The following is a 56,479-nucleotide window of genomic DNA, read 5'->3' on the forward strand; positions in this document are numbered from 1 at the left end:
GCGGTCTGGGCATGCGCGATGTCGCCGCGGGCCAGCACGGTGACGATGCCGACGACGGCGGAGGCCACGGCGCCGACCACGGCGCGCACCGGCTTGGTCCAGTGCGGCTGCTGGATGAGGGCGGTGACCCAGGGGGTGATGGCGCCGAGCAGCAGGCCCCACGCCTCGGTGTCGTTGAGGAGGTCGTTCACTGTTGTCTCTCCCGGTGCTGGTGGTGTGCGGGTCGGATTTGGCGGTCATAGAGGCCAGGTGGCGACCAGGGCGAGGGCTGCGCCGGCCAGGTAGCGGCTGGTGAACCGGTAGCGGGCCAGGATGCTGGCCGGTGTGACTACTCCCGGGGTGGCCGTTCGTCTCTTGACAGCGCGGCGGGCAGGCCGGCCAGGGTCAGGCCGGTGACGATCACGCTGGGGTCCGCCGGAGGTGTCCACACCTCCCGGACGATCACGGCCATGCCGAGGACGAACAGGACCAGGTCCCGTATCGTCCTCAGCCCGGTGATCTCGCGCCATCTGGTCCTCCGTCGGGGTCGTCGGCCAGCCGGTTCCTGCTGGCCGTCCGGGGGCCGTTCCACAGCGGGGGACGGTAGGACGGGGAGGCCGTTAGGGTCGCGTCGAGGCGGCCTGGAGCTCGGCGATGGTGGCCTCGAGTTCGGCGATTCGCTGCGCCTGCTCGCTCTCGCGGAGGGCCCGCGCGGCGTTCTCCTCCCGGGCGAGCGCAAGTTCCGCCTGCGTCTGGCCCCAGGCCTCGGCCATCTGAGCGCCAAGGCGGGAGATGTACTTGTCCGCTTCGACAGCGACGGGCGGGGTGGCGGGCTGCATGGTGTCTCCGATCATTGGGCCTGGCGGGGTGAGTCGGTGGCTTGGGGCTCTTGGGCGGGCCGGGCGCACTGCTCCCGCAGGTGCCGGACGCCGGCGCGTAGCAGGGCGGCCTCGGCTGGGGTGAGCCGGCGGCGGTCTGCTGTTCCGAGCAGGTGGTCGAGTTGGTCTGGAGTGGGCCGCTCGTTCATGCCGTGTCGTCTCCGCTGTCGCGCCGGTGGGCGTCATCGCGCCGGGGCACGGCAGAGTCCCACATCGGGGTGGTGAAGGTCGCCGGGAAGGTCGGAGGCGTGGAGGCCTCGGCCGGGACAGGGGCCTGGGTGGCGCCGAGCTGCTGGCGTGCCTGCTCGACGAGGGCAGTCTTGGCGGCGACGCCCGCGGTGGTGATGCCGTGGTTGGCCCGGATCAGGTCCAGCGGGTCCCGGGCCGGCGAGGACGCGGTGCGCTTGGTCGCAGTCGGGGTGGACGGAACAACGTGGATACGGGTCCGCTTGGTGTGAGCGATGCGCTCGAGGTGAGCGGCGCGGGCGGTTGCCCGGTCGGGGGCGTTGTGCAGGGTGATCGGCGCTTCCTCACCGACCTGCAGACCGTGCAGAGCCTGGGTGGAGGGGGCTGTGAAGCCCTTGGCGGCGGCAGGATCACGCTCGCGGTGCTCGATGGGGTCCGGGACGAATGGCTCGTGCAGAAGGATGTCGAGGATCTGGTTGATGCCGGCGGCGGTCGTGTGGTCGATGTCGTACTCGGCGGCCCGCCACTCCAGCGAGGAGGTCGGGAAAACGGTGACGTGGTGCCCACCATCGGGCCGCTGCTGGCGCACCTGCCAGCACTCGGTGGGCCCGACCCGGACGACGCTCGCGTCTACGACTCGGTACTGCTCGGGCATGTGGGTCACTTCCTGTCTCAGATGCGGAATGCCCAGAAGCCCACGCTTCCGTCTGGGCTGGTGGATTCGAGACCGACGGTGAAGCCGGTGCGAGAGGACGCGGTGACCTGCCACTTGCGGAGGGCCCGCGAGTCCCGGAAGGTCACGATCGGCACCATGTCCGAGTTCATGGTCGGACCGAAGCCGAGTGACACGGCGGCCCAGTTGTTCTGCTGCACGGTGCCAGTGAACAGCCCTCGATCGGGCTCGGCGTACCAGTAGTTCGGCCAGGTGCCCTTGTACTGGAGGGCGGCGTTGTCGAGCCAGATCTCGCTGCTGGAGCCGTCATCGTTGCGCCGGCCGAAGGTGGGCCCCCAGCTCTGGGCGGTGACGTAGCTGTGCACCTTGTCCTCCATGAGGTAGGTCAGCGCCGCCCCTTCGGTGGCGTTCATCCGCACTGCTCCGCCCCAGGGCATCTGGTTGTCCGTGCGGATGGTCTCCAGCGCGGAGACGTACTCGGTGAGGTAGAGGCGGTAGGCCGCTGTCTGCCCGTTGGCGGGGAAGGTGCCGGAGTTCAGGCCGATGTAGGCGGCTCCGTTGTTGCCGCCGATGGCGTTGATGAAGGCGTAGTTGCTGCCGTTGGTCGGAAAGAAGCGGATCTCCGGCAGGCCGCCGCCGGGGTTGATCTCGATCCGCTGGCCGGCGACGCCGCTCGACAGCCCGCCCACGATCTTCACAGAGCCGTTGGCCGCTGCGATCGCGACCGTCTGGACGCCGTCGGCGTTCCAGGCTCCGATGCCTCCGGAGTTCAGTTCCACCCTCGCGCCGCTCTCGGCCGTCTTGATGCGGGCGGAGACCGTGACGTCGGCCTTGAGCTGTCCGACCGTCAGCTTGCTGGCCGAGACGGTGCCGATGTTCGCGTCCTGGATCGTGGCGAGGGCGATCTTCGCGCCGACGATCGTGGCGTCGGCGATCTGCACGGCCCCGATGATGTTGGCCGGGAACTCCAGGGCCTCCAGCGCGAGCATGTCGATCTCGGTGACCGAGGCGGCGCCGCCGTCCACGTTGAGCAGCAGGTGGGGGCGGACGTACCGCACGTTGGGGTGGAGGCTGGCGGGCTTCTGCGGGTCGGGCTGGGTGGTCCAGAACGGTCCTGCAGCGGGGCCGTAGCCCTTGAGGAACCCGGTGAGCGTGACCCAGCCGCCTCCGGGCGCGAGGGCCGTGGCATTGGCGGCAACGGTGAACGGCAGGTCGACCGCATTGGTGCCGGCGGTGTTGATCCGGGTGAGGCCGTCGGCGGCGATCCCCGTGAGGCCGGCGGTGATCTTGCAGGCGGTGCCGGCGGTCTGCCGCACGCGCACGGACATGCGGTACAGGACTGCCGGGTCGAGGAGCAGGTTCTCGGACCACTCCAGGCGCAGCACCTTGGAGGCGACGAGGGCGCGGGCGCCGGTTGGGGCGTCCGGCCTGGCGGCAGTGCTCCACGTGGCGTCGGCGTCGCCGGAGGTCTTCACCCACCGCGGGTCGTCGGAGGCGAAACCGGTGAAGAAGGAGGTCTGGAGGCTGGCGCGCTCGACGTCCGCCCACTTGCCTGCGGTGAGGATCTTGTCGGCGAGGTCGGAGCCGATCACCATGTCCGGGATCGCGGAGACTTCGGCGGACGGGGCGGAGGCGTTGCCTGCCCTGTCTACGGCCCGGAACTTGAGGTAGTAGGTGGTGCCGTAGTTCAGGCCGGTGACTGGTGCGGCGGCCGCGCCGGTCAGCCGGTCGACCACGGTCGCGGCGGTGGGGGTGAAGCCGGCGGCGGTGGAGGCGTGGACCTCGAGGGCCGCGAAGTCGGCGGGCATCGTCTCGCCCTGGGCGCCGCGCCCGTCCCAGGTGGCGCGGATGCCGCCGATCAGCCGGGCGAGGACGGGCTTGGACGGGATGGGCGGCGGTGTGGTGTCGGTGGCGAGGATGAGCTCCTCGGACAGCTGCCAGCCGGAGGAGTTCCCGGAGGCGTCGACGGTGCGCACGCGGGCCTGGACACGCTGGCCGGCGGGCAGCTGGTCGTAGTGCGCGACGGTGCCGTTCACAGCCTGCTCGGGCGACCACTGCGGGGCCTGGCCGCCGATGGGCAGGCCGGGCAGCAGGTACGAGACGAAGTAGTTCCCGGCGTCGTCGTACACGGTGCCGTCGGCGTTGTCGGTGACCTTCGGCCAGGACACGGCCAGGGCCGCCTGCTGCTGGCCCTCGGAGTCCAGGTAGGCCCACGAGCCGACCAGCACCGCGGCCGGCGCCTTGGGCGCCACCGTGTCGTTGCGGTCGCCGAGCGGCGGCAGCGGGGTGCGGGAGGCGGAGGCGGCGCCGTTGGTGAGCGCGTCCAGGCGGCGCTGGATGCGGATGCGCTGCTCCACGAAGACGTCGTTCAGCTCGAGGGAGCTGGTCGGCTGGCCGCCCTCGTCGTAGGTGGTGGCGATGGTCCGCACCCGCAGGGGCTCCAGCGTGGCCGGGTCGGTGCGCCGCTGGTCGTAGCGGATGTAGTCGCCGGGCTGGTAGTCGATCCCTGGGCGGTGCTGGGTGGCGGCCGGGTCGAGTTCGATGGTGAAGCCCTCGGCGGCCGAGGTCATGCCGCCGAGGGTGACGCGGGCCAGCTCGGCGAGGGTGGCGGCGTCGGTGATGCCGCCGCGCCCGTCGAACGCCTCGCGGCGGCCGAAGCGGGCGGCGGCGGTGGCGTCGACGACCTCGGCCAGGGCGCCTCCGTCGCCGGCGGCCAGGAGGTGGGAGCGGACGGTGCGGCGGGAACGCTGCCGGGGGCCCTTGAGGACGTCCCGGCCTAGGTAGAGCACGATGGCGGGGTGGTCGGTGGCGCAGACGGTGTCGGGCACGTAGGCGCGCAGCCGGTAGCCCTCCATCCGGACGTCGGCCCAGCCGGCGCCGGTGATGGCCTGCACGGTCTTGAGCAGGTCGCCGCCGGCGTCGTACTGGGCTGTGTAGGTGGTGGGCCAGGGCCGCCCGGCGCTGTCGGTGGCGGAGGTGAAGTCCCAGGTGACCTCGGGGAGCGCTCCGCGGGCTTGGGCGCGCTGCAGCAGGGTGGCGAGGATCGCGCCGGGGCTGGCGTTGACGAACGGGAAGTGCGGGTCGAGGCCGATGACCGGCGCGCCAGGGGTGTGCCCGGCGGGGTAGATCAGGGCACGCTCCAGCAGGGCGAGGGATCCTCGGCAGCCGACCTGGACGGGCCGGGCCTCGCCGCCTCCGTCGGCCGGGTCGTCGCCGTCGTCCTCGAGGAGGTACCGCTCCGGCCGTTCGGTGCCGTCGATGACGAGCGCGATCCGCGGGTCGTCGCCGGCCAGCAACGCGGCGCTGGGGGCGTTGCGGGCGTAGGAGAAGGTGAGGGCGCCGGGCCCGTTGTGCTCGGACTGGACCTTCAGGTCGCTCGGGTAGGGCAGCAGCCCGAGCAGGGGCCCGCTCGGACTGTAGACGCGCAGGTGGATGGCCACGGTGGTTGCTCCGGTGTCAGGTCAGGTAGGCGCGGCGGCCGGTGACGGTCAGCTGGGTGCCGGCTCCCGGGTTCGTGCCGGTCAGGCGCACGCTCGGCGGCATGCCGGGACGTCCGGGGGCCAGGCGCAGGAATGCCGGTCCGGTGTTGGTCAGGCGCGCCGGGTCGGGGACGAGGCCGCCGGTGCCGGTCAGCTGCCAGGTGGCGGAGTCCACGGTGAGGGACTGGCCGGCGGCGATCTGCCCGGTGTAGGTGAACGAGTCGCCGTTGCGGCCGGGCCCGTCGCTGGTGTCGGTGACGGTGGGGGCGGTGATCGGACCGGTGATCCGGTAGGCGAGCTGCTCCATGGGCGCGGTGGCGTCCGTGAACGGATCAAGGTCGAGGTCTTGCGGCAGCGGGGAGCCGGGGGCGGTGGCCTCGAAGGCGATGTCGCCGGACTCCCAGTAGCCGGCGGGCACGTTGACCTCCACGCCGACCCGCATGCCGTTCTGGCCGAGCGAGGTCGGCGCGAGGGCGGACAGGACCTCGCCCTGGCAGCGGCGGAGCTGCCCGGCTGCGGTGTACCGCTCGAAGGTGAGCAGCCGGTGCGGCCGGGCGATGGCGCGCAACAGGTCCTCCCAGGCCTGTTCGACGGCCTGCCAGCCGCCCGCTCGCGGGGCCAGCCACAGGGCGAGGGTGAACTTGCCGGGGCCGTGGTGCTTGGGCCTCCACAACTCACCGATCCGGTTGGGCACGGCGGCGTTGGCGCCGACGACGGCCGGCGTCGTGTTCAGGCCGGACCGGTATTCCACGTCCCGTACGAGGCCGTCGGTGAGTTCGTAGCCGTCCACCAGCCAGCGTTCCCGGGCCATCAGGCGCTCTCCTTGTCGAACAGGCCGAAGCTCGCGAGGGCCCGCAGCCGGTTGTTGACGGTCTCGCCCGGGGTCTCCGGCAGCGGGTTGGTGATGTACTGCACGATCGCGCCGGGCGAGATGACGGTGCCGATGCGGTCGCCCTGACCGCCGTCGGCAAGCTGCCCGCGGGCGGCGTTGAGGGCGCCGACGGCCGAGGTGCCGCCGAGACCGCGTACGGTCTGCGGGGTGAGGACGCCTTCGCCGGGGCTGAGCCGGACCAGGGTGGAGTCCTGGCCGGGCGCGTACCCGGGGACGACGCCGCCGGTGGCGTAGCCACGGACGAAGGCCAGCACGCCGTCGACGGCGCGGTTGACCATGCCGCGCATCATGTCGCCCCAGGCGTTGTCGGGCATCCAGTTGAACCAGCTGCGCAGCGGGTTGAGGGCCTTGGCGAGGGCGCCGGAGGCCCAGCCGCGCAGCCGGTCCATCGCGCCGTCGACGAGGCCGCCGAGGAAGTAGCCCTGGACGGGCGCGCCGGCGTCGGCCAGGCGGCCGGCACGGGCGGCGTCGTTGAGCGCGGTGATGCCGCCTTCTCCACCGAGCTGCCGCACGGCCTGCGGGATCAGGACGCCCTCGCCCGGGCTGAGCATCGCGGGCACGGTGTCGCGGCCGGGCGCGTACCCGGGCACGACACCGCCTCGGGCGAACCCGACGGTGAAGCTGGGCAGCTTGCCCAGGCCGAAGGAGTCGGCGATCCAGTTCCACAGCCTGCGGATGCCGCCGTCGTAGACGGTGTTCACCCAGAAGCGGATCGGCGTGGCGAAGATCCCTGACAGGGTGGGCCAGATCCACTTCACGAAGCCGACCAGGCCGTCGATCGCGAAGCGGATTCCGTCGACCAGGCCGCCGATGGCGCCGTTGACGACGTTCCTGAACCACTCGGACTTCTGGTAGGCCGTCACGAATGCCAGCACCAGGGCGGCGACTGCGGCGACGATCAGCATCACGGGGTTCGCCGACAGGGCGAGCATCGCGACGCGGACGGCGCCGATCGCGTTGGAGACGGCCATGATCCCGCCGGCCACACCGGCCATCGTCAGCAGCGCGGACACGAACGGGCCCATGCCGGGGATCGACAGCAGCACCTGCACGGCGGAGGCGACGGCCTGGATGACGAACAGGAACCCGGACAGGGTGTTGCCCAGGCCGCCGAGCTCGGCGGCGATGTTCGCCACCGAGGTGATCAGGCTGAGCAGTTGGCCCCACAGCTGGCCGTTTCCGAGCGCCCCGGCCAGCGTTGTGACGGCGGGCAGGAACTCGGTGCGCAGCCGGGCGATCAGCGGGGCGAGTGCCGGGTTGTTCGTGAAGTTGAACCAGGCCACGGCGACGGCTGCGACCAGCCGCCCGATCTCCTGGACGACGGGGACGGTGTTGGCGAAGTACCCGGCCAGCTTGGCCTGTGTCTCGCCTTCGCCGGTCAGGGTGCGGAAGCTCGCGGCGGCGGTGGACAGGGAGTTCAGCAGGGTCTGCCCGGCCGGGGCGGCGGCCTGGCCGATGTTGAACACCCCGACGGCGATGTCCCGCAGGATGCCCCACAGCTGCGCGCCGGTGTCCCCGGCGCGTTGGAAGAACGCGCTCAGCTGCCCGCCGTCGCGGGCGGTCTGCACGAACGCGGCGGCGGTGGCCATGCCGCGCTCGGCGGCGCCGGCCAGCCGCTCCACCAGCGGCCCGGCGGCGACGGTGATGTTCCGCAGGACGTCGGCGGCGCTCAGGCCGGCGTTGGCCAGCATGCCGATGACCCGCGTGTTGGTGGCGGCCACCTGCGCGAGGTCCGCCCGCCAGGGGCCGGACGTGGCCAGCTCCGATGCCCGGATGGCGGCCTGGCCAAGGACCTGGCCGGTCTGGGAGATGGCGTTGTTGAAGATCGGCAGCAGCTGCAGGCCGCGGTCGATGGCCTGCTCCAGCGGCGGAAGCAGTGCCTCCTGCGCGGAGTCGCGAAGCCCGCTCAGGGCCGGCATCACGGTGCCTTGCAGGAACCGGGCGAAGCGCTGCCCGGCCGGGGAGAGCTTGTCGAGCGCGGCAGCGGCGGCGTTGGCCGCCGAGCTGTTGCCCGAAAGCGCCTGGGACTGGTCGCGCAGTGCCCGCGCCACGTCCCGCTGGGCGTCGGCGATCTGCTCGGCGGAACGTGTCTGCTGGCGCTGCGCCTCGCGGACCGTGCGGTCCAGCTCGGTGTGCGCGTCCTGCACCTCGCGGACAGCTTCGACCCGGGCGCGGGCTGCCTGCTGCTCGGCGTCCTGGACGCCCCGGACGGCGTCCTGCTCGGCTTCCTGAGCGCGGGTCAGCTGCTCCTTGGCCGAGGTGACCCGGTCGCTGCCCTCGACGCCTTCCTGGTTCGCCTTCTTGGCGTCCTCGGCGAGGCGCTGGTTGCGGGTACGGACGTCCTCGAGCTGGTTGACCGCCTCCTGGTAGGCGATCTGCGCTTCCCGCCGGTCCGTCTCCGACGCGAACGGCGAGGTGTCGACCTGGTTGAGGCGCGACCGTGCCTCTTCCAGGCCCAGGAGAGCCTTCTGCTCCTCCAGCGGCCCACGGGCAAGGTCGCGGTTCAAGTCCTCCAGGGAGCGCTGCGCTTCCCGCCGGGCGTCGTTGAGGGCTTCCTGCGCCCGAGTGGTCGCCTGCTGGGCGCGGGTGACGGTCAGCTCGGCCTGGGCCAGCTGCCGGTCCGCCGCTGCCACGGCCGCAGCCGCCTGCTCCTGGACATCGGCGAGCCGGCGCCGGGCCTGCGCGACCTGCTCGGCGCCGTTGACGGACTGCTCGTCTGCGTCCCGCTGCGCCGCTACGAGACGGCGCTGGGCATCCGCGACCCGGTCAGCGGCGGCCTGGCGGGCCTGAGCGGCAGCAGTCGCCGATCCGGCAGCCTGGGTATCGGCCTGGCCGAGGGCCTTCACGGCCGCGCCGATGCCGGAGAACGCGGCCAGCACGGTGCCGGCACCCTGCGCGGCGACGGTCATGGCACCGGGGAGTGCACCGAGGAGTCCGACCGCGGGGGCGGCTGCGGAGCCCATGGCGAACAGGCCGGCGGCAGCCTGGGTGAGGGCCTGTCCGAGCGCAAGGGCACCGGAGGCCATCGCGGGCAGGCGCGCCAGCCCGGCGACGGTGGAGCCCAGTCCCTCGGCCGCCGCAGCCAGACCGCCCCCAGCGGCCCCGGCGCCCCCGGAACTGGGGCTGTGAGGCACGTTGACGGGCCGCTCCGCCATCGTCCGCAACGCCGCCATGCGGGCGGACGCGGCCGCGGTGTCGACCTCGACCTTGACCTTGACGGACATGCCGGCGAGGGCGGCACGCACCTGGGACCGCAGGCTCGCCGCGTCCACGTCCACGCCGAGACGGACCCGCGTGGACGCTGCTTCGGCGACGGCCCGCACGCGCTCCTTAAGCCCGCCGTTGTCGAGGGCAGCGACGACCCGCAGGTACGCGACGCCGCGCGTCGCCTCCCGGATCTTCGCGTTCAGGCCGTCGGTGTCCAGGTCGACGCCGACCTGGACCCGGGCCTTGGCCGCCTGCGCGGCGGCCTGCACTCGCTGCCGCAGGCCGGTGGTGTCCGCGTCGACACGGACCCTGGCCTTGAGGTTGCGGGTCGCCGCATCAACACGGGCCCGCGCGTCCTGCGCGAACCCGGACAGGTCCGCGACGACCTGGACCCGAAGACGGCCCGAGTCGATCTCATCCGCCATTGCGGACCGCCTTCCTGGTAGTGCCGCGCAGAACGGCGACTGCGCGGGCCATCTCGCCCGCGCCCGCGTCGTGCATCTGGCCAGCCCGCAGATGGGCCGGGCGGGGAAGCTCGACCGGCTTCCGCAGGCGGCGCTCCGCCGCCAGCACCGAGATCAGCTCGACGGCCTGCGCGAGGAGTTCCTGCGTCAGGCCCCACCGGTCGGAGCCGACCTCGCCAGCGTCCCGGCGCAGCAGCGCCTCCGCCGGCAGTCCCCTTATCAGAGTCAGGAGGCGGCGGGTACCAAGGAATCCAGGGTCACCGGGCCGTCGCCAGACACCGCGGGCATCGAGGTGGTAGAAGCGCTGGAGGTCGGCTTCGAGGTCGTCCCAGCGTTCGAAGGCGTCTCGGACGGCCCGATGAGTTCCCCCAGGCCGGCACCCCCGCCCATGTACTTCGACCAGGCGTACCGCGCCAGTTCCACCACGTCGGAGTGGCTGGGCCGCTCGGCCATCAGCCGGCTGTAGCCGTCCGCCCCGAGCAGCCGGCGGCCCATCTCCCCGAACGCGGCGATCAGGTCGGACGGAAGGCTGGGCTCGGAGCCGAGCACGTCCACGATCAGGCCGGCGGCCTCGGCCTGCTGCTCCCCCTTGGACTGGGCGGCCTCCACGAGCTTGCGCAGCAGCAGCGGCAGGTAGGGGATGCCGACGAACGGCTGCCACACCTCCAGAGGGAGTTCGGCGGGCAGGACGGCCACCTCGGCGCCGCCGAAGATGACGGGCTCCTCCCCGACGGTGTACTCGGCCTGCGCGGCGCGCGCCTTGTCGGCGGCGGCGGCCAGGCGGCGCGCGCGGGCGGCGTCCAGATCGATCCCGGGCATCAACGGCTCCTCGGTCTGTCGGGCGGTGATCGCGGCAGACGCTAGGAGCGGCCCGGGGTTAGCGTCGCCCCGAGGGATCGCCGGGCACCGGCCGGAAGGAAGGCCGGTAGACGCGGCGGGAGGGGCCACGGCTGACCGTGGCTCCTCCCTGGTGGTGATCGGGCGGCTGAGGGTGGCTACGCGACCGTCAGGGCCGCGTACTCGGTGCGCAGCCACTCCAGCGCGGCCGCCAGCGCCTCGGAGTGCGTGGTGTACAGCCGCTCACGCCACTCGTCCCTCCCGGCCCACCCGTCGGTCTCCGAGTACCACCGCCAGCCTGGACCGCACGGCCCCCACTCGCACATGCACGACTCGGTGAAGAAGACTCTCACCCGCCGTCGGGCCCACGCCTGGATCCGTGCGCTGCCGGGAGGGATCGCCTCGACCCGGCCGCCCGGGCGCTGCTGGATGCCGTACCAGCCCGGCGCCAGCTGTACGAGCGTGCCGAACCGCGTGTGCTCGCCCTCCTCGTCCAGCCGGACGAACGTCCCTTCCGGGTATGGCAGTTCCACGGTTCCTCCCCTGAATGCGATGGTCCGGCCAGCCTCCGCGCCGCTGGTGGGCGATGGGCACAGCGAAGCCCCGGCCGAGGGGATGGCCGGGGCTTCGCGGAAGCGGTCGGGCCCTCCCCAGGGGGGTGAGGGACGGCCGGACCGACAGGACCCACAGTAGGTGGCTCAGCACGCCGTGGGCACAGCGGTAACTGGGCTACAGGACACGCAGATCAGGCGGCAGGAGCAAACCCGGGATCGTCGGTGAGGTCGTACCACGGGTCGCCCACCGCGCCACCGACGACCTTGAGCTCCAGCGGGAGCGTGGACTCGGCGTCGTTGGGGAACTTCTGGTTGACCGAGGCGACCTGCTCGCACAGGGGGATGATCCGCCGGTAGTGCTTGGAGCCGTCGATCAGCTCCACCACGGCCGCGAACTGGGTGCGGCCTCCGACGGCCGGCGGCGCGTACCGGTAGAACGTCTTGCCGTTCTGGGTCACGCTCGTGACCGCCCCGCCGCCGTACACAGCGGTGATGTTCGCGGCGTTCCACTCCTGAAGCTCGACCTTCACCGTGGCCGCGTCCTCGGTCTGAATGGTGCGCGCGGTGTACCGAAGCTGGTGGGACTTGATCTCCTCGAACTTCGGATCGGTGTTCCACTCCAGCGACCCAGGCTTGAACAGGCCCACGTCCTTCCATGCAGCCGGCAGGGCCACGATCGGATCGGCGGGCGCGGCCGTACCCGGCACCGCCAGGTACAGCCGCGCCATCTGGGCGACGAACATGCTCTCCGTAGGCACGGTCGATCTCTCCTTGGGGCGGACCGGTAGGACTGCGCGGACCGTAGGCCGCGCCCCGCCGTAGCGTCGCGCCGTCCCCGGCCGGGCCTCCGGCCGGCCATGGCGCCCCGCGCGCGTAGGGCTGTCGCAGAACTCGCGGAAATGCTGGCGGTCAGCCGGCGGCCGGGTGGGCGGTCAGCGCCACGACGCCGACGTACCGGCCCTGGCCTGTCGGTTCGGGCAGCCACCCCCCGGTCGACAGGGCCTGCACGAACGTGACCACGGGCTGCCCGGGGAGGGCAGGGCGCGCAGTCAGCTGGTGCAGGGCCTTCACCGCGGTCGTGAACGCCAGTCGCAGCGCAGGCCGGGCCGTCGAACGGTCCAGGTCCCCCAGAGCCTCGACCTGGAGGTTGAACGTACCGAGCCAGCGCCATCCCGGAGCGGAGCCGCCCGGGATCTGGGCGATGCGGATACGCGGGTAGGGCGGGGCGTTGCGCGCCCCGACCCTGCCTGCGCCGCCGAGCACGGCCGTCAGCTCATGATGGTTGGACAGCCAGTCCACCGCGAGCAGTTCAGCGTCGAGAGACGCGAGATCACGCACTCGCCTTGCCCTCGGCCTTGTCCGCCGGCGGCTTCGGCGCGAGTTGCTTGCGGGCCGGCTCCAGCGCGAGCGCCTTCGCCACAGCCTGCGGATCCGACGGATCGACGCCGGCCACGTACCCGGCGGAGACCAGCTGCCGGGCCTCGTCGCGCGACACGTCGATCTCGTCGCCCGGGGCCAGCTGCTCGCCTTCCCGGGTGAGGTGGTGGGCGAGGGCGATCCGGATCCGGTCGGTGTCAGCCATGACGGCTCCTTCGTACGGGGATGGGATGACCGGGCGAAGGAAACCAAGCCGGCGCGGCTACCGTCCCGCCGGGGCACGCAGAGCCGGGCCCTGTCCTCCCTCTGCGGCCTCAGCGGTGCCGGGCGGCGACCTGGGAGGCGGCGCCGCTCATGAAGTGCGTGCCCGCGCCGTCGGCGAACTCAGCCTCAGCAGCCCGCGGGTAGTCGCACGAGACGTCCGCTTCGGCGCGCAAGCCGAGAATGGCGGCCTTGCCGGCCGTGATGGTCGCCGCGACGGCTTCCGGGTCCTCGGTGACCGTGCACCGGCACCCTGCCGTCTCCTCAACCTGGCCGTTCGCGTCTCGGGGCCGGTCCAGCAACGCTTCGCCGACGTGGAACGGCACCGGGGCGGGCACCGTCTGGCCGTCGGCGGCCTGGTGGCTGGGCCGGGCTTGCCCGTCCTCGCGGGTGTGCCACGTCTTCGCGGCGGGAGCCAGACGCCGGGCCTCGGCCGCCACTTCCTCGGCCAGCCGTTCGACATGCCGGGCTGCCAGCGGCGCGAGGCGAGCTTCGATGTCCGGGGGCAGTTCCAGTCGCGCCATCAGGGGTGGCCCTCCGCTCGGGTGCCGCCCGCGGTCCATGGCCGGCCGGTGACGCGCACGTAGGTGAGTCCGGGATCGGCCGTGTTCCTCAGCTCGTCGGCGACCAAGACGGTCCACTCGGTCCCGGACGCGGGTTCCACCACCAGGTCGCCGACAAGCAGCGTGCCGACGCGCGGATCCAGGGCCAGGTGCCAGGTGCCGTCGGGCTGCGGCTGAGCGCGCCCGGGCCACGGCCCCCGCAGGTCGCCGAGGGGGCCAGCCATCTCGTCCCCGTAGGCGTCGAGCACCGGCAGGCCCCTGGTACGGGCACCGAGCTGCCGGTCAGCGAGGTGGACGGCCATCACATGCTCCGCGTGCGCGCGGTGCCAGGGACGGTGAGCCCGGGCGGGGTCGGCCGCACAGGGGCCTGGTAGACGCGGCGGCCGCGCAGCCGCCACCGGTCGGTGAGGGCAAGGTCCGGTGGCGTGAGGAGCATGGACGGCTCGGCGGTGGTGTCGTAGCTGACCGACTGGCCCTCGACGGACGCGGAGGAGACCCGACGCTGCCGGATCGGCGCATCGGCCAGGACCGGGTGGTGGCAGGCGGTGGCGCGCAGCCACAAGCGCAGCGGGGCCGTCTCGGGGTCGGATCGGGCGTCGATGCCAGCCACGTACTTGACGGTGTACGTGGGCACGCCGAACGGTCCGGACCGCGAGTCAGGGTCCGCCGTCGCGGAGAGCACGGTGACGACGGGGGTGTGGTGCAGAATCCAGCCCTCGGGGCCGGCTTGGACGCCGCTCTCGCTGTACTCGGCGGGGAGCAGCGGACGACCGAGGTGGGCCACGAGGGCGTCTTGCGCATCCTCGATGGCGGTCTCGAGCCGCTGTCGCACCTCAGCGGCAAGGGGGCTCTCATAGCCCAGGCGTCGAGCAACGTCCTCCGCCGTGACGATCAGTTCCACAGCACCCTCCTCCTCTTCCACCGGTTGGCGACATGGTGGAGACGGTAGGCAGCAGCAGAACTTGTGTCGTCTCGGAGCAGCGTTTCGAGTCGGCGAACGGGCAGCTTCGCGCGCTCCTGGAGGAGTAGACCAGCCCGAGTTCGCTCTCCCAGGATTCGGGGCCGTCCCAGGTGCGCGGTGACACATGGGTTCCCCCGGGGGAACCCAGCGGGCGGAAGCCGTGGCTTCCGCCGGGGAAACACAGTGGTTTCCGTGCGGGAACCCCTTCCTTCCTTTTCCTTCCTACGTACTTCCTTCCCCCCTACCCCCGCAGCTCGGCCGCAGGATAAGCCGCCGCGTCGTAGCAGAGCGACGGTGAACGGCGAGCGGGCCGTCAGGCGTTGAGGAGGTCTTCGGTGATCCGGTCCCAGGCTGGCCTGTCCTCGTCCAGGCGGCGCGCCACGGTCAGCAGCCGTCCGTCTAGGAAAGCATCCAGCCGGCCGGGGGTGGAGGCGGCCCGGCGCCGGGCGCGGTGATCAACTGGCAGCCCTTCGGCGAGGACGCCGACCAAGACCTCGTGGGTAGCGGGGCCGATGCGGTCGCCTTGGATCCACTGGCCCCTGACAGGGACCCCTGCGACGGTGCCCACCGTGGCAGGGCTGCGCTCGAACAGCCGGTTCATCGCCGAGTCCGCCCAGGCGTCGGCCAGCTCGACGGCCTCTTCGATCCGGATCGAGTCATCCTCTGAGGTCCCGAGAAGGCCGCCATGGACGTCCATCCCTTCGTCGCCGTCGGGCACGTGGAATGTGGCCGGGCGCTCCCGGGGGCGCGGCGCGGGCATGATCCAGGTCTCGCCGCCGCTCTCCGTCATCCAGCCCTTGACCATTCCATCAACCAGCGTGTCATCGTCGGGCAGGAACACGTCGACCACCACGCCGCCGGGCCCAATCCACACCCAGCTCATGAAGTAGGCGTGGTCACCTTGGTCTTTCGACCAGTTCGCGAGAGTCGCCATGCGGCTGCGCTGGTCGGCAGTGCTCGCTACCGGGAACGGCATCTTGGAGCTGCGGCTGCGCCCGCGCGCCTCCCCGGCCATTGGCCCGGCGGGCAGGTGGAACAGCAGGTCGGGGCGAGGCCCCGAGGTTCCGTAGAGGCCCTTGAGCTGCCTGGGGAGGATGTCGAAGCTGTTGAGAGTCCGCTTCCCGGGCTTCCACTCGAACAGGGCCTCGCTGACGGCCGACATGACTCCCAGGCCAGTGCACTCGCTGACGAAACTGCGGATGTGACGCGAGGACGCGATGAGCCTCGGGTAGTGCGCGGTGAGCGGCGTTCCGTCCATCGCCTCGGCGACGTAGCTGGTCAGCAATGCGATCTCGCCGTCCCGCACGCCCTGGTCGATGACCTTGCGCAGGTCGCACGCCAGGGCGTTGACGTTGACGAGCTGAGCGAGGGATACCGGCAGCACGCCCCGGCCGAGCTCTGCGGCTACGACCGTCACGGCCTTCCCGTCGGAACCGAACTGGGGCTTGGTCCGCCAGAGCCTGGCGCGCACGGAGTTCATGCCGGGAGAATACGGAGCCCCGCCGACACCTCGGCACACGGAGGAAGATCCGCCGTTTGCGAAAGATCTGGAGACACGCCGCCCACCTGCTTCGCTTCTTGATTTTCCACCTCAAATGAGGGAGAGTATCCGGAAGTTTCAGTGATCCGGAGGGGCGCGGCATGACTGTTGTGTGGACCGGGGACCGTGAAGTTGCAGAACGGCTGGGCAAGCTTGGGCTGACGATCGAGGAGATCCACGACGCCCTGCGCCGAGCGGAGGCCGAGCGGAACTTCTGCACCCTGCTGGACCCCGTCTCACTGCCAGGAAACATCTTCTGGGGTCGTACTGTGCGCTTCCTACGGGAAACGTACAAGGAAAAGGGCTGGTCAGTCCTGAGCCCCCGCAACGTGCCGCTACTCGTCGCCCCGTCCGAGGAGTTCGCGCTCACCGTCTCCAGTGGCAGCCGGGAGACTGGCATCGCCGGTTTGAAGCCCACCACCCGCTACTCCAAGGGTTCGGCTGTCATGGGCCGCGTCGAAACCAACCGTCAACTCCTCATCCCCGGTGTCGGCTTCGACGCCGAGGAGAGTGGCGACGGCATCCCAACCTGGTTCCTGCTGTACCAGCACGTCAACCTCGAAGGCCGCGTCCGTCTGCACGCCGAAGTGTCCCTCCCGGAGGGCACCGGCGAGCACGGCAAGATCAGCCTGTGGAACGAACGGATTATCCTGCCCTGGATCGACTTCGAGGGCTTCACGCCGTTCGAGGACGCGATCGACCCCAACAGCGGCATCGACATCCCGGTTGAACGACTCGGCTGACCCCAGCCCCCACCCACCACCCGAAATCCAGGCTCTCCCATGATCACCGCATCCCGGCTCGTCCTGGCGCGCAAGCGCCGGGGCCTGACCGTTACTCGTCTCTCCCAGCTCGCCGGGATCACCGCCCGGCGGCTGACCGACTACGAGAGCGGAAAGGCAAACCCAAGCCCGGCATCGCTGAACGCACTGGCCAAGGCCCTGGACTTCCCGGAATCGTTCTTCCGCGCCGACGAGGTCGCGGACCTGCCCGTGGCGGCCGTCAGCTTCCGCGCGCTCAGCAAGATGACCGCCTCCCAGCGGGACATCGCGCTGAGCAGCGGCCGCCTCGCCTGGAACCTCCAGAACTGGATCGGCGAAAGGTTCCGCCTGCCCGCCCCGGACCTGCCGTCCCTCACCTCGTTCAGCCGCTGCCGCCCCAACAGCGCCGCCGAGATCCCTCTGCCCGGTGAGGCCGGCACCGGCACCCCTCCCGCAGAGGAGGCCGCCAACCTGGTCCGAGCACGCTGGGGGCTCGGCCACGCACCCATCGGCAACATGCTGCACCTATGCGAGGCCCACGGCGCGCGCGTGTTCTCCCTCTCCCGGGACTGCACCGAGGTCGACGCGTTCTCCTTCTGGGATCGCGGCATGCCCTTCATGCTGCTGAACACCAGCAAGACCGCCGAGCGCAGCCGCTTCGACGCCGCCCACGAACTCGGCCACCTCGTCCTGCACGGCGAGGAACAGATCCCGCACGGCCCCGATGCCGAAGCCGAGGCGCACCGCTTCGCCGCCGCCCTGCTGATGCCCGCCTCCGATGTCCTCGCCCGAGCACCCAAGGGCCCCTCAACGGCTTGGATCCTCCAGGCCAAGCGGCACTGGAAGGTCGCCGCGATGGCCCTGGCCCACCGCCTCCACGAACTTGGCCTGTCCACCGACTGGCAGTACCGTACCCACTGCGTCGAGCTCGGCCGCCTCGGGTACCGCAAGGCCGAGCCCGGAGGCGTGCAGCGGGAAACCTCCCAGGTCCTCGCCAAGGTGTTCGGCGCGCTGCGCGCTGAGGGCGTGAGACTCCCCGACGTCGCCTGCGACCTGCACCTGCAGGTGAGCGACCTGAATGACCTAGTCTTCGGCCTCGTCGTCACGGCCCAGGACGGCGGGCGACAGACACCCACAACACCTGCCGCGCGGCCGCAACTGACCGTCGTTTAAGGATCGGAAAGCCTCCGATCGGAAGCCGTCGTATCTCAATGAGTTGTGTTCAACTTGAAGTTGCTGGTCGAGGCTCTGGCGTGGCCAGGATCGCGAAACCCCCCTGGTCGAGGGCGGGTGTCGGCGGTCTTGATCATTTGATGGGGCCTGCTCGGCGCCCGTGGTCACCGGCGCAGCCGGACGGGCGGGCCTCCTAATCAGGGCCCGCCCGTCCACACGACGCGCTACGCTCGCGCGCTGCTCGCGAAGTCTCCCGCTGCTGCACGGTTGAGAACCCCGGTGAGTGCCTGCCGCACCTTGGCCGATTCCGTGCCGACGTCCTGCCCAGCGTACGTGCCCCACAGCACCAGGAACCTAGCTAGCACCTCCCGAGCTACCCATACCGCGGTAAGCACAGATCCGGCGCCCGTCCCCCTGTTGCCGCCGTGCATCCACGGGCGGGTATGAGCACCGCCTGAGAGCGAGTTATACGGGTCAAACGCTCCAGCAGCCGGCCCGAGGAACTTCCGAGTGCCGGCCGCGACCCCGATGTCAGCCCGCGGCACGACCTGCCCGTCAAGCGCAACATTGATCGGCTTGCCCTGCCCGTTCCGCCGCCAGGTCACGCCAGCGTCGTCGAGCATGCGATGCAGGCTCGACTCTGTCGCCTGCGCGTCCGCGATCATGGTTGTGCTGTTGTGCGAGGTGGCGAGCTTACGTGCGCTGTCACAGTCGACAAGCCACATGCCCGCGATACGGGCAAGCCGTAGCGACACGTCGTCCGTGCGGTCCGCGAGGTGGCCGAACAGCCCGCCGGCCTCCAGGGCGGCGCGTACGGGGGTGAGGTGCGAGAGCACCGGCAGAGGCTCGCGTGTCAGGTCGGCCGCAAACGCATACAGGTGATCAACTGCGCTCGCCGCAGCAAGCTCGGCAGCATCGACGGCAAGCTCATGAAGGCACAGCCGTCCCCGCTTGATCTTGGATCGGTTGTTCGCCGACGCCTTGATAGCCAGCCGATCGGCGTCGAGCCCAGCCCCAGCGAGACCACGCGCGAGGACTGGGCCGACGTGACCGAGGCAAATCCGGACAGCCTTGGCGGCGGCGGTAAGCAGCTCGGGAGTAAGCGCGATGTCTGTCGCTCGCGGGGGCGGTTCAAGCTCAAAGACCATACGAGAACCGTAGAGCCGAGACACGGCGCGCCGCAGCTGCACAACAGCGTTGCGAGTGATGGGTGCTGGCGCCTCCCGAGGTTCGGCAAGGGCAAGGCTTCGAACAGGCTTACGCTGTTACCTCTCCATGATCTAGCTTCCGGCGCGCCCGGAAAGACCCACGAACCTACAGTCCGTCACCCTTAGCGGCGGGCTGCCCGCGTCCCCGAATCCTCTGATCGCCCTCCCCGAGACGCTCGAACCTTGCACAATCAGCCCCATGAGTTCCGTCTCCACTACAGCACCGGCGCTGCGCGATCAGGTCTTGGCGCTCGTTGACGCCGGCCAATCGTCCGGCGCCTGGAAGGCGTTCGGACCCACACCTGGTCTGTGCGTGGTCACCATGTCCGAGCTCGTACACATGCTCGGCCGCCAGAAAGCCGGCCGGCGCATCGCTCTATCGGTCGGGTCTGCGCTCGACTCGATCCCTGAAGTTGGCTACTTTCCAGCGCAGTTGCCGAACAACGGCACCGCGCACGTGTGCCTGTACCGCCTCGATCAGCACATCGGCCGAACGCTCACGGCCATCCTTGCCGCACCGCAGAAGGTTGATGGGTCGACCGCCGCTGCACTCGTCTTCATGGCGGCCAACCTGCGCCCCGCACCCAGCAACCCAGCCGTCTGACCAAAGCACGAGGCCGACGCCTATGTGCGCGTCGAGCTGCTGCCGACCGGCGACACGGTCAACGTCGTCTCGGACGACCCGCCGGGCGCGGACGAGCGGCACCACTCACAGGCCATCGGTGGCTATCTGGCCAGAGCGGCACGGCTCGCCGAGATCGACGCCGGCACGTCCGGGCACGAGGTGCGCAGCATGCTCACCGACCTTGCCAAGGAGTTACGGGCCGCGTTCGCCGACGAGGACGAGGGGACCGCGGACGGGGGTGAGGCATGCTCTCCACTCACGTGCTGGCGCGGGTCGACGCACACGGCACCGACGAGTCCGCCGTCGCCGCGGTCGAGCGGGCGCGGAAGTTTCGCAACCTATAGTTGGAGGCGCTTCCGGCGTGCCCGGAAGCGCCTCACCTACGGCCCGTCACATTCCCCGGGGCGGGCCATCCCCATGCCTACCGGCGGCCAACCCGTCGCACCGGAACCGCGATCCCAGCAAATCCCGTGCCAAGTAGACCATCGCAGCGGCATCGAACTGCGGGTGCCGCATGAGGATCACGACCATGACACCGACCGCCAGCGCCGAGCGAGTCAGCTCTATCGCCTCCGTCGGCGTCCAACCTCCCCTTGACGGCGCGACACTCCGCCGCCGTTCCATGCTTCCCACAGAGCACCCTTCCCTCGCTGACTGAGTGATGGGCGGCGCCGCTCCGCGACCAGTGTGCCGGGACGAAAAATGCGCTGCAAAGCCGCCAAAAGATGGACCCATTTGGGCGAGCCAATACCGCCAAAAGAGTGAAAAATATCGGCGGCCTTTCGCTCGCTTTTACCGATCCCGGCAAGCTTCGTCGTCACGTGGCGTGAGAGGTGGTGCCAGTGTGGAGTCGCCTGGTCTTGGACGACATCCGGGTGCAGCCGATGAAACGAACGGACGTCGGGCAGTCCTATCGGGGCCGCCCAGACGTCTCAGCCCCCTTATGAAATAACGGCCATTGCCCCGCTCTCCTCTAGCGTGGTGCTACTGAATGAACTGGTAGAGAGGGGCAACCGCACCCTCGATGCCCCCCACCAGATTATTGATCGTTGGCATTACTGGCTCCCCGCTTACGACGACACCATCACCGAAGGCCACATCGAAGCTGAATGAATGCGCTCCGCCGACGCCTTGAGTGGCGCTCTCTCTCGCGGCCTTCATTACCCGAAAGATCTCGGTGCCGTCCTGGAGGGGGTATGCCCGGTTGACTGGGAGCAGAGGAAGCACGATGGCCTCCTCCCCGCCGGGGAGGCCGAAGGAGACGTTCACAGATGCATGAGCCGCTCCCACGGTGAGGAGCAGATGGTGCTTGTCTGCGATGTCGAGCTTGTGAAGCTTCCAGAACCGATCGTCTCCTCCTAAATAGGGATGCAGAGACTCCACGCCGGTTATTGCGGCAGGCAATGCGCCTTTCAGTGCCTTCTTGCAGAGATCGGCGAAGGCTGTCGCACTTGCGGCGACTGGAAAGGCAGTGTCCCTATTGGGAGCGCCACCGCCAGCCTCGACCAGTTGCCGGGCAAGATAGTCCAGGGCCGCGCGGGCATTATGGATAGCGTCGCCAAGTAGGAGGCTCAGCTCGATCGGTGGATGCTCTCGGACAGTTACGCGATACACAAGATCGCCCTGAGCATCTTCCGCGTCGTGAACTGCAAACGGCTCGCGCGCTAAATACGAGCCGATTTCGCTGGAGAGTGACGATATGTGATACCGAGAACGGTCGAATTTCAATTTCACCTGGGTGGCTCTGTCCATATCTCCATGCTCGGCCACGAACCCAGCACTGTCCTGTGGTGAAGGCTAATGAGCCCCGGCAGCGACATCCGGGATCACACGTCGCGGACACCTAGGTCACGCAAAGATCCAGGTCAGGGACGATCCAGACGTATAGCCACTCGGAAGACTGGACGAACCCACCGGACTTGACGTCCAATCAGAACCCGGCCCTTGAGGTCGGCATGGACGCCAGTCTCGGTGTACTTGACTGGAAGGAGCGGCCGGCCAAGGTGGGCCGAGTGGCGTCTCAGGCATCCCTCGAGTGCGCTCTCAAGCCGCTGACGGGGCTCCTCTGTGACAAGTACGGGTGGCCCAGGCAGGCCACGCCCTCCACCATGACGATCAAGACCAGGCCGACCGTCTCCTTCGCTGGTTGTCGGGCATCACTGCGCGCGAATCGCGGGGAGCGGGCGTGCAGGTACAAGGTGACGTGCTGGCGACCAAGGTCGCGAGCCACGTCCGGCAGAGCAAGGTCGGACGCGAGCAGCGCAGCCTGGTTGAAGACGGTGGATGCCAGGCCCGGATCTGTCCGCCGGGTGCCGGCGTCGGCCTCGAGCGGCATGCATGCGGGCCGGATCCGGGCGACCAGCGGGAAGCGCTGGGCTATCGCTCCGGTCAGCTGCATGCCGCTACTCCCAGATGACGGTGATCGGGTGGTTGGGGCGGGGCAGGACGAAGATGCCTGCGGCCGGGTCGGCGGTGACCGGGGCATCGGGGAGTTCGAAGCGCACCGTACGGTCGCGGTAGGTGGTGCCCCAGGTGCGGATCTCCTGGGACACGAGGTCGGCGAGCGCGGCGCCATCGGGGCCGTGGCCGACGACACCGGTCTCGTACGCCTTGCGGCCGTCCTCACCGGGCTCGGCCGGGCGGATAGTGAGGTACGCGAGCGAGGAGCCGCTGACGGTCGCCATGGAGCCCCAACCGAACATCCGAGCGACACCGCGGCCCTGGGCGGTGTCGGCCACGCTCATGCGCATCAGGGCGTTGGGCAGCGTGCAGGACAGCCACAGGTCCATGAACTCGTAGGTCGTGCCGGCAGGGAGGTTCACGCCGGTCCAGCGTTCGTGACGCTCGCCATCGAGGACGCCCAGCAGGGTGTCGGCGTCCACCGCATCGGTCTGGTCCTTGTGGACCTGCAGCGTCACGTCGTCCTGGGCGGTGAGGGTGACGGTGCGGCGGGCGTCGTCCATGCTGCCGCGCAGCGGCATGAACACCGCCAGTTGGCTGTCGGCGCTGCACCAGCCGCCTTCGCCGCGTTCGAAGGCGATCGAGCGGGAGGCGGTGCCGCGCAGCCGCAGCGGCAGGACGATCCGCCCAGTGGGCTTGATCTGCTGGAGCCAGGCGGTGGGCATCTCGCTGGTGCTGACGGTGGCGATGATGCGGTCGTAGGGGGCGGTGGCGGGGTGGCCGAGGGCGCCGTCGCCGAGGACGACGTCCACGTTGGTGACGCCGGCGTCGGCGATGTGCTTGCGGGCGCCGTCCACCAGGTCGTCGTCCACGTCAACAGTCACCACGTGGCCGTCGCGGCCGACGATGACGCCGAGGTAGGCGGCGTTGACGCCGGTTCCGGCGCCGGACTCGAAGATCCTCTCGCCGGGCTGGGCGGCGAGCTGTTCGAGCATCATGGCAACGATCCACGGCTGGGAGGCGGCGCTGATCTGGACACCCGAGCCATCGGCCTTCGTGTACGTGGGGTAGTCCGCGTAGGCCACGTCCATGGGGAAGCCGGGCAGGAAGTGCTCGCGGGGCACGGTGCGAAACGCAGTCTCCACCGTCGTGGTGCTGATGGCCTTCTGGGCGAGGAGCCGACTGGTGAGGCCATCGCGCAGCTGGTCCGCGGACGAGGTAGCGGCCGTGTCGCTGGGAGTAGTCACATGGGCGACCCTAGTGGTTGTGCGGATGGCTGACTGCGAGGACGCGGAGTCCTCACCGAAATGGAAGACAACATCCAACGCGCGTGTAGCCATGGCGAATTGGTCCTCGACACGCAGTCCGGCCCGGTTGGCGCTGAAGAGGAGCAGATGAGTGCGGACGGCACGCAGCCCGCGCGCGAGGTGGCTGTCGCGGGATTAGCGCGAGGCTCTGCCTGGCTTCCTCGAGGGCGGTGACCCAGGAAACACGTGACTGGCGAGCGGCTGGCTAGGCTCGGCGAGCTGACGGGTGGCGGCAGTCATCAGCCCGCACATGGAGGCCGCCAGCTCGGCGGCTCGCTCGGGAGCAACCGCGGGCGCTGCCGACCGAGGTGGACCCAAGCCCCGATCCACTGCCCACGCCATCGGTGAAGACCGGGGCCCAAGGCGGCAGGCAACTCCCTCCGCCGTGACAGCTACCTCCACCACGATCCTGGCGACCTCCTTCGCGCATTGCAGATGCGCGAAGGAGGTAGATAGGTAGAGCGCTATGTCTTATCGCGACCTACGCAACCGGTCGACTGCAGTGATGACCTTCAGTCGTCAGCAAGCGCCGCTTCTAGGTGCACTTGCACCGGCTCGTAGAGACCATAGGGCACGTACTCAGGGATCTCCGAGAGAGCGACCCATGCGAGCTGGTCCAACTCTTCCGTGTCGATCACCTCGGCCGTTCCGCTGACAACCTCGCAGGCCGTGTACGACATGAGCCGGCCGGTCTTCGGATGAACGCGTTCTCCCAGGAGCTTGATCGCTGTCACGCTGAGCCCGGTCTCCTCCGCGGTCTCTCGGATGGCGGCCTGCTCGGGCGACTCACCCGGCTCGATCTCACCGGCCGGGAACTGCCACGAGAGCTGACCCTCGCTGATCCGGCGCCGGACCATCAGGACTCGGCCGTCGTTGACCACGATCGCAGCAGCGATTCCCGGACGTTCCTCGGCAGTCTGCTGTGTCACGTCTGCTCCTCCAGGGCGACCAGGATGGGTGGGAAGATCGTATCGGCGTCGATGAAGCGGGTCACCGAATTTCGCGGAACCCACATCACATCGACGTTCTCGACGGCATCACTGTTGGTCGCCTCTCCTGCCAGGTACTCGCACAGAAAGTACTCGCACAAGACCCCGGTCACCGGGTGGAGGCGGCTGCCGAGGATCCGGCGAACTGCGCAGTGGACCCCCGTCTCGTCCAGCGTCTCCCGGACAGCCGCGATCTCCGGCTTCGTACCGGGCTTGATCACGCCAGCCGGAAACTGCCACGTGATCCCGGATGCGTCGTCCTCACGCCGACAGACCAGCAGTACGTCGCCCTGCCGGACGACAACCGAGATGGCCACTCGTAGAGCCTGGGCAGCTGGAGTGCCGGAGTCCGTGGCCCCACCACCGCTTTCCCGCGCTGCCAGGAGGGCGAAGCGCCGGCGGGCCGCGTCGGGCGCCTTCTCGTGGGCTGCGTCGAGCAGCTGCTGCATCTCTGCTCTCGGTACGACGACGGGGTCAGAGTGCCATGTGGCCACGGTCCGGACGGCGATCCCAAGCTGGTTGGCGAACGCCTCGTTGGTGAGGCGCAAGGCGGACTGGAGCAGACAGGCGTACCGGCCACTCCAGACCTCGATGACGTCCAACGCCGTTCCCTCTCCATCGTGACCGCTGCAGTGCATGAGGCATGCGTAGAAGATGCACATCGACTGCACTGGCACTTCATCGCCGTGCGGCGTGGGCACCGGAAGACTTGTCGTCAGCACCCCAAGGACAAGCCCGGCTCGGCGACTTGATCACTGGGGAGCCCCCAGGAGCATCAGGGGCACACACGCCGACTCCCCTCGGAGATTCTAGGTGAGTACCCGAAGCAGGACACCGAGTTGGGCGATTCCGCCCACGCGACCGCCGTGTCGGCAGCCCTTCAAGGTGAACCTTCGTTGGCCTCGCTGGGTTCACCCGTTCTAGGGACACGGCTGGAAGCCATGAGTGGCTCGCCAGCGCCGGTAACCTCAGTCGGTGACGGGCTGATTGTTCGTCACCTCTGGTTGCCAGATAGCTGAAAGGGAACTGATGGCCGAGAACCATGTTCACACGGTCGAGCGCACGCTCGTTCTGCTCAAGCCCGACGCGCTGGTACGCGGCCTCGGGGGAAGGATCATCTCGCGCTTCGAGGACGCCGCGCTGAAGATCGTCGGCGTCAAGATGAAGTGGATGGACGAGGAGTTCACCCGCAAGCACTACTTCGATCTCGAAGAGCGGCTCGGGGCCGAGGTCTACAACCTCACCGCCACCTTCATGCAGCAGGGGCCTGTCATCGCCCTGGTTCTGGAGGGCTACGACGCCATCGCCACTGTTCGGAAGATCGTGGGCAGCACCTATCCGAACCAGGCGCCAGCCGGCACAATCCGCGGCGACCTCTCGCACATGAGCTCTGCGGGCAGCGTGGCCGTCGGCAAGGCCGTGGCCAACCTGGTCCACGCCTCCGGCAACAAGGAGGAGGCCGCGCAGGAAGTCGAGCTGTGGTTCGCCAAGGACGAGCTGTACGACTACCGCACGCTGGCCGAGATCTACACCAACTGACGGCAGGTCGCGGCGTCACCGTTGAGACGCCGCCGCGTTGACCATCACCGGGGTATAACCGTCTGATCTGAGAGGGCACCATGAGCAACCAGACCCGCCTGGCCTCCGCCGAGGAACTGGAGTCGACCTTCCAGCGCGAGCTGGCGACCGACCGCTGGGCGGCCACCGAGACCGCCTACGCGCTGGCGGTCCGCCTCCGCGACGCCGACGACTGGCCCAAGTCCCGCGAATGGGTCCAGCAGTGCCTCCAGCTCCTGGAGGGCTTCCCGAACGAGACCGAGGACCAGGTGGCGACCACCCGCGTGGCGGTCGGCGGCGTCCCGCTGCCGAACTACCTGCACGCCGGTGTGATCCGGGAGCGCTTCGGCGACCTGGGCTGACCGATTTCGGGCGTTGCGGCCGACGAGGTAACGGTCGGCCGCACCGCCCGGCACCACCCACCACTCCATACCGCCCCATCCGAACCAGCCAGGGGCCACCTCGTCTTGGTTCGGCTGGATCCGCCATGCCTGAAACAAGGAGACCCGACCGTGGCTGTCGAGATCGAGATGCGCGCCCGCTTCGACAAGGAGACCCACTCCGGGCTCATGGACCGCCTGAGGAAAGACGGCGAGGACCTGGGCGACGACGCCAAGCACATTTACTTCTACGTGCTGCCCGAGCAGCTGCTGAAGGTCACGGACAACACGGCCGCCGGCACTGCCAAGATCACCCTCAAGGGGAGCAAGATCGGCCAGGGCGCCGCCTTCTCCGAGACCGAGTTCGCAATCGCCCGCGAGGACGTCCCGGCGGCCGTGAAGGTGTTCAACGCGCTCGGCTTCGAGAGCGCGATGCACGAGGCGTTCAACTTCCGCCACAACTTCCGCTTCCAGGGCGTGGAGATCGCGCTCAAGTGGAGCGAGGCATGGGGGTACCACGCCGAGTTCGAGGTGCTGCTCGACGACGGTGCCTCGGACGCCGCCCGCGACGAGGCGTCCGCCCAGATCGTCGACGTCGCTTTCGAGCTCGGCGTGACGCTGATGAGCGAGCAGGAGCTTGCTGACTTCGCTGCCACCTTCGAGGCCGCCGAACAGGAGCGCAAGGCTCGCGAGGCACAGGCCGCTCCGATCCGGTAGGAGCCCCTCACCGCGGTGGACCACCAGAAAGGGGTGGGCACAGATGAGCACGACCCCGACGACCACAAGCCTGGTCGACCTGGCTGCCCGCAGGCAGCTGCCGCACCACCAGTACATGGACCTGGCCACCGTCGAGTGGATCAAGACCAACCGGCCGGACCTAGGCACGGCCTGGCCTCCGGCCCTGCGGCCGGGCTCGAAGCACCTCTTGAGCCGGTCCGCTCTTCCGGCAACGTGGCTGGCGGAACCCCGTTTACATGACTCGCTCCACGGCGTCCGACACAGCATGCGAACCGCCGCGCTGGCCGCCCTGCTCGCCGAGATCCACGAGCTGGACGAAACCGAGACCGCCACGGTCGTCCTGGCCGCCACCGTCCACGACTGCCAACGCCTGCACGACCAGGACGACCGCGGCCACGGTGCTCGCGCCGCCATCTGGCTGGCCGCCAACGCCGACACCGTCTGGACCCACTTCGGCTTGGTAGCCGCGCCCCGGCGGATCATCCAGGCCGCTACCGCCATCCGCCTGCACGACGTGCCGTACGGCGCCTTCTGCTCGGACGACCAAGCCGACTACCACCGAGCCGAACTCATCTGCGACCTGGTCAAGGCAGCCGACGCGCTCGACCGCTACCGCCTGCCGAAGCTCAGCTGGTGGCCCGACTCGCGGCACGTTCGTGCGCCGGCCTTCGACCAGCTCCGCGCGGTGGCCTTCGATCTCGTCGCCGTCTCCGAGACCGCGCACCTCGCTGGGGCCAGCAGCGCTGAAGCCGTCCTGTACGCGCTCGCCGAGAAGGGACTGGTGTAGCTGTGAGCCTCCGCAACGCCTACGACCTGTGGGCCGACGCGCACGCCTTCTTCGACTCCGCGCTGCTGCCCGACGCCGGGCAGCGCGGCCCGCTGGCGGCTCAGACGGCCGCTTGGCACAAGCGCCTGACCGACGAGACGCCGAACGGCAGCCTGCTCCGCAAGAACGCGCTCTTCGACAGCCTGAGCAGCGACGGCAAGCTGCACCTGCTCCACGTCACCCACGCCCTGGAAGAGATCAGCGAGGAGGGGGTGCTCTACCCCTCCGGCGGATGCCTCGTCGGCAGCATCTACTGTGCGCCGCTCACACCGACCGACCACGGCTTCCGCATGCACAACCTGGCTGCCTACGTCCTCACCAAGGAGGCCCCAGCCTCCCTCGCCAAGGTCGGCCTGAGCGGACGCGCACCCACACCGCTGATCTTTGAGATCACCGCGCCGCCCCAGGCGTACCGCGGATTGGCGGGCGTGGACTACCTGCGACTGGGCGCGATCCACCTGCAGATCTACACCGACCTGGAGTACCTGCTCAGCAAGACAGAGCGACACCACCTGCGCGAGACCGTTGTCGGCCGGATCAAGAACTCGGCCGCATTCCTGGCCTTGGCCGCCGGCATCGTCTACCAGGGCTCGACCGTGGCCACGGAGGGCTTCCTCCAGCTGTTGGACGCGGCCATCCCCCGGCTGCCGATCCTCGGTTACCTCTACTTCGAGGCCCTCGCCGAGTACCTGATGCTCCACTCCACCTCCGCACGGACCCAACAACTGGCCGACCTCGGGGAGTTCAACAACTGGCTCTACAAGGAGATGCTGTTCGCCTCCTTCCCGGACATGGCTGGCAAGTTCAACCTCGCCAGCTTCCGCCCCCGCCCGCAGCAGCTGGCAACACTTCTGCAGCGGGTGGACCCGACCATCAACGCCGACCACGCCTGCGCCTACATGGTCGAGCGGATCAGCTACCTCGTCGCCGCGCGGCTCTTCACCAACGGTGAGGTACCGGAAGCCTGGCACCGCACTCGCTGGGAGTTCGACAGCCTCGCCACCCAGCTCGGCCCGCTGCTCGGCCACCTCATCCACCGGGAGCTCCGCAGCTTCGGCCGGTACCCCGACTTCTATTTCTACTTCGATCAGCACAAGGCCCTGCAAGCCTGGAACTACTGGAACCACATGGACATCGTCGTGCCGTTCAACGGCACGATGCCCAAGGGCGAGATCGGCATCAACCCGGCCTACCCGAACCTGGACTACCGCGTCTGGCGTGCCGAGCCCGACGACGCCGGACACCTCCACCCGACCGAGCAGTTGGCGCTGAGCATCGCGCCGCGCCTGGTCGACATCAAGTACACGCTGATGCGCAACAGCAGCCGCTGACCGCTGCCCCAATCCCTCGACGACCGATCGCGGAGGAGACGCATGCCCACCCACGACCCCACAACCCCGTCCACCGCTGCCTGGCCGGCACCGACCCAGCCCGCCGAGGCGCTCTTCACTGAGATCTACCGCACCAATCACTGGGGATCCCCCGAGTCGGTCTCCGGACCCGGATCGGAGCTGCGGCAGACCAAAGCGGTCCGGGCCGCCCTCGGCTCGGTGCTCGCGCGCTACCCGATCCGCACGGTCACGGACGCCGGATGCGGCGACGTCAACTGGATCCGCCACGTCGACGGGTTCGACCGCCTGGAGGCCTACCTCGGCCTCGACGTCGTCCCCGACCTCGTCCAGCTCAACCAGGAACGGCACGGCAGCGAGCGCATCTCCTTCCGGCAGGCCGACCTGAGCAGGGACGACATCCCGGCAGCGGACCTCGTCCTCGCACGGGACTGCCTCGTCCACCTCACCCACCACGAGGTACTCGCGTTCCTCGACCGCGTGACCACCAGCGGATCGACGTTTCTGTTCGCCACCACGTACGTCGGCGTGGCCGAGAACCGTGACACCACGGACACCCACTGGCGCCCGATCAACCTCCAAGCGGCCCCGTTCCACCTACCCGAGCCCATCGAGCACTTCGACACCGACTTCACGGACAGCGGCCGACACCACCCCGGGAACGGGCTGGGCCTGTGGACGATCGACCAGCTCAGCTCCCGAACCACCTGACCACCACCCAGGCGACCCAGGAAGCGAGACCCCGATGACCCCGCACGACCAGCAGATAACCACCCTTCTCGCCCAACTCGACCAGGCCCTCGACTCGCCCGCGACCACGCACGGCCTCGCCCGCATCCTCCGGGCGGCCGTCAAGGAAGTCGAACTGCACCGCTCTCACCGGGCTAGCGTCGCCGCCCTGCCCGACGGCATCCTCAAGCCCGGCCCCGCCAAGGTCCAGATCGGCGGCGGCGGCCACCGCATCGACGGCTTCTTCAATATCGACATCGTCCCGCCGGCCGACCTTCTGTGGGACGTGCGCGAGGGCATCCCGCTCGCCGACGCCAGCGCCGAGACGATCTTCTCCGAGCACTTCCTGGAGCACATTGACTACCCCCGCTCCGCCAAGTACTACGCCCGCGAGGCCCACCGCGTCCTTGCGCCTGGCGGGCAGCTCATCACCGGCGTCCCCGACGCCGCCTTCGTCCTGAACCAGTACTCGGCATCGCCGGACAGGGCCGCCGAGATGATCGACCGGTGGTACGCCAAACGGCAGTGTCGGGGCGACATCAACACCTACCTCGACCTCATCAACTACGTCTTCCGCGACCAGGACGACGACCCGACCTACAACCCCCACTACTGGGCGTATGACAACGAGAAACTCGCCCAGCTCTTCACCGAGGCGGGCTTCCGCACCGTCGAGCCGTGGACCTTCGATCCGGCGATGGCCAACCCGAAGCGTCAGTGGGCCAGCGTCTACGTGATCGCCACGAAGTAGCGCAGAGCCGGGTAGCCCGCGAGCGGCCCGCACTGGAAGGGCCTCTGCCCGTGGTGGCTGGAGCCGACCTAGCCACCACGGGACGGCGGGACCACCTGATCAACGCCAGCGGCAGGCACCGCACGCCTACGCAGCTCCGAAGCGGGAGGCACCTCATGTCTCAAGGCCATCCGTACATCAGCCACCTGACCTTGGCCGACACCCCCAACGCGGTCCCCTGGGCCCGTCGGCACACTGCCGACATCCTCCGTCAATGGCGGATCCCGGACACCGTCATCGAAACGACCAACCTCATCGTCTCCGAGCTCACCACCAACGCGGTCCGCCACCCGGCTGTCAACGAGCCCCAGAACACCGGATACCCGAGCCTGGCCAGAATCCGCACGTTCACCCTCGCACTCCAACTGACAGGAACGAGCTTGCTCGTCCAAGTCGCAGACAGCGATCCCCGGCCACCAGTACGGCGAGAGGTGGGCGTGGAAGCCACCGGCGGACGCGGGCTGTTCCTGGTGAGTGAGATGGCCGACCGCTGGGGCTACTACCCCACGACGGCGGTCGGGAAAGTCGTTTGGGCCGAACTTCTTCTTCACGGTTCCGGACGATCTGGCCCCGGGCGCACGGAGCAACCCAAGGAGCGTGGGCAGTCAGGCGAAGCCACCGGCCCAATCTCCGACCCGCTATTGATCGGAAGAGTGCTGGTCGGACTGCATGAGCTGTAGCTACGCAGGGAAGCCCTAACGAGTGCGCCCCTGACCCTGGCGGCGTGGCCGACGCTCGCAATCGAGGCGCCCGACGCGTCCCCGTCGCAGTCTTCCGCCGGTACATGTTGAAGCCGATACGGGAACCGTAAAACTCCACCGTCGCCTGCATCGAAGCCCACTACCTGGTCGGCTGACGGATGGACGGAGGCCCGACAACCTGCAGTGGCTGCCGGGCTTTGTCCCAGTGCTTGCCCTCATTGACAGGGGCGGACTTCGAGGCGGACTATCCCCGACCGATTGCCAGGCGGCTGACTCGAGCCCGTCCCGGGAGATGGACGGCGGGGTTAGAGCAGCTATGTGATAGCCCATCGGCTGGCAATGAGCCCACAGAGCACCGAAATCCCCGAGCCTGTCCCACATCGGCACATTCACCCTCGCGCTCCAACCGACGGGAACAAGCTTGCTCGCCCAAGTCGCGCACGTCATAGGTCGGCCGGCCAGCGCCAATCCCCTTCTCCACCTCAAGCGAAGGGATACCACAGGCTAGTTCGACAACTACGCTCATAGCTACGAAGCCGTCTGGGCCGACGCAGAGTCCTGGACGCCCGGCGGAGAGAGGGCCATCGCGCATGGGCAGGACTGAGTACTACAACGACCCCGGCGCCCCGAAGGCCAACACCCTCATCCCCGCCAGCAACCTGCTCGTCGTCGACGACCATGGTGCCATCCTGCTCCAGCGCCGCCGCGACACTGGCCAGTGGGCCCTGCCCGGCGGAGCCCAGGACATCGGCGAGACCGCCGCTCAGTGCGCCGTGCGCGAGTGCCTGGAAGAGACCGGCATCGTCGCCGAGATCACCGGCTTCCTCGGCGTCTACACCAACCCGAAGCACATCGTTGCCTACACCGACGGCGAGATCCGCCAGCAGTACGAGAACACCTACATCGGCCGCCCCATCGGCGGCGAACCCACGATCAATGACGAGGCCGATGGCGTCCGCTTCGTCCAGCCCGCCCACCTCAACCAGTACGACATCCACCCCAGCATGCACCAGCAGATCAGCGACTACCTCTCCGGCGCCTACCCTTATCTTGGCTGAGCCGCCAGACTACATCCACCCGCTCCCCCGCAGATCTCGGTCACCAGCTCATTAGAGGTCGTCAGCTCCCCGTCAGGCGAAATCATCATGGGGCACCACGCCAGGGGGGACCGCGATGCGAGAACGAGCCCACACACGTTGAGTACTTCTGGGTTTCGCTGGAGGCAGGTCACGTTCTTCAGTCCGGGTATAGCGCTCTTCCGGGCCGCCTCTGCGACTGAGTTCCCACGAAGGGAGTAGAGCCGGGTTCAGCCGTCCAGGACGGTGAATGCGAGCCCGCCCCGTTGTGGGGCGGGCTGAGAGCTGCTTGAGATTGAGCAGTCACTCCCGGCCGAAGAGGAGGCCGAACCGGTCCAACTCTCCTCGTGGGATCGGCTGTGCGGGGGTGTAGAGGAGCTGGGTGACGGTTCGTCGGTTTCCGGTGTAGGTGCGGCGCTGGTAGATCCGCAGGCGCGGGTAGATGACCGTCCACTCGGGGTGGGTCAGGTCGAACAGCTCGGCGAGGTCGTACGGCAGCTCGTTGCCGTCCTCGCCCACGAGTTCCGTGTGGTCGACGGCCAGGGGCTGGTGGGCGGTGATCCCCGGCTGCGTCGGCGGCTCGGGACTGGGCGCCGGTTCAGGTGCGGGGGACGCGGTTGGTGGTTCGAGTGGGGCGGCGGCCGACAGCTCCATGCCGGGCGGTCCGGCCGGCGGCGGGGCGCTGCCGGCCTCGGGGGTGTCCTGCGGCTTGGGCGTGCTGGCGGCCGCCTTCACGGGCGGCTTGCGGGCGGCCATCAGGGGGTCGCCTTGAAGGTGCCGTAGACGAAGGACTCGGGGCGGGGCATCTCGAGGCCGACGCGCTCGGAGCCGCGCACGGTCACCACGCCGCGCTCGAAGTTGTCGCGGTTCTCGGTGGAGATCTGGACGGAGACCTGCTCGCGGTCGTAGAGGCGGGCGCCGAGGCCGAAGCTGCCGATGAGGAACTTGCCCTCGGTGATCGCCATGGAGTCCACGACGGCGAGCCGCCAGACGACCTTCTGCGCGCCGACCGCGACGTTGACCGCGACGCGGTAGGCGCCCTGGTTGTCGGTCTCCAGCTCCAGGTCCTCGAAGTCGAAGGGGTGGAGGACGATGCCGGTGGGCGGGAAGTAGGCGAGGAACGCCCGGGTCGCGGCGCGCCGGATGGCGGCCGACTGCTTGTCCGGGTCCACCTGGGCGTAGGTCTGGACGCCCTGGGTGTTGACGATGCCGGTGATCCGCTCGTCGCCGCCCGGGCCGTAGAGGATCTCGTTGTCCTCGGCCATCTTCACGCCGTCGACCATCTCGCTGTCGATCAGGTCGCGCAGCCGTGGCTCGTCGGCGAGCGTGTTCTTGTGGATCGGCATGGTGTGCGCGATCTCGGCCACCGGGTAGGTGACCGTCTTGAAGGTCAGGTTGGACTGGCCGGCCCGCGCGAACACCTCCACCGCCGCGCCGCCGCCGGGCGGCACCTCCGTGGCGCGCTCGGGGACGATGCCGGCCGCGTTGGTGAAGCCGGTGACCCGCACGCCGTACAGCAGGTTCGCGGTGGTGGTCTGGGACGGGAACAGGTCGCGGATGCGCCCCGGCCGGACGGCGCGGGGCACGATGTCCAGCCGCTCGGCAGTGCCGAGGCCGAGGACCGAGGCGGTGCCGGCGGACCGGGTGAAGATGTCCTTGCTGGCGAGCTGGTCGAGGGCGTGGCCGTCGACGGTGACCATCTCGTCGAACGAGCCGCGGAAGCCGGCGGCGCTGAGCGCCTTGAACTCGTCGGAGTCGAGGAATCGCTGGCCGAGGCTCTTGGCCTGGCCGGCGCCGAGGCGGGCGGCGAGTGCGGCGTCCTGGGGGGCGTAGGGCTGGCTGGCCGGCTCGTTGAGGAAGGTCTCGATGCTGGCGGCGCCCTCGAGGTCGGTGATCAGCTGCTTGATCGCCTGGGCCTCGCCGAGGGTCTTGCGGAAGGCGGTGGCCTTCTCGGTGGAGACGGTGACACCGCTGTCCTCGATCGTGAAGGCGTTGCTGATGGTGTCGAGTTCGGCGGCCTTGGTGCGCAGCGCGGCGTTGAGTTCCTTGAGCCGGTTCTTGTCGGCGGTCACGAGGTGACGCTCCTTGGGGTTGGGCCGGGCCGTCCCGCCAGTGCGGGGCGAAGGGGTGTCACGTCGTGCGCCCGGTCAGCACCGGTGCGCCACGGCGATCGGCACACCGTAGGAGCGGCCCGCCCCTAGTGTCGCGTCGAGCCGCTGTCTGGTGGCGGGCATCGGCCCGGCCCCGCTCTCCGCGCCGTAACTCTGGTGCGGTTGGCCGATGTTGGGTGCGCCCAGGGCGGGTCAGGTTGGTGACTGTGGGGAGCGGTCCAGCTGTGCGTGGACCGGCTGAGCCAGGGCTCGGCCGAGACCGACGATCGGAGCCCCGACGTGTATCCCTTCCCCCGTCCCGACCTACCGCGGGTGCCGGGAGACCTCGACCTGGCCGCGGCGGTGCCGGCCGATCAGCCAGGCAGTGAGCTGGCTGTGGCCGGGGCCCGGTACCAGGTGCTCTCGTCGCCTGCGGGCTGGGTGCTGCGTGCTGCCGGGCCCGGTGGGAAGACGGCGCTGTACGGGCCGTGCGCAGCGGCAGGGCGAGCTGAGACGTGGATGCACCAGCTCGCAGCGTGGTCGCTGTGGTCGCTGTGGCCGGTGGCGCAGGTACGTGGCGCCTGGGGCTGCATCGCCCGGACGGACGATGGCTGGTTCACGGCCCTGGCCTTCCGGGGCCTCCCGCCGCAGGTACAGATCCATGCGGACGTTCGGGCCGCCGAGGAACAGGCCGCCGGCCACCTGATCACTCCGGCCGTCTGGTCGGACTCCACAGACTCGGGCCTGCCGGATTCGGTGCGGCGGATCGAGGAGCAGTTCTGGGTGCGCGAGGGCCACCGGGTCCTGGCCACGTGTGCGACCAGCTCGCTGGGAGAGTTGGCCCGGGAGGCGTATCGGGAGCGGGCGCTCACCCGGGGAACTTCCCGAGCGCCGACCTTGCCGAGCGCCTTGGGTCTTTGGTTGGGGCACACCGCTCAGCTAGTGAATACGTAGAGTGATGACCGAGAAGAGGGCCAGACCGACCGGCAAATGGCGTGCGGCGTCGCCTGGCGGCGGCTGACGGGGGATTGGCTTTGTCCACGAGAACGGGCTCTGGCACAGGTTTTGTGGAACCGCCCCGCCGCCCCGCGAGGCCTGTGCCGACTACGGTCGCTGACCTGCTGCTTCGCCGAGCGCAGCGCCCTTGTCCATGGCCTCCGACGTGGACCACCACACAACCTGCGCCAGAGCCCGAGAACGGGAGTCGTTTGTCAATGAGCGCGGGAGGCACTTCAAAGCCGACCAAGTCGATGTTCACGAGTTCGGGAGGCACCCGCGGTGCCGCCCTGTTGGGCACAGGACGGCGCCGGTGGAGGGTGCTGGCAGCCCCCTCCACCGGTTTCGCTACGCCACGAGCTTGTGCAGGGCGAGCACCGTCGCGCCTGCGGCTCCGAGCCCGGGCAGCGGGCCCGCCAGACTCAGGACGAGGGCGCCCGCCAGGACGCCGGCGAGCAGAATGATCGCCCAGCGCTGGGGCAAGGGCTCGGGGTTATTGGAATCTGCCACGTACTGTTCTCCTTGAAGGAATCCTCGATCAGGCGGCCCCGGATGGACCCCGGGGCCGTTCGCGTCTGCGCGAACGACGTGACCGCCGAGACCGCGTTGAGCGGGCCTAAAGTCCATGGTGAGGGGCCTGGAGGAGCCTTCGTCGACACGTGATCAACGTTTTGATCCGGGTAAAGGCCCTTAGAGAAGGGCCTTTACCCGGATCAAAACGATGGGATCAAAACGCTAATCTTCCTTCGTGGCTGATGCACGGGAGACGAACGAGCGCAGACTGCGCCGGCTGCAGCAGATGCGGAGGACCGGCTCGGTAACGCAAGCGTCTGAGGCCCTGGGCGGAATCTGGAAGGCAGGGAAGAAGCCGGACTCGATCGTCCTGCGCACCGCTTTGCTGCGGGCCGACGGGGAACGGTCGAGACTCACCAAGCTAGTCCTTCCGCGAGGGATAGCGCTGCGCTTCTACCTGCTGGCCCTCTTCGAGGCGCAGTGCCGACTGGACACGGGGGACTCCTGGCAGAACGTCCGCCCGCTGAAGGGTGCCGAATCGTGGTCCGCCCTCGTTGCCATCGACGGTGCGTACGACACGGTGTCGGGGGCGTACGACGCCGCGTTGGAGAACATGCCTCCAGAGCTCCGCGGCAGTGCGCGCGCGGAGGAGCGGTGGCGCACGAGGAAGTTGGAGGACCTGCGGCTTCGGCAAGTCAAGGGAGCCCTGAGAACTCTGGAAGAACTCGGCCATGAAGACGCCTTGGTCTGGATGCCCCGGGGCGCGCGCGGACAGCGGTTGTACGAGGACTTCTCGCTCATGGAGGAAGGCGGGCGGGGCGATATGCCGACCCCAGACTTCTACACCGTCCCCGTCCGTAGCTGGACCGCCGCCAGGACGATCACGCTCCCCAAGGACTTCTTCCTGAAGGGCTGGATCCAGGTGCTCAATCCTTCCGAGGTCGCCACCTGGCTCATCTTGAGATGGATGAGCCAGTGGGCGCCTAGGAAGCACCGCGTGTCGGGCGTCTTCCTCACCACGCGGCCCCGCATGCAGGCCTTCGGCCTGCGTGACGATGCCTGGGAGGACGGGTGTCAGCGCCTTCTCGAGTTCGGCCTCATCCGCCACGCCGAACCTCCCGAGGGACTAAAGGCTGCCCTGGACGCGATCGCCGACCCCGTCATAACGGCGCTCTTCTCCCAGCCGACTCGCGTCCGCCACCCTTACCAGCCGCATTTTTGGCAGATGACCGACGATGGGCTCGCTGAGAACGCCCTGCAGGCACTCGACCGGGAACTCACCCACCGGCGAGGGGCACTCGCCAATGCCGCCATGAAGCGCGTGCAGCACGATCCCGAGCGCCTCGCCGGCCATGCGCCGGCCGACGAGTGAGCCACGCGCCGCACGCGACTGCCCTGAGCCCCGACCCGCTTTGCCGAGGGGGACCCTCGAACCGCCGACCCGGCCGTCAGCGACTCCCGAACTCATCGACATTGATCAAGCGGCGAGGTCTCGCAGTGGCTCCGGGAGTCGTTGATAAACGACTCCCGTTCTCGTGTACAGAACCAGGGGATGGTCATTCGCCCGTCCACCGGTTGCGGTCATGCTCTAATCGCCGGATGACGAAGATCGAATCAGAGCTGATACGACGTTGGCTGAACGGCTGGACCGTGGCTCGCTCCCTGCCCGAGGCCGAGCCGGTCGAGTCCGCCGGGGACGGCCTGCGGTCCACGTGCGGCCAACCCGGCCGCGAGGTCGAGGTGTTCGCGCTGCGTGCGGACGAGGAACCCGAGTCCTTGGCACGGCTGGCGGCAGCCGTCGCCGCCGCGAAGCAGACCACCTGGCTCACGGTACCTACGCTGCGCCCAGGCACCGTCGAAGCCGTCGTCGGCGCCGCCGGACTGGAGTTGCTCCACCGGTCCGAGTGGTTCATGACGACCGATCTGACCGGGCACCCGCAGCACGCGCCCGCCGCGCCGTACGAGCGCGAGGTCCGCACCGAGGGACCAGTCACGGTCGTCTCCCTCCATGACTCCTCCGGAGAGGTGGCGGCGCGCGGCACCATCGCCGTGGTCGGCGTCGATGCGATCGCCGATCGCATCGAGACGGACGCGGCGCACCGGCGACGCGGCCTGGGCCGCGCCATGATGAGCGCTCTGGCGGAGGCCGCCGTGGCCCACGGTGCCCGTACCGGTCTTCTCATCGCCAGTGAGGAAGGCCAGCGCCTCTACTCCTCCCTCGGCTGGCGCCACGAAGCCGACGTCCTGATCGCCCGGGGGCCGGTGGTTCCCTCCAACCGGTAGGACTGGCACACGCCGGCCGATCCGCCCTTACACACGGCGCACTCCTGCGGATCCCGCCGAGCGAAGATGCCCGGAGTTTCTGCGATTGCCTGTTCCGGCCGCATTCCGATTGGCCGCCAATCCCGGCTGTCCCCACCTGTCAGACACCGCCCGCAGGAAGGTGAAGCGCGCTGTCGTACGGGCCGGGTGGGGGCGCTGCACCGTGCGGTACCCGGGCCGCCAGCATGAACATGCGGCGCGGCTAGGATGCGGCACCGGTCCGGCCGTACCCCCACGCGGCCGGGCCACCTCGGCTAGGACTGGTCGTCGGTGTACCCGAGAACCCAGGCCAGGGCCCCAGCGGCGCCGAGGGCATGGGAGCGTTCATCCGTGGAGCGCGTCATGTCGTGGGCCTGCCGTAGGGCCGCCCGCTGTTCCCCCCGTACATGGTTTTCGGTGGGGACAGCTTCGATCCGGTCGGCCCCGGTCACGGGAGCCGCGCGGCGGCCGAGGACCCACCGGTAGGCCGCCACCGCCCCCTCCGGTCGGGCGCGGTCGGGTGCGCCGTGGCCAGGAGTTCGGCGAGGGCGCGATCGATGGCGGCCTGCGTCCGAACGCCGGCAAGACCGTTCTCGGGCTGCCGCTCAGGGCTACCGGCCATGTCGATTGCTGGGCCTTCACACTCGGGGACGGACACCACCATCATCACGGCCCGAACAACGCCCTGCAGCCCGCAGCGCCCCCACCGTTCTGGTGGGGGCGCTGCGGAAGGTCAGCGGGTGACGGGCCGATCCCACAGGGCCGCCCAGGTGAGGGGCCCGATCTCGCCGTCCTCGTCCAGTGGCCAGCCGTTGGCCGTGGAGTCCTGCTGGAAGGCGACGACGGTGGCGCGGGTGTGCTCCCCGTACCAGCCGTCCGCGCCGTCGGGGCCGACGTTCCAGGTGCGTTCGATCAGCCGGGCCTGCGCGGTTCGCACGTCGGAGCCGTGCATCATCGGTTCGGCGAGCCGCAGGATGCGGCCGGGGAACGGCGGAGCGGCAGACGGGCCGGACGGCGTCACCGGTGCCGGCGCCGTTCCCGAACCGTTGGGCCTGGGCGCGCCCTGCTGGATCCAGGCGTACAGGTCGTCACCCGGGCAGTCAGTCGCGTAGCCGTCCCGGTGGCCCCGGACTTCGCCGCCGGCGCCGCCCTCGCTTCGGCAGTACTCGATGGCGTCGACCAGGCCGTCGAGCATCTCGTCCGTCGGCGAGGTGATGCCCGACGTGCCGACCATGGCGCACACCGCGTAGTGGCCTGCGTTCAGGGCCCCGTTTCCGTTCGCGCCGTTCTTCCGGTGAAGGCCGCGCCCCTCGTGCACGTAGCCGTGCGGGCAGACGACGAAGGAGTACGCGATGTCGATCCAGCCCTCGTCCCGGTTCGCCATGTGCGAGGCCTGGATGTCCCGGACGTGGCCGGCGCAGCGGCTGTGGTCATTGGCGAGGGCGCCCGGGACGGCGGACCCCTCGTAGTGGATCTTCACGCCCTTGGTGGCGCTGACGGGAATGTAGGAGCCGGTGGGCCGCGCCGCGCCCCACTCGGAGCGGGAGACGAGCTTCATCGGCTCGCCTCCGGCTCGCTCCAATGCCTCTTTCGCACGGTGTCCTCCCGGTCTGGGTGCTTGGTTCCGGGAAGCTAGGCCGGGGCTGTGGCTAAGGTCGCGTCGTCACTTGGCCGCGTTGGGGCCTTCGTGGGCGTCGGCGAACAGGGCGAGGGCCGCGCTGATCTCGCCCGGGTGGAGGGTCGTGGCGGTCTGCTTGTTCTGCTGCGGCGGGTCGTCCGTCTGCTGCCAGGAGATGCCGGCGGAGTCGAGGACGGCGACCAGCTGCTGAACCGCGGTGGCCAAGCGGCCGGCGTTCTCGCCGGACAAGGCCCGGCCCTCCTTGCTCTCCACCGTGGTGAGGGTCTTGAGCTGGGATGTGACGCGGTCCAGCTCGGGCACCAGCGGGGCGAGGGCGGTGTCTGCTCCGTCGCCCTCAACGTCCAGCACCAGGCGCACGGGGCGGGGCGGGCCGGCGGTCGGCTGCCCTTCACCGTCCAGGGTGTACGGCACCTCCCAGGTGGTCGCTCCGTAGCCGTCCTCGGTGTACTTCCACAGGGAGGCGATCACCCGGTCCGGGTAGGTGCCGATGATCTGGAGAGTGCCGGCGCCGAACTCGTCGGGAGCCGCCGGGAGGAGCCGCTGCTGCACGACGGCGGTGATCGCGTCGATGCGCTCTTCCAGCGTCCCGGCGAGGGGCGCGAGTTCGACCTCAGCCTCGCGCAGCAGTCCGCGAGCCTTGGCGTCCGAGTGGCTCTTGAGGTCAAGGGTCGAGGTGTAGGGGTTCGCGCCGAACAGGACGGGGCTGTACTCGTACAGGTCGAGGTCGGTGATGTGCCGGGCGCCCTTGCTGCGCTTGGCGGTGCGGACCTTGTAGCCGATCGACCACTGCACCTGGTCGCTGAAGAACTGCAGGTTGGCGTACATGTCCTGGCCGGCCTGGGTGGCGAGGTTGCAGCGGCCCTTGACGAGCAGTGCGCCCGCACCGGCGGGCCAGGGCTGCCCGTCCGGGAGGGTGGCGGGGAGCCGTGCGTCGCCGGGCAGTAGTTCTTCGATGTGCTCGGTGCGGGCGGTCCACACGTTCCAGTCGTGCGACCACACCCCCTTGGGGGTGAGCTCGGCCAGGGTGCGGGCGTAGGCGCCGGGCTCGATGACGTCGCCGTCGTGGTCCAGGAGACCGGTGACGGACACGAGCGTGGTGAACGCGCCGTGCTCGTCCTCGGTCTCCAGGACACCGAGGGTCGCCTGCTTGTGGTCCAGCGTGCCGCTGGCTGTGCGTGCTCCCACCGTGTCGCTCCTCCGAGGTTGGTGCCGGTCACCGTAGGCGCCGGTGGGGTTTTGGGTCGCGCCTGGCCTCAGCCGAAGTAGTCGTCCGTCTCGTCGGGGTACACCTCGTAGACGTGCCATTCTCCGGGGCCGGCCAGGACGACGACCTCGGTCTCTTCCAGGCAGCCGATCCCGGTCCCTGGGACGGCCAGGATGCGGGTGACCGGCACGTCGCCGCTCATGACGTAGCCGGACACCTCGCCGCCTTGCGTGGCGAACTCCTCCGCCATGTGGTCCTCGGTGGAGAACGAGGAGAGCGGCCGAAGTGGGAGATCTGTGACGGTGCCGGACCCGTCGATCTCCCTGGTGCGGGAGTCGTCGTAGTCGCCGGTGAAGCCGCGGTGCACGGTGACGTGGCCGACTCCCAGGGTGGCGAAGTGCTCCTGCGTGGTCTCCCACATGGCCGTGAGGAAGGCGTCCAGGACTGGGCCGTCTTCGGTGAGAACCTGTTGTGTCTCGGCTTCCAGTTTCTCGTGGCCGTGGTCCCAGGGCATCGTGTCCGCGAGGTGGAAGCGGCGGCGGGCCGTCTCCTGTAGCGCGAGGGCGTGGGGGTCGTGATCGTTGGCGGTGGAGGCCCAGCCGGCCACCAGGTGGGAGACGGCCTCGGCGCGGGCGAAGTCGCGGTACTCGTCGCCGGTCATCCGGACATAGCCCCACGGCTCTCGGCGGGTCCCGCTGTCCAGGTCGGCCTGCTCGACGTACTCGGCGTACCCGTTGGCGCCGCTCTCCGGCTGGTAGGCGGCGAGTTGCCCGGCCCGGACCCGGGTGAGGCGGTCGCGTTGCCGGTCGGAGAGCAGCTGCTCGTCCGTGATGGCGCTCATGCGCTGGGCAAGCGAGCCGCACATGGCGGCCTTGACCTTCCCGGCCGGGCGATGACGGCCGCCGAGCAGGTCCGCGTCGGGGATGCGCCGGCTGTCGGATCGGGTACCGGGCAGGGCCGCCGGCGCGGCGCCGGCGTGTTCGGCGAAGTGCCCGCGGTTGTCTCGGCGGTGGCGGTGCTCGTCCCACGGGCGAGTCTTGGCCCGCAGGCGCAGGGGGACGGTGGTGGGCTCGGCGTACACCGTGCTGCTTTCTGCCGGGTGGTGTGGGTCGCGGCAGGCTGGCAGCGGTAGGGGCGCAGCGTCGCGCCGAGCGGAGGTCCGGTCGGAGAGGCGTCAGTCGGCTGGCTGCCAGTGCCAGGTGCCAGGGCCGGCGAGGACGATGACCTCGGATTCGTCCAGGCAGCCGATCCCGGTGGCCGGGGTCGCGATGATGCGCCCGGCGGGCACGATGGCGCTCATGACGATGCCGGGTCCTTCCTCGGTGGCGAACCCGTGGGCGACATCCGGGTCGAGGGAGAACGCGGAGAGGGGGCGCAGAGCCGGGTCGCTGAGGGTGCGGCCGTCGGCGGCCCACCCGGCGGGCGGCCGGCCGCCGGGGGTGCTCATGCCTCGGAAGACCGTGAGGGAGCCCAGGTTGGCTTCGGCGAGGTGCGTCTGGGTGCGGTCCCACATGGCGGTGAGGAACGCTTCGAGCGCGAGCCGGTGGGCGGCCTGGTGGTCGGCGGTGGCCTGCGCGAGGTGATCGACGCTCGGCCAGTCGGCCGCCGGCTGGAGGCCGAAGTGGTCGCGGGCGGTGGCCTGAAGCGCGAGGGCTCCAGGGTCCTCGTCGTTGGAGGTCATCGCCCAGGTCGCAACCATGCGGTTCACGGCCTCCGATCGCAGGATGTCCCGGGCCTTCTCCGGGCTGACCGGCGTCCACGAGGGGTGCGGAGGCGGACTGCCGGGGCCGGTGGTGCGCAGCTGCCCGGTCTCCGGGTCCTGGTGCGCGCGGGCGTAGCCGTTCTGGACGTCGGCCAGGCGGATGCGGTCATGGTCCGCGAGGAGGTCATCGTCCGGGACGTCTTTCAGATCTCGGGTCAGGCCGGCGACGACGTTGGCCTTGTATGCCTGGGCTACGCGCTCGCTGTCGCCGTCCCGGAACACCAGGCCGTGTTCCTCTTCGTCGAACCGCGGCTGCGAGCGTGGACCGCGGGCGGGCCGGGCTGCGGCGGCCCGGATGCGCTCGAGCAGCGGGTCGGTGCTGGCGCCTGGCGTGTGCGCGAAGCGCCCCTGGCCATCCCGAGGGTGCAGGTTCTCGCGGAAGGGCTGCTGCTTCACGCGGAGGCGCAGGTGAATGGCAGGAACGGCGGGGCTCGGCACGGTGCTCCCTCGGCAGCGCTGGGGCAGAGGGGGGCACAGTGCCAAGAGGTTGCCGGTAGCGTCGCTGCGTCGTAGGGCCGCCGATCCGCGTTCTGGCCCCCACAGTTCTGTGGGGGCGGCGCGGGCTCAGGAGGCCGGGTCGGCTGCGGGCTCCTGGTTGGCCTCGTCCAGCAGCTCCTGGGGAGCGGCCTTTCCGAAGGGCTGGGTCAGGACGCGGCGGGCCGCCTCGCGCCGATCGATGCCGAGCACTTCGGCGAGACCGTCGAGCGTGGTCACGGGGTTGCCGTTGGCGTAGCGGATGTCCCAGCGCCGGCTGCGGATCCAGTCCTCGCTCAGCTGCTGCTGGTCGCTGGGTGGGGTTCCGGTGGTCATGGTTCATCCTCACACGTGCGCTACGGGCCCTGGGCGGGCCTGTAGCGGGCTTGACGGGGGGTCAGTGCTGGATCCGCCAAGCCAGGCGGCACCGGCAGTTCAGGGCCTGCCCCGGGGGTGCCTCGGGGTCGCCGGGGTGGCGCAGCAGGTCCGGCCCGACGGTGAAGGGCTGACCGAGGGGCTGAGTCTGGCCGTCGGCGTGGTCGTGGTCGGGGCGGGTGCGGGCGTCGTCGTGGGCGACCCAGCGCCGTACGAGGCCGGCGCGGGCGCTGGCGGCGGCGGCCTGGTCCCGGGCGGTCTCGATGGTGGCGGTGGCCAGCCGGGTGGCGGTGGCGCTGGCCCAGGTGGCCATGGTGCGGCCCCAGGCCCGGATGGTGGCGGTGATGCCGGGGATGTCCGCGCCGGACCGGTCGCCGTCGCGGACGTCGTCACCGAGCCGCTCGGCCTGCCGGGTGACGGTCTCGGCCAGGCTTGGGGCGAGCGTGGCCCATGCGGCGACGGTCGACGTTCCCGGGACGTCGAGGAGCCGGTGCATCTCGTGGGCGGCGGCGGTCCCGGCCTGCTCGATGAGGGGCTGGAGGACTTGCTCGGCTTCCTGCTGCCAGGTCGCCGTGTCGATCACCTGCTCGACGGGCAAGCCCTTACTGCCGGTGCGGGGGTCGGCGGCGCCGCGGTCGTCCCAGTGCCGGGTGCCCTGGCGGTTGCGGGGAGCGTTGAGGCGGGCGATGGTGCGCTCGGTCCATCGAACGGCCAGGGCCTGGAGGGCGTCGTCCAGGCGGTCGCGGAGGTCGTCGGCCGCGTTGTCCTCGAGCGGCAGGTCGCCGGTGAGGGTGCCGATGGCCTTGGCGGCGCGAGCTGGCGGCTGGGCGGGCTGGGGCAGGCCGGCACCGAGAGCCTGGGCGTCGGCGGCCCGGGCAGGCACCGCGGTGCGGCCGGAGGTCAGCCACAGGGCCCGGGTGGCCGGCGTGTCGTCCACCTCGTCGGCGTACCCGGCGAGTTCGGCGTAGGAGCGGACGGATCGGACGCCGGCGGCGACTTCCTCGCGGGCCTCGGCGAGCCGCTTGGCGCGGGCCTCGCGGAGCACGTCCACGTCGGAGACGTCGAAGTACGCCTCGTTGCCGTCACCGGCGTCCTCCTGGAAGGCTGCCGCGACCAGGCGCAGGTGCGGCGGCATCGTGATCTCCCAGAACATCAGCTTCTCGGCGCGGGCGTTGTCGTAGGTGCGGCCGCTGGCGTTGCCGAGCTGGGACTCGGGCACGCCGAAGGCGGCCAGGAGCTCGACCTTGGAGTTGAGGGAGACGGTCTCGTAGGCCATGTCGCGCGGGGTGGCAGAGGTGTCGGTGACGGTGACGTTGCCGCCCGACAGGACGGTCCACGCGCCGGCGGCCGACGGGCCTCCGGCGAACTTGGCGCGGAGCAGACGGAGTTCGGCGTCGTCCATGTCGCCGTCGATCCCGATGACGCCGCCGGGGCGGGCGTCGTTGTGGACGAAGCTGAGGTTGTAGTGCCGGGTGAAGAAGTCGAGGTCGGCGGACAGGCCGGCGGCCTCCAGCGGGGTGATGCCGGAGTACGGGTCGAGAGGGTGCGGGTTGCGGATCCACCGCACCTGCTCGACGTCCAGGGTGCGCAGCTCTCCCGTCGGTGTGACGGTCTCGAAGTGGGAGACCAGGTCGGCGCCCTTCCCTGGCACCGGACGGGTGCGGCCCGGAGGCAGCAGGTCGATGCGCAGCAGGTCGCCGCCCCTCGTGAACGTGGGCTCCAGGAAGACACCGCGCTTGGAGAGCAGGAGTTGCATGCTGACGCGCTTCTTGAAGATCCAGGCTCCCTCGAGGGGGTTGGCCTTGACGTTCATCGCCTCGTACAGCGGGTGCCCGGCGAGCGGCGGCAGCGGGTCCTCGGAGGTTCCGCTGCGGGGGCGGACGCGCAGGAGCCGGTCGGCGGCGTGGTTGGAGATGGTGTCCACGGCCTTGTAGATCCACACGGCGCGTTCCATGCCGTCCTGGACGGCTCGTTCGACGGACCACGGCCGGGCCCGGTCGATGCCGGCGGGCGACCAGTTGAGGGAGTAGTTCGGCTCGCTCTTGGTGGCCGGCGGCGAGGTTCGGCGCAGGGTGGGGAACCAGCGGTGGGACATGGGTGGGGTCCTCCTACTGCTGCTCGTCGTCGCGGCCCAGGACGGTGGCGACTGCGAGCGCGCACAGGCTGGTGCAGGCCGTACCGAGCCGCGGGTCCGTGGTGTAGGCGGCCGCGTTGAGGCCTGCGGTGCCGAGGGCGAACAGGGCGACGGCGACGTCGTTCTTGGTGCGCGGGTTGGGCCTGCTGCGTGTGGTCACGGCACGGAGGCTAGGCAACCCCGTTGCTTAGCGTCCCGGTGTGCCTGGCGGCGGCGCGGCGTGTGCGCGAGGTGCTGGCGAGGCGGACGGCGGGCACGGCATCGGCGGTGGGGTGCGCCTCGGGGGTGCGGCGCTTGCGGGTGCCGATTGGGCCGCCATGGAGGGTGGGGTCGGAGCCGGGGCACTCGGTGTGCAGGGCCTCGTCGTAGGGCTTGCGGCAGTGAATGCACATCACTTCGGCGGAGGAGACCTTGGTGGTGGCCGGGACGCGGTAGACGCCGCGCCGGCGTGCATATGCAGCGCCCTGTGCGTCCACGGGGACGTAGGCGGCGATTACCCATTCATGCGAGAGCTTCTCAGTGGCCGTCGTCATTCCGAAGCTCCTTTCCGGGCAGCCTGACGGGGGTAGGCCGCGTTGCGCATGAACTGATTGGTGAGCACTGATTCATCCTTTTCTCGCCAGGGTCGGTAGCGCTTCCGACGTGGGGTTGGAAGCACTTCCGTCTCGACCTAGTTATTCGAGTAAGGAGAAATAGAGGGGTGCGGCGGGCGCGCTCCCGATTTTTGACACGCCACCGCCAAGGCCCCCTCATCCCCCGACGCCGTCTGGCATATGCAGTACGGCTCTTCACGATTCAATAACCGTTAATGCCGCCCCCGCCACTCCTTTTTATGTGATGTCTATCACGTGGCTTGACATGCAACCTTTGAGTGCGATCTCCGCCTAACAGGTGGTCTCAAATATGAGCCCGCATTAGATGGGCCGTCCAATAACTCTCGGCATACGATTCAACTTGGGGCCTACGCGACAAGTCGGACTTTGCGGCGGCGCGCCTGCGGTTCATAGAGAGCCAGCAGCAGAGCCTCAGCCCGGTCCGGAGAACTCACCCCCCTCGCCTTCATCGATCGCTTGGACTCGATCACCGTCCGGCCGGTCGCGCTCGTGCCGAGCTTGGGTGCGGACAGCTGGGCCTGGGTCCGCCGGTCCACGCGCAGGCGTAGTGCCGATGCGGCGGGCGAGACCAGCGCCCGGGTCGCCAGCCACATCTCATCGCGCTGTGTCGCAGGGCGCAGCGTGGCCGCCTCGTCGTCCCGGCTCGGCGCCTCGCTGACGACGACCGACACGATCTCCGCGTCGTGCAGCCCTTCCCGCTTCCACGCCGCCAGGAGGCCGGCCACGCCCCAGCCGACCCCGACTCCGTCGACCTTGACGCGGACGGGGAGCCGGGTGCCGAGCGCCCCCGCGAGGACCTGGGCTGCGAAGATCTCGCGCAGCACGACGCCGGCGACCGCGATGGGGTCGGCGTTGTCCTGGCCGGCCGTGGCGTGGCGCAGCTCCACGAGGTCGCCGACCGCGCGGGCGATCACCATCTCGTCGCCGCCGCCGGCAGCGACGTCAACGCCCAGGCGCACCCACGCGCCGGCCTTCACCCGGTACTGGGAGGTCTCGCCGTCCAGGCCGAGTGCCTTGAGCGGGTGGAAGTCCTCACCGTCGGGCTCGGGGGCCTCGGCGGCGGCCTCGATCCAGGACGCCGGGATCGCGCGGGCCTGGCCGCCGCGCGGGAACTGGGCGTGCACCTTGGCCTGGACGAACGGGGCGTCCTCCCCGTGGTCCCGGATCGTGTCCCGCACCCACTCGGGATCCACGAGGTGGGAGGCGAGCAGGTGCGCCGGTGCCTGCGGCGGGCAGGACCGACAGCGCCGGGTCCGCTCACCCGACATCAGCGGGGTGTCGTAGACGCTGATCGGCAGCACGTGCACGGCCGGGTCGGCACAGGTCTGCTCGAACCAGCTGCCCTCGTCGTCGGTCGGCGGGTTGCCGATCAGCAGGGCCCGGGTGTGCTCGCCGGTGAGCACACCGCGCATGGCTGCGCCGATGATCCGGCCGATGCCGCCGGCCTCGTCCACGATGAACATCAACCGCGGCGCGTGGATGCCCTGAACGGCGGACTCGTCATGGTCGGGGGCCGAGAAGCCGTAGGCCACGACGACGTCCGAGCCGTGCGAGTCGGGCATCTTCCACTGAGTGACGCCCACCTCGCCTGGCAGGCCCGCCCTGGCGACGATCTGCCGGATGTGGGGCCACATCTGACGCTGCACCTGGCGGGCGCGGGTGGCGGTGGTGACCGTGAGGGCGGTGCCGGGCGGGTGGACGACGGAGGACCAAACGGCGGCCCTCGCCGCGATGTGAGTCTTCCCGGAGCCGAAGCACGAGGGGACGGCGACCCGGCGGTGGTCCACCAGGGCTTCCAGGATCTCGCGCTGGCGGCTCCACTGGGATTCGCCGAGGACGTCTTCGACGAACCCAACTGGGTCATCGGCCCACAGGGCGTACGGGGTGCCGGCCTCGGCCTTGGCGGCGGCGAGGACCTGGGCCCAATCCCTGGCCGCAAGGCCGTCGTAGAAGCGGCGGCGGACAGCCGGGGGCGAGGCCGCAAGGTCGGCGTACAGTCGGCGGCCGGCCTTGCCGGGGCGGGGTGCGGGCAGGGCCGGCAGGGGCTGCTTCACGGGCTCCCCCACGGGTCGGGATCGATCGGCAGGCCACAGTGCACGGCAGTCGGCGGTGTGTCGCGTCGAGCCCCGCAAGCACAGAACAGGCCTTAGTCAGCTTTGTGGACTTAGGTCTGTTTCTCGGGGAGGCTGGTCCTGCCAGCCGGGGACCGCGAACCCCCGGCCCACACACAAGGAGACCAACCATGGCCCTGACCAACCTGATCACCGCCCGCCACGCCGCCGTCGCCCTCGCCGTGGCCGCCGCCTTCACCACCGGAACCACCCTCGCGGCCCGCCCCGCCGCCACCCCGGCCGCTCCCGCCACCCCGGCCGCCCCGGCCACCGCGCTGCTGAGCCCGGCCCCGGCGCAGCCCGTGATCGCCCCCTCCGCTCCCACCGCCCCGGCCCTGCCGACCTGCCCCGCCCCGGCTGCCGACGCCCCCGGCCTCGCCACCGCCACCCTGACCACCCCTGTCCCCACCATCACCGTCCCGGCCGTCCCGGCCACCGTCACCCAGGTGGTCACCGCCCCGACCCTGGCCGCACCCAGCACCAGCAGCCCGGCCACGATCCTGCCGACCGCCCCCAGGCCCCGAGCCCGTCCGCCACCCGCAGCCCGCAGCCGACCCACTGACCGCCCAGCCGGGCCCTTCCCACACCGGGAGGGGCCCGGCCCGTTCACCGGCCAACGTGCTGCGGCGGCAGAGAGAGCACCCACCCCTGCGCCGTCTTCGTCGCCACGACCCCGAGCTCCGTACGCGCCCGCTGAACCGTTCGCGGTGCCAGGCCCACGCCCGCAGCGGCCGCGCTCACCTCCCGGGCCGACACGGGCCCCCCGGCCAGCAGCCCTTCCAGGAACCTGTAGGCCCCCGTGCTCGCCGGACGCCGACGGCACAGGTCGGCGCTCTCGATGGCCCGGCCCGTGCCGCGCGAGAAACGCGAGTTCCACGCCACCGGCCGGTTACGGATGGCCTGACAGAACTGCAAGCCGCCCATGACCTTCCACGACTCGCTGGCAACCGGCACCAGCGCCTTCGAGCGGTCGGGCCCGTTCACGGCCATGTGCACCGCCGCCACACCCCCCAGCTCCGCAGCCTCCTGCGCGCGGCGCGAAGCCAGCCAGCCGGCCCGCTTGGACGCCTCCCGCACCGCCAGCACAGCCACCCCGAGATGCTTCGACATCTCGCCCAGCGCCCGCAGCGCCCTCTCTGCGGGCACCCGGTAGGGGCACGCCAGCATCACGTCCACCACCACCAGCTCCGCGTCCCGGCCGCGCAGCAGTCCCTCCACCTGCGCCAGGTCCGCCGGCAGCCGCAGCCCCCGCTGGCCACCGCGCCCGCCCAGGACCTCAATCACTTCGGTCCGCCCCAGGTCCGCGCCGGACGCCACCAGAAGCCGCTGCACGTCCGCCGTAGTGTGCGGCGCCGTCAGCACCACCACGTCGTGGCCGGTGGGCGGGTGCTGGCCGTCCGGAAGGCCGACGCCGGCCGACGCGCGAGCGGCCACATCCAGCGCCACCGCTAGGGTGTTGACGCCGTCCTCGCCGTCGATCAGCGTCAGGCCGACCGACGGAACGTAGCCCGGCCAGATCCAGCCGGGCCCGTCCTCGAACGCCGGCGGCGGCACCACCACGTACTGCGCACCGATCCTCAGAGCCGCCGCCACATCCTGCGGGTCGCACCCGGCGCCCAGACAGTCCAACTCAACTCGGCCATCGCCAGCGGCAAGCACGAGGAGCGAGCCCTGCCGGTCATCGTGGGCCGGACACCTGGCCAGCCATCCCCCCTCGGTCAGCCTCACGTTCCCCCAGCGGCGCAGCGCTTCCCGCACCACCTCGTAAGAGCTCTCCGACAACTGGATCATTCCCCCTTCGTACTATCGGCGGGCATCGCGTCGCTTCGCAGCGATGCACCCCGCACCTGTTCGACACACCCACCAGGAAGGCCATCTGACGCCTCGACAGCCCGTAGCTACAGGGCGTCCCAGCTGGCAGGCCCATTACGCCAAACCGCGCAGCTTATCGACGCTTCGGGACCGGATCACAGGTCCGAAGGTCCCGGTTCGCCAGGCCGGGCGGGCAGGTCGCCGCGTGTGGCACGAACAGCCGCTCGTACGGCAGCACCGGCAGCTCCCGGCTGGGCCGGCGTGAGCGCATCGTCCCCACCCCCGTCCCGATAGACCGCGGTGTTCCCCCGGTCGGAAGGCTCGGGATCGACGGCCAGGCGCGCGCCCGAGACGGTCGCCGTCCAGCGCACCGGGCGCCGGCACCTGCGGCACCTCGACAGCCCTCCACGCGGCAGCACGGCTCACACCCCGCCGGCCACCGGGTCCGGGACAGCCAGCAGCGCAGCCACCTGCCGCCAGCCGTACATCGCCACCGCGTTCGCCTGGCCGTGCTCTGCGATCGCCGCCAGGACATCCACCGGATCCACCGCCCCCTGCCCGCCGCCGGGCAGCGCCGCCATCAGTGGGCGCTGCCCCGGCATCACCGCCGACGCCGGGCGCTTCCCGCCAGCAGGCGGCGCGTCCACGAGCACCAGCGCCCCCCTCGGCGGCCCCGCAGCTGGCGGGCCGTCCTCCAGCGCGATCCGCCGCTCGATGCTCGCGAACCGCTCGGCCACCGACACCTGCGCCGCATCCGCCACCCCCCGGTGCTGCGCTGGCCGTGAACGGCTCTCAGCCACCCGGTCCGCTGACGCCCCAGGCCGCAGCCGCTGCTCCCGCACCCACTTGCGCCACATCGCCTGCCAATCGGCGCCCAGCGTGCCTCGGCCCCGGTGCCAGTCCACGAACGCCTCCGTCGTGGCCGCCAGCCCATCCCGATCGCCGAGCCGCTCGAGGTGCCCCTCGGCGGACGCCCACAGCAGCGCCGCCTCATCGGGTTCGAAGCCGTCCGGAAGTGGGTGCCGGCGCACCGGCCCCCACGGACGTACAGGCTCCCCACACACATCAACCCCCTCCCTTCGGGAGGGGAGGGCAGGGGCAGGGCGCACGCGAGGGTCATTCCGGTCCCGGCGGGACGCGGCGTCCTGACCTGGGCCGGCATCCTGAGCTGGCGCGCGATCGGCTCCCCGGTTGTCCGGGGAAGCGTCATCATCGGCGGACGGATGACCGCCGCCGCGCTGCTGGCGCTTCTTCTCCGCGGCGCGCCGTCGGCGCTCCTGGACCTGCCGGCGGCTGGGGTTGGCGTCCAGGTAGTCGTGCATCACGAAGTCGCCCTCGCGGACCTGCGGGCACTTCGGGCAGGTGTGCCGGGCCGCGTGCCACAGCCCGGCCGCCACGAGCTTTCGGATCTGCGAGGCGGTGCCGTTCTTGGCGGCGACCACTCCAGGGATCACGCCGTCGGTCAGGTGGGCGCTGGCGTAGGCGCCGCAGCGGACCCACAGCCCGAGGGCCGCGTTCCCCGCCGCGAGGGTCTTGAAGTGGTCGTCGGTGCTGTCTCCAACAGCGAACCAGGACATGCCGGTGGTCTCCTACCAGGGTTGTGTGCCGGGGCCGCAGTCCGGCAGATGAGTGATCGGGCGCCGGGCGCTTCAGGCCGCCACGTCTGTGGGGGCGACGGCGTCGATGCCGAGCAGGGCGCGCAGCTTGGCGGTAGGAACCAGGAGGCGCCGGCCGACCGAGATCGTCGGGATGTCGCCGCGCCGGGCCGCGTTGTAGCTCGCTGCCTTCTGGAGGCCGAGGAGGCGGCCGGCTTCCGGCACGGTCATGGTCAGCTGGACCCGCGGGTCGGGCAGAACGGGAGTGTCGTCTGTCGTCGTCATGTCCACACCCTGTCCCGGCCCGGGCCTTTTCGTCCCGCCGTCCACCTCCGGCGCCATCCGTCTCGGTGCGTCTCATCCGCTACGTGCGCGGTACATGCGTGGCCATATTCGTGCAGGTCACGAGCCATGCGCACCGCAGATGGCGTCCTTGACGCGGCTCAGCTGACGCAGGGTCACCTACGTAGGGGACGGGCTCCCCACCTGACAGAGCGCTCTGATTCAACCCAGTTGGCCAGCGCGTTGCCCATCAGTACCGCGTCCGTCCATGCCCCACCGCAGCCGGTTCCGCGCTCCCTTACGACTGCTATGTCCGTAGCGGCTGCTCACCGGTCGCGTGTTTCGTCCCAACCGTTGCGCGTTCTTCCAGCCGCGATTCATCCGTCAAGAGCGCCATCTGCGACCTGCGCCGTTGTCGCAACCACGACTACCCGAGAGAAGCGACTCCTTCGCGGTGACCTGGACAGACACCAGCGGCCTATGCGGTCTCGGCGGATGGTGGCAGACGTGAGGTGCCAATGCGCGCGGCATGCCACCAGGATCTCGACACGCCTTGAAGACCACCGCGCACGTACGGTCTGCCCAATTCAGCACGCCAAACCCTGTTCCGCCTTGTCGGGTGGCCAGGTGACTGTAGGCGTGTCCGGCCGAGCCCAAGCGGCTCCACCACCCCGCCAGAGGGAGACCATGCACGTCCGACACCACGTTTCCGCCGCGAGCCGGCTTCCCGCTCCGACTCCGGACTCCCCCGCCGTCCTCGCACACGAGACCGAAGCTGCATCGGAGTTCGACCTTCTGCACAGCGGCTGGTACTCGACCGAGGAACTCGCGGTCCTGCTGAAGGTCGATCCGTCGACCCTGCGGCGCTGGCGCTCCGCCACTCCTCCGCAGGGGCCGCCCTTCGTGCAGATCGCGCCCCGGCTCTACCTCTACAGCATCCCCGACACGCAGGTGTGGCTCGCCCAGAAGCGCACCGACCCATCCAAGGCAGCCTGAATGTCCGACCACACCCAGCTCATCCCCATGGGTGTCAAGCTCACCACTGACATCGAACACCGCCCCGGCCGCCGCTCAGAGTTCCGCTACCGCGCCCGCGTGCGCTGGACGGACCCTAACGGCGGTGGCCGCAAGTCGGCTTCTTCCTCCGTCTCGACCGAGGAGGAAGCCAAGGCCTGGATCTCCCGTATGGAACGGGCCGCAGGACGCGGCATCACCCCCAGGACCCTCACCATGACCCTCGCCGAGTACGGCGACGAGAACTGGGACCTGGCGATGCGCGGCCTGGAGACCACCACCCTCGACCCCTACAGCGCCGGCTGGAAGCTTCGCGTCGTCCCGGTCCTCGGTCACATACCCGTCGTCAACATCACCAACGGCATCACGGACCGGGCTCTCCACTTCTGGGTCGCCGACGGACTCAGCGTCGCCTCCGTCAAGAACAGTCTCGCCCCGCTCGTACGCGTCATGGAGCAAGCCGTCCGCGACGGCCTCATCGACTTCAACCCCTCACGTATGAGCGGCTGGCAGCGCCTCTACAAGAAGGCCGAGGACGAACTCGACGACCCCCGCTCCCTCGCCCTCAACGACTGGGAGGCCCTCGACGAACTCGCCACCGCCCTGGTCGAACGCTCCCACAACCACTACCGCGGCTGGGGCGACATCGTCCGCTTCGCCGCCTGCACCGCAGCCCGCATCGGCGAGGTCTCCGGTGTCCGCGTCAAGGACATCAACCGCTTCGACTGGACCTGGGACCTGTGCCGCCAGACCACCACCGCCCCCGGCGGCCTCATCGACAAAGGCACCAAGGGCAAGCGGCGGCGCACCGTCCCCATCATCGAAGAGATCCGCGACCTCGTGAACTGGCGCATGAACGTGGTCGGCAACGACCCCATGGCCCGCCTCTTCACCGGCCCCCGCGGCGGCCGCATCACCACCGCCATCCTCCGCGACGCAACCCACTGGGACGAAGTCGTCGTCAGCCTCGGCTACGAGTACCTGCGCCGGCACGACCTCCGGCACACCGGCCTCACCTGGTTCGCCGACGCCGGCGTCCCCATCCACGTCCTCCAGAAAATCGCAGGCCACGGCCACATCACCACGACCCAGCGCTACCTGCACCCGGACAAGAGCTCCATCGAGAAGGCTGGTCGGACCCTCAGCAGGCACTTGTCGGCGGACCGGCGCCCCCCGCAGGCGACATCCGCCAGCTCGGCACCGGCGGAGGCCCAAGTACGCCACCTGCGGCTGGTTCAATAGCCTCCAGGCAGGACGGCGCACTCAACCATGCGCTGCAGCCTCACCGCCCGCCTACCTTGGCTTGGCATGCCCGAGCTGGAAGGCGTGCGCTTTCTCGGTCCGCCAGAGGCGGGCACCGCGCGGTAGGCGGTCGCGGCCAGATCTCGGCACCATTCCAGCCCATATTCGTCAGTGTGACGCGAACTGGCCCGAACCGGCCTGCTAACGGCTTGCTCTCTGAGATGCTGAGGGTCAACCGAGAGGGGCCGCGGCAATGCAGTGGAAAATCCACGGGGAACGTCCGATCTACGAGAACGCATGGGTGAACCTGTGGCTGGCTGACGTTGAGCAGCCCGACGGGCACCGCTGGGAGCACCACGTGGTCAAGCTGCGGCACCTGGCCGTGGCGGCCATCGTGAATAGCGAGAACCAGGTCTTGATGATGTGGCGGCATCGCTTCATCACCGACACCTGGGCGTGGGAGCTGCCGATGGGCCTGATCGAGCCGGACGAGACGCCTGCGGAGGCGGCGGCACGTGAGGCGCTGGAGGAGACCGGCTGGGAGGTCGGAGAGGTGAAGCCCCTCATCTATGCGCAGCCGGCGAACGGGATCACCGACTCCGAGCACTTCGTCTTCCGCGCCGATGCCAGGGAGTACGTGGGGCCGCCCAGCGAGCGCAACGAGTCCGACCGGCTCGAGTGGATTCCGTTGTCTGAGTTGCGCGGCATGATCGACCGCCGGGAGATCGTCAGCAGCGGCTCGTTGGTGGGTGTGCTCTACCTCCTGCTGGACGAGGCCGGCCTGTGATCAGCCGGTCAGCTCGTTGATTCGGCCGATCAGGTCCACTGCGGCGGGAGCAGCGCGGTAGGGCCTGAGAAGGTGGCGGAATTCCTGGAGGTGAGCAGCCACCCGCGGGGAATCTACGGCGGCGGCGAGGTCGAGCGCCTGGCTTGCGGTGGCGCAGGCTGATTCGGCGTCGCCGCGGTCGAGTTGGGTGCGCGCGAGCCAGAAAGTGTGGAACGCCCTGCCTCGTAGGTTCGTCGCTGGCTCGGTTCGCAGAGCGTCGGCGATGAGGGGTTCGGCGGCGGTCGGGTCGCCAAGCTGGCCGAGCGCGATGCCCGTATCTACGGTGAGCTTTGTGCGGTCGAAGTACTGCACCCAAGCGGGGTCCTCATCGCCCTGGCCGATGCGCTCGAAGTGGCGATGGGCGTCGCCGAGTGCGCGGTGGGTGCTCTCCTTGTTGTGAGCACTTGCGTGGCCGAAGGCCTCGCGCATGGACAGCATGGCCAGCAGTCTCGGTGTGGCACCGTCGATGCAGGCGTTGTCCTGGGCGGCCCGGGCGAGCGTGATGGCGTCCTGCGGCTTGTCCTGGTATGTCGCCTGGAGGCTGAGGCAAGCCAGAACGTTGGCGATGAACGGGCGGTCGTCGATCTCGCGTGCCAGCCGGAGCGCTTGGGTGAAGTAGGCGCGGCCCGTGCTGTACTGCCGCGCGTCGAAGTACGTCCACCCGGTGAGGCGGGCGAGTTCGCCGGCGATCCCGTGGAGGCTGTGGCGATGGTTGGGGTCGGCGGTGTCGCGCAGGATGCCTGTGACATACCTGAGTTGTCCGATCACTGCCGGCCGGAGCGCCTCGCCTCCGTGCTCGTCATCCCGTCGCCAGTAGTCCTCGATCGAGGCTTGAAGGGACCGCAGCACCGTCGGGGTGACCCGGGTGCCGGCGGCGATGGCGAGGATCTCGTCCAACTCGCCGCCGGACGACGGGTTCTCCACGCGCAGAGCTGGCAACACCTCCGCGGTCGGCTGCCTCTGCGGCGGGAGTGCCGGCTGCTCCCAGCTCCGGGCGGCAAGTCCGAGCATGTGCCCGGGAATCCGGAGCCCGTC

General features: G+C 70.0%; 57 protein-coding genes (2 of these 57 only partly in view). 18 read left to right on the forward strand and 39 right to left on the reverse strand.

From position 1 onward, the window contains the following. From AB0P35_RS12825 to AB0P35_RS12905, 17 genes are all read right to left on the reverse strand, one after another. On the reverse strand, positions 1-191 hold the 5' portion of the coding sequence (locus AB0P35_RS12825) for a hypothetical protein (RefSeq protein ID WP_363509937.1). The gene continues 121 nt to the left of window position 1, outside the view; only the first 191 of its 312 coding nucleotides appear in the window; its start codon is at positions 189-191; its stop codon lies off the left edge, out of view. Positions 192-328: 137 nt separating this feature from the next. Further along, the gene (locus AB0P35_RS12830) at positions 329-571 is read right to left on the reverse strand and encodes a hypothetical protein (protein ID WP_363509939.1); all 243 of its coding nucleotides are present in this window, start codon (positions 569-571) and stop codon (positions 329-331) included. 28 nt (positions 572-599) lie between these two features. Next, positions 600-818, reverse strand: coding sequence for a hypothetical protein (locus AB0P35_RS12835; protein ID WP_363509941.1), 219 nt, complete (start codon positions 816-818; stop codon positions 600-602). A gap of 11 nt (positions 819-829) precedes the next feature. After that, positions 830-1,006, reverse strand: a complete 177-nt coding sequence (locus tag AB0P35_RS12840; protein WP_363509943.1) for a hypothetical protein — start codon at positions 1,004-1,006, stop codon at positions 830-832. Next, positions 1,003-1,698 carry a hypothetical protein gene (locus AB0P35_RS12845; protein ID WP_363509945.1) on the reverse strand — a complete coding sequence of 232 codons (696 nt, stop codon included), beginning with the start codon at positions 1,696-1,698 and terminating at the stop codon, positions 1,003-1,005. The genes AB0P35_RS12840 and AB0P35_RS12845 overlap by 4 nt, the downstream gene beginning before the upstream one ends. A 17-nt stretch (positions 1,699-1,715) precedes the next feature. Further along, positions 1,716-5,156: a hypothetical protein gene (locus tag AB0P35_RS12850; RefSeq protein WP_363509947.1), complete on the reverse strand. Its 3,441-nt coding sequence runs from the start codon at positions 5,154-5,156 to the stop codon at positions 1,716-1,718. Between the two features lie 16 nt (positions 5,157-5,172). Further along, entirely contained in the window at positions 5,173-6,006 is an 834-nt protein-coding gene (locus AB0P35_RS12855) for a hypothetical protein (RefSeq protein ID WP_363509949.1), read from the reverse strand. After that, positions 6,006-9,719, reverse strand: coding sequence for a hypothetical protein (locus AB0P35_RS12860; protein ID WP_363509951.1), 3,714 nt, complete (start codon positions 9,717-9,719; stop codon positions 6,006-6,008). Before AB0P35_RS12860 ends, AB0P35_RS12855 begins: the two co-directional genes overlap by 1 nt. A 264-nt stretch (positions 9,720-9,983) precedes the next feature. After that, complete coding sequence (locus AB0P35_RS12865) at positions 9,984-10,577, reverse strand: hypothetical protein (RefSeq protein ID WP_363509953.1); 594 nt, start codon at positions 10,575-10,577, stop codon at positions 9,984-9,986. Positions 10,578-10,753: 176 nt separating this feature from the next. Then, positions 10,754-11,128 (reverse strand): hypothetical protein, encoded by a 375-nt coding sequence (locus AB0P35_RS12870; RefSeq protein ID WP_363509954.1) that lies wholly within the window; start codon positions 11,126-11,128, stop codon positions 10,754-10,756. 212 nt (positions 11,129-11,340) lie between these two features. Next, entirely contained in the window at positions 11,341-11,907 is a 567-nt protein-coding gene (locus tag AB0P35_RS12875) for a hypothetical protein (RefSeq protein ID WP_346143405.1), read from the reverse strand. A gap of 151 nt (positions 11,908-12,058) precedes the next feature. Beyond that, the gene (locus AB0P35_RS12880) at positions 12,059-12,487 is read right to left on the reverse strand and encodes a hypothetical protein (RefSeq protein WP_363509956.1); all 429 of its coding nucleotides are present in this window, start codon (positions 12,485-12,487) and stop codon (positions 12,059-12,061) included. Then, complete coding sequence (locus tag AB0P35_RS12885) at positions 12,480-12,731, reverse strand: hypothetical protein (RefSeq protein ID WP_363509958.1); 252 nt, start codon at positions 12,729-12,731, stop codon at positions 12,480-12,482. The genes AB0P35_RS12880 and AB0P35_RS12885 overlap by 8 nt, the downstream gene beginning before the upstream one ends. Before the next feature lie 109 nt (positions 12,732-12,840). Continuing rightward, complete coding sequence (locus tag AB0P35_RS12890; RefSeq protein ID WP_363509960.1) at positions 12,841-13,311, reverse strand: hypothetical protein; 471 nt, start codon at positions 13,309-13,311, stop codon at positions 12,841-12,843. Beyond that, the gene (locus AB0P35_RS12895) at positions 13,311-13,652 is read right to left on the reverse strand and encodes a hypothetical protein (protein ID WP_363509962.1); all 342 of its coding nucleotides are present in this window, start codon (positions 13,650-13,652) and stop codon (positions 13,311-13,313) included. The genes AB0P35_RS12890 and AB0P35_RS12895 overlap by 1 nt, the downstream gene beginning before the upstream one ends. After that, complete coding sequence (locus tag AB0P35_RS12900) at positions 13,652-14,251, reverse strand: hypothetical protein (RefSeq protein ID WP_363509964.1); 600 nt, start codon at positions 14,249-14,251, stop codon at positions 13,652-13,654. Before AB0P35_RS12900 ends, AB0P35_RS12895 begins: the two co-directional genes overlap by 1 nt. A 373-nt stretch (positions 14,252-14,624) precedes the next feature. Further along, on the reverse strand, positions 14,625-15,791 hold the full coding sequence (locus AB0P35_RS12905) for a hypothetical protein (protein WP_363509966.1): 1,167 nt from the start codon (positions 15,789-15,791) through the stop codon (positions 14,625-14,627). Between the two features lie 161 nt (positions 15,792-15,952). Between AB0P35_RS12905 and AB0P35_RS12910 the strand changes: the two genes are divergently transcribed. Beyond that, complete coding sequence (locus AB0P35_RS12910; RefSeq protein ID WP_363509968.1) at positions 15,953-16,594, forward strand: hypothetical protein; 642 nt, start codon at positions 15,953-15,955, stop codon at positions 16,592-16,594. Positions 16,595-16,633: 39 nt separating this feature from the next. Then, entirely contained in the window at positions 16,634-17,785 is a 1,152-nt protein-coding gene (locus AB0P35_RS12915; RefSeq protein ID WP_363509970.1) for an XRE family transcriptional regulator, read from the forward strand. Between the two features lie 224 nt (positions 17,786-18,009). On the opposite strand, the gene AB0P35_RS12920 is transcribed toward AB0P35_RS12915, so the two are convergent. Continuing rightward, the gene (locus AB0P35_RS12920; RefSeq protein WP_363509972.1) at positions 18,010-18,933 is read right to left on the reverse strand and encodes a hypothetical protein; all 924 of its coding nucleotides are present in this window, start codon (positions 18,931-18,933) and stop codon (positions 18,010-18,012) included. Between the two features lie 259 nt (positions 18,934-19,192). Here AB0P35_RS12920 and AB0P35_RS12925 point away from each other — a divergent pair, with 259 nt between their 5' ends. Further along, entirely contained in the window at positions 19,193-19,597 is a 405-nt protein-coding gene (locus tag AB0P35_RS12925; RefSeq protein ID WP_363509974.1) for a hypothetical protein, read from the forward strand. 1,005 nt (positions 19,598-20,602) lie between these two features. On the opposite strand, the gene AB0P35_RS12930 is transcribed toward AB0P35_RS12925, so the two are convergent. From AB0P35_RS12930 to AB0P35_RS12950, 5 genes are all read right to left on the reverse strand, one after another. Then, a complete protein-coding gene (locus tag AB0P35_RS12930) occupies positions 20,603-21,370 on the reverse strand; it encodes a hypothetical protein (protein ID WP_363509976.1) in 768 nt (255 codons plus the stop codon). 268 nt (positions 21,371-21,638) lie between these two features. Then, on the reverse strand, positions 21,639-22,016 hold the full coding sequence (locus tag AB0P35_RS12935; protein WP_363509978.1) for a hypothetical protein: 378 nt from the start codon (positions 22,014-22,016) through the stop codon (positions 21,639-21,641). A gap of 4 nt (positions 22,017-22,020) precedes the next feature. Continuing rightward, a complete protein-coding gene (gene fxlM, locus AB0P35_RS12940; RefSeq protein WP_363509980.1) occupies positions 22,021-23,265 on the reverse strand; it encodes a methyltransferase, FxLD system in 1,245 nt (414 codons plus the stop codon). Between the two features lie 572 nt (positions 23,266-23,837). Beyond that, complete coding sequence (locus AB0P35_RS12945) at positions 23,838-24,254, reverse strand: NUDIX hydrolase (RefSeq protein WP_363509982.1); 417 nt, start codon at positions 24,252-24,254, stop codon at positions 23,838-23,840. Then, a complete protein-coding gene (locus AB0P35_RS12950) occupies positions 24,251-24,916 on the reverse strand; it encodes an NUDIX domain-containing protein (protein ID WP_363509984.1) in 666 nt (221 codons plus the stop codon). Before AB0P35_RS12950 ends, AB0P35_RS12945 begins: the two co-directional genes overlap by 4 nt. Positions 24,917-25,343: 427 nt before the next feature. On the opposite strand from AB0P35_RS12950, the gene AB0P35_RS12955 reads away from it, so the two are divergent. From AB0P35_RS12955 to AB0P35_RS12995, 9 genes are all read left to right on the forward strand, one after another. Beyond that, on the forward strand, positions 25,344-25,853 hold the full coding sequence (locus AB0P35_RS12955; RefSeq protein ID WP_363509986.1) for a nucleoside-diphosphate kinase: 510 nt from the start codon (positions 25,344-25,346) through the stop codon (positions 25,851-25,853). Between the two features lie 80 nt (positions 25,854-25,933). After that, a complete protein-coding gene (locus tag AB0P35_RS12960; protein WP_363509988.1) occupies positions 25,934-26,233 on the forward strand; it encodes a hypothetical protein in 300 nt (99 codons plus the stop codon). A 150-nt stretch (positions 26,234-26,383) separates the two neighbouring features. After that, complete coding sequence (locus AB0P35_RS12965; protein ID WP_363509990.1) at positions 26,384-26,968, forward strand: hypothetical protein; 585 nt, start codon at positions 26,384-26,386, stop codon at positions 26,966-26,968. Positions 26,969-27,011: 43 nt separating this feature from the next. Continuing rightward, positions 27,012-27,776 (forward strand): hypothetical protein, encoded by a 765-nt coding sequence (locus tag AB0P35_RS12970; protein WP_363509992.1) that lies wholly within the window; start codon positions 27,012-27,014, stop codon positions 27,774-27,776. Positions 27,777-27,778: 2 nt separating this feature from the next. Next, complete coding sequence (locus tag AB0P35_RS12975; protein WP_363509994.1) at positions 27,779-29,146, forward strand: hypothetical protein; 1,368 nt, start codon at positions 27,779-27,781, stop codon at positions 29,144-29,146. Positions 29,147-29,188: 42 nt separating this feature from the next. Next, positions 29,189-29,875: a class I SAM-dependent methyltransferase gene (locus tag AB0P35_RS12980; RefSeq protein ID WP_363509996.1), complete on the forward strand. Its 687-nt coding sequence runs from the start codon at positions 29,189-29,191 to the stop codon at positions 29,873-29,875. Positions 29,876-29,909: 34 nt separating this feature from the next. Further along, a complete protein-coding gene (locus tag AB0P35_RS12985; protein WP_363509998.1) occupies positions 29,910-30,644 on the forward strand; it encodes a methyltransferase domain-containing protein in 735 nt (244 codons plus the stop codon). 155 nt (positions 30,645-30,799) lie between these two features. Continuing rightward, positions 30,800-31,363: an ATP-binding protein gene (locus tag AB0P35_RS12990; RefSeq protein ID WP_363510000.1), complete on the forward strand. Its 564-nt coding sequence runs from the start codon at positions 30,800-30,802 to the stop codon at positions 31,361-31,363. A 611-nt stretch (positions 31,364-31,974) separates the two neighbouring features. After that, the gene (locus AB0P35_RS12995) at positions 31,975-32,442 is read left to right on the forward strand and encodes an NUDIX domain-containing protein (RefSeq protein ID WP_363510002.1); all 468 of its coding nucleotides are present in this window, start codon (positions 31,975-31,977) and stop codon (positions 32,440-32,442) included. A 321-nt stretch (positions 32,443-32,763) separates the two neighbouring features. Here AB0P35_RS12995 and AB0P35_RS13000 read toward each other — a convergent pair whose 3' ends face one another. Both AB0P35_RS13000 and AB0P35_RS13005 read right to left on the reverse strand, forming a co-directional pair. Beyond that, positions 32,764-33,216 carry a hypothetical protein gene (locus AB0P35_RS13000; RefSeq protein WP_363510004.1) on the reverse strand — a complete coding sequence of 151 codons (453 nt, stop codon included), beginning with the start codon at positions 33,214-33,216 and terminating at the stop codon, positions 32,764-32,766. Continuing rightward, positions 33,216-34,532, reverse strand: a complete 1,317-nt coding sequence (locus AB0P35_RS13005; RefSeq protein ID WP_363510006.1) for a phage major capsid protein — start codon at positions 34,530-34,532, stop codon at positions 33,216-33,218. Before AB0P35_RS13005 ends, AB0P35_RS13000 begins: the two co-directional genes overlap by 1 nt. Positions 34,533-34,799: 267 nt before the next feature. On the opposite strand from AB0P35_RS13005, the gene AB0P35_RS13010 reads away from it, so the two are divergent. Then, positions 34,800-35,504, forward strand: a complete 705-nt coding sequence (locus AB0P35_RS13010; protein WP_363510008.1) for a hypothetical protein — start codon at positions 34,800-34,802, stop codon at positions 35,502-35,504. A 390-nt stretch (positions 35,505-35,894) separates the two neighbouring features. On the opposite strand, the gene AB0P35_RS13015 is transcribed toward AB0P35_RS13010, so the two are convergent. Further along, entirely contained in the window at positions 35,895-36,056 is a 162-nt protein-coding gene (locus AB0P35_RS13015) for a hypothetical protein (RefSeq protein WP_363510010.1), read from the reverse strand. 238 nt (positions 36,057-36,294) lie between these two features. Here AB0P35_RS13015 and AB0P35_RS13020 point away from each other — a divergent pair, with 238 nt between their 5' ends. After that, positions 36,295-37,431 (forward strand): hypothetical protein, encoded by a 1,137-nt coding sequence (locus tag AB0P35_RS13020; protein WP_363510012.1) that lies wholly within the window; start codon positions 36,295-36,297, stop codon positions 37,429-37,431. 227 nt (positions 37,432-37,658) lie between these two features. Further along, on the forward strand, positions 37,659-38,342 hold the full coding sequence (locus AB0P35_RS13025; protein ID WP_363510014.1) for a GNAT family N-acetyltransferase: 684 nt from the start codon (positions 37,659-37,661) through the stop codon (positions 38,340-38,342). 751 nt (positions 38,343-39,093) lie between these two features. Here the strand turns inward: AB0P35_RS13025 and AB0P35_RS13030 are convergent. The 12 genes from AB0P35_RS13030 to AB0P35_RS13085 all read right to left on the reverse strand — a co-directional run bounded on the left by AB0P35_RS13030 (position 39,094) and on the right by AB0P35_RS13085 (position 52,365). After that, positions 39,094-39,918 carry a peptidoglycan-binding protein gene (locus AB0P35_RS13030; RefSeq protein ID WP_363510016.1) on the reverse strand — a complete coding sequence of 275 codons (825 nt, stop codon included), beginning with the start codon at positions 39,916-39,918 and terminating at the stop codon, positions 39,094-39,096. A gap of 105 nt (positions 39,919-40,023) precedes the next feature. Then, positions 40,024-41,184, reverse strand: coding sequence for an HK97 family phage prohead protease (locus AB0P35_RS13035; protein WP_363510018.1), 1,161 nt, complete (start codon positions 41,182-41,184; stop codon positions 40,024-40,026). Positions 41,185-41,252: 68 nt separating this feature from the next. Beyond that, the gene (locus AB0P35_RS13040; protein ID WP_363510020.1) at positions 41,253-42,284 is read right to left on the reverse strand and encodes a hypothetical protein; all 1,032 of its coding nucleotides are present in this window, start codon (positions 42,282-42,284) and stop codon (positions 41,253-41,255) included. A gap of 93 nt (positions 42,285-42,377) precedes the next feature. Next, positions 42,378-43,361, reverse strand: a complete 984-nt coding sequence (locus AB0P35_RS13045) for a hypothetical protein (RefSeq protein ID WP_363510022.1) — start codon at positions 43,359-43,361, stop codon at positions 42,378-42,380. A 168-nt stretch (positions 43,362-43,529) separates the two neighbouring features. After that, entirely contained in the window at positions 43,530-43,775 is a 246-nt protein-coding gene (locus AB0P35_RS13050; RefSeq protein WP_363510024.1) for a hypothetical protein, read from the reverse strand. A 61-nt stretch (positions 43,776-43,836) separates the two neighbouring features. Next, the gene (locus AB0P35_RS13055; protein WP_363510026.1) at positions 43,837-45,909 is read right to left on the reverse strand and encodes a phage portal protein; all 2,073 of its coding nucleotides are present in this window, start codon (positions 45,907-45,909) and stop codon (positions 43,837-43,839) included. A gap of 13 nt (positions 45,910-45,922) precedes the next feature. Further along, a complete protein-coding gene (locus AB0P35_RS13060; RefSeq protein ID WP_363510028.1) occupies positions 45,923-46,108 on the reverse strand; it encodes a hypothetical protein in 186 nt (61 codons plus the stop codon). Between the two features lie 10 nt (positions 46,109-46,118). Then, on the reverse strand, positions 46,119-46,481 hold the full coding sequence (locus AB0P35_RS13065; RefSeq protein WP_363510029.1) for a hypothetical protein: 363 nt from the start codon (positions 46,479-46,481) through the stop codon (positions 46,119-46,121). A 428-nt stretch (positions 46,482-46,909) separates the two neighbouring features. Beyond that, entirely contained in the window at positions 46,910-48,616 is a 1,707-nt protein-coding gene (locus AB0P35_RS13070) for a DEAD/DEAH box helicase family protein (protein ID WP_363510031.1), read from the reverse strand. A gap of 663 nt (positions 48,617-49,279) precedes the next feature. After that, on the reverse strand, positions 49,280-50,464 hold the full coding sequence (locus AB0P35_RS13075; RefSeq protein WP_363510033.1) for an AAA family ATPase: 1,185 nt from the start codon (positions 50,462-50,464) through the stop codon (positions 49,280-49,282). 443 nt (positions 50,465-50,907) lie between these two features. After that, on the reverse strand, positions 50,908-52,062 hold the full coding sequence (locus tag AB0P35_RS13080; protein ID WP_363510035.1) for a hypothetical protein: 1,155 nt from the start codon (positions 52,060-52,062) through the stop codon (positions 50,908-50,910). Between the two features lie 72 nt (positions 52,063-52,134). Continuing rightward, positions 52,135-52,365, reverse strand: coding sequence for a helix-turn-helix domain-containing protein (locus AB0P35_RS13085; protein WP_363510037.1), 231 nt, complete (start codon positions 52,363-52,365; stop codon positions 52,135-52,137). Positions 52,366-53,049: 684 nt separating this feature from the next. On the opposite strand from AB0P35_RS13085, the gene AB0P35_RS13090 reads away from it, so the two are divergent. The 3 genes from AB0P35_RS13090 to AB0P35_RS13100 all read left to right on the forward strand — a co-directional run bounded on the left by AB0P35_RS13090 (position 53,050) and on the right by AB0P35_RS13100 (position 55,405). Beyond that, entirely contained in the window at positions 53,050-53,358 is a 309-nt protein-coding gene (locus AB0P35_RS13090) for a helix-turn-helix domain-containing protein (RefSeq protein ID WP_363510039.1), read from the forward strand. After that, on the forward strand, positions 53,359-54,618 hold the full coding sequence (locus AB0P35_RS13095; RefSeq protein ID WP_363510041.1) for a site-specific integrase: 1,260 nt from the start codon (positions 53,359-53,361) through the stop codon (positions 54,616-54,618). 253 nt (positions 54,619-54,871) lie between these two features. Continuing rightward, positions 54,872-55,405: an NUDIX domain-containing protein gene (locus tag AB0P35_RS13100; RefSeq protein WP_363510043.1), complete on the forward strand. Its 534-nt coding sequence runs from the start codon at positions 54,872-54,874 to the stop codon at positions 55,403-55,405. On the opposite strand, the gene AB0P35_RS13105 is transcribed toward AB0P35_RS13100, so the two are convergent. Further along, positions 55,406-56,479, reverse strand: partial view of a hypothetical protein gene (locus AB0P35_RS13105; RefSeq protein WP_363510045.1) — the 3' portion only. It continues 264 nt past the right edge of the window; the window shows 1,074 of its 1,338 coding nt (coding positions 265-1,338); its start codon lies beyond the right edge, outside the window — the gene reads right to left on this strand; its stop codon occupies positions 55,406-55,408.

Source organism: Kitasatospora sp. NPDC085879 (assembly GCF_040686255.1).
In the GTDB taxonomy this organism is placed as follows: Bacteria; Actinomycetota; Actinomycetes; order Streptomycetales; family Streptomycetaceae; genus Kitasatospora.

Excerpts from the sequence above, each read along its gene's own strand:
- AB0P35_RS12970 (WP_363509992.1), top strand. The coding sequence starts at position 27,012 with ATGAGCACGACCCCGACGACCACAAGCCTGGTCGACCTGGCTGCCCGC.
- AB0P35_RS13100 (WP_363510043.1), top strand. The coding sequence starts at position 54,872 with ATGCAGTGGAAAATCCACGGGGAACGTCCGATCTACGAGAACGCATGG.
- AB0P35_RS13025 (WP_363510014.1), top strand. The coding sequence starts at position 37,659 with ATGACGAAGATCGAATCAGAGCTGATACGACGTTGGCTGAACGGCTGG.
- AB0P35_RS13050 (WP_363510024.1), bottom strand. The coding sequence starts at position 43,775 with ATGACCACCGGAACCCCACCCAGCGACCAGCAGCAGCTGAGCGAGGAC.
- AB0P35_RS13090 (WP_363510039.1), top strand. The coding sequence starts at position 53,050 with ATGCACGTCCGACACCACGTTTCCGCCGCGAGCCGGCTTCCCGCTCCG.
- AB0P35_RS13030 (WP_363510016.1), bottom strand. The coding sequence starts at position 39,918 with ATGAAGCTCGTCTCCCGCTCCGAGTGGGGCGCGGCGCGGCCCACCGGC.
- AB0P35_RS12955 (WP_363509986.1), top strand. The coding sequence starts at position 25,344 with ATGGCCGAGAACCATGTTCACACGGTCGAGCGCACGCTCGTTCTGCTC.
- AB0P35_RS12890 (WP_363509960.1), bottom strand. The coding sequence starts at position 13,311 with ATGGCGCGACTGGAACTGCCCCCGGACATCGAAGCTCGCCTCGCGCCG.
- AB0P35_RS12895 (WP_363509962.1), bottom strand. The coding sequence starts at position 13,652 with ATGGCCGTCCACCTCGCTGACCGGCAGCTCGGTGCCCGTACCAGGGGC.
- AB0P35_RS13095 (WP_363510041.1), top strand. The coding sequence starts at position 53,359 with ATGTCCGACCACACCCAGCTCATCCCCATGGGTGTCAAGCTCACCACT.
- AB0P35_RS12885 (WP_363509958.1), bottom strand. The coding sequence starts at position 12,731 with ATGGCTGACACCGACCGGATCCGGATCGCCCTCGCCCACCACCTCACC.
- AB0P35_RS12985 (WP_363509998.1), top strand. The coding sequence starts at position 29,910 with ATGACCCCGCACGACCAGCAGATAACCACCCTTCTCGCCCAACTCGAC.
- AB0P35_RS12915 (WP_363509970.1), top strand. The coding sequence starts at position 16,634 with ATGATCACCGCATCCCGGCTCGTCCTGGCGCGCAAGCGCCGGGGCCTG.
- AB0P35_RS12905 (WP_363509966.1), bottom strand. The coding sequence starts at position 15,791 with ATGAACTCCGTGCGCGCCAGGCTCTGGCGGACCAAGCCCCAGTTCGGT.
- AB0P35_RS13075 (WP_363510033.1), bottom strand. The coding sequence starts at position 50,464 with ATGATCCAGTTGTCGGAGAGCTCTTACGAGGTGGTGCGGGAAGCGCTG.
- AB0P35_RS12930 (WP_363509976.1), bottom strand. The coding sequence starts at position 21,370 with ATGGACAGAGCCACCCAGGTGAAATTGAAATTCGACCGTTCTCGGTAT.
- AB0P35_RS12865 (WP_363509953.1), bottom strand. The coding sequence starts at position 10,577 with ATGCCCGGGATCGATCTGGACGCCGCCCGCGCGCGCCGCCTGGCCGCC.
- AB0P35_RS12835 (WP_363509941.1), bottom strand. The coding sequence starts at position 818 with ATGCAGCCCGCCACCCCGCCCGTCGCTGTCGAAGCGGACAAGTACATC.
- AB0P35_RS12920 (WP_363509972.1), bottom strand. The coding sequence starts at position 18,933 with ATGGTCTTTGAGCTTGAACCGCCCCCGCGAGCGACAGACATCGCGCTT.
- AB0P35_RS13085 (WP_363510037.1), bottom strand. The coding sequence starts at position 52,365 with ATGACGACGACAGACGACACTCCCGTTCTGCCCGACCCGCGGGTCCAG.
- AB0P35_RS12935 (WP_363509978.1), bottom strand. The coding sequence starts at position 22,016 with ATGCAGCTGACCGGAGCGATAGCCCAGCGCTTCCCGCTGGTCGCCCGG.
- AB0P35_RS12995 (WP_363510002.1), top strand. The coding sequence starts at position 31,975 with ATGGGCAGGACTGAGTACTACAACGACCCCGGCGCCCCGAAGGCCAAC.
- AB0P35_RS12980 (WP_363509996.1), top strand. The coding sequence starts at position 29,189 with ATGCCCACCCACGACCCCACAACCCCGTCCACCGCTGCCTGGCCGGCA.
- AB0P35_RS12860 (WP_363509951.1), bottom strand. The coding sequence starts at position 9,719 with ATGGCGGATGAGATCGACTCGGGCCGTCTTCGGGTCCAGGTCGTCGCG.
- AB0P35_RS12840 (WP_363509943.1), bottom strand. The coding sequence starts at position 1,006 with ATGAACGAGCGGCCCACTCCAGACCAACTCGACCACCTGCTCGGAACA.
- AB0P35_RS12855 (WP_363509949.1), bottom strand. The coding sequence starts at position 6,006 with ATGGCCCGGGAACGCTGGCTGGTGGACGGCTACGAACTCACCGACGGC.
- AB0P35_RS12845 (WP_363509945.1), bottom strand. The coding sequence starts at position 1,698 with ATGCCCGAGCAGTACCGAGTCGTAGACGCGAGCGTCGTCCGGGTCGGG.
- AB0P35_RS12925 (WP_363509974.1), top strand. The coding sequence starts at position 19,193 with ATGAGTTCCGTCTCCACTACAGCACCGGCGCTGCGCGATCAGGTCTTG.
- AB0P35_RS13055 (WP_363510026.1), bottom strand. The coding sequence starts at position 45,909 with ATGTCCCACCGCTGGTTCCCCACCCTGCGCCGAACCTCGCCGCCGGCC.
- AB0P35_RS13080 (WP_363510035.1), bottom strand. The coding sequence starts at position 52,062 with ATGTCCTGGTTCGCTGTTGGAGACAGCACCGACGACCACTTCAAGACC.
- AB0P35_RS12990 (WP_363510000.1), top strand. The coding sequence starts at position 30,800 with ATGTCTCAAGGCCATCCGTACATCAGCCACCTGACCTTGGCCGACACC.
- AB0P35_RS13000 (WP_363510004.1), bottom strand. The coding sequence starts at position 33,216 with ATGGCCGCCCGCAAGCCGCCCGTGAAGGCGGCCGCCAGCACGCCCAAG.
- AB0P35_RS12910 (WP_363509968.1), top strand. The coding sequence starts at position 15,953 with ATGACTGTTGTGTGGACCGGGGACCGTGAAGTTGCAGAACGGCTGGGC.
- AB0P35_RS13065 (WP_363510029.1), bottom strand. The coding sequence starts at position 46,481 with ATGACGACGGCCACTGAGAAGCTCTCGCATGAATGGGTAATCGCCGCC.
- AB0P35_RS12960 (WP_363509988.1), top strand. The coding sequence starts at position 25,934 with ATGAGCAACCAGACCCGCCTGGCCTCCGCCGAGGAACTGGAGTCGACC.